General features: G+C 47.6%; 61 protein-coding genes and 3 tRNA genes (2 of these 64 only partly in view). 51 read left to right on the top strand and 13 right to left on the bottom strand.

The window, feature by feature from the left end:
* Both MHM95_RS13935 and MHM95_RS13930 read left to right on the top strand, forming a co-directional pair.
* Window positions 1–1,254: the 3' portion of an AAA family ATPase gene (locus MHM95_RS13935; protein WP_239385590.1), read on the top strand. The gene continues 48 nt to the left of window position 1, outside the view; the window shows 1,254 of its 1,302 coding nt (coding positions 49–1,302); its start codon lies beyond the left edge, outside the window; the stop codon is at window positions 1,252–1,254.
* 69 nt (window positions 1,255–1,323) lie between these two features.
* Window positions 1,324–2,202, top strand: a complete 879-nt coding sequence (locus tag MHM95_RS13930; protein WP_053909870.1) for a Dam family site-specific DNA-(adenine-N6)-methyltransferase — start codon at window positions 1,324–1,326, stop codon at window positions 2,200–2,202.
* Here MHM95_RS13930 and MHM95_RS13925 read toward each other — a convergent pair.
* A complete protein-coding gene (locus tag MHM95_RS13925) occupies window positions 2,158–2,337 on the bottom strand; it encodes a DUF2970 domain-containing protein (RefSeq protein WP_022945581.1) in 180 nt (59 codons plus the stop codon). The two genes, MHM95_RS13930 and MHM95_RS13925, sit on opposite strands and share 45 nt — an antisense overlap.
* A gap of 15 nt (window positions 2,338–2,352) precedes the next feature.
* Complete coding sequence (locus MHM95_RS13920; protein WP_026111197.1) at window positions 2,353–2,658, bottom strand: hypothetical protein; 306 nt, start codon at window positions 2,656–2,658, stop codon at window positions 2,353–2,355.
* A gap of 253 nt (window positions 2,659–2,911) precedes the next feature.
* Between MHM95_RS13920 and rpe the strand changes: the two genes are divergently transcribed.
* From rpe to speD, 11 genes are all read left to right on the top strand, one after another.
* A complete protein-coding gene (rpe, locus tag MHM95_RS13915; protein WP_022945583.1) occupies window positions 2,912–3,586 on the top strand; it encodes a ribulose-phosphate 3-epimerase in 675 nt (224 codons plus the stop codon).
* Window positions 3,583–4,242: an HAD-IA family hydrolase gene (locus MHM95_RS13910; RefSeq protein WP_053909869.1), complete on the top strand. Its 660-nt coding sequence runs from the start codon at window positions 3,583–3,585 to the stop codon at window positions 4,240–4,242. The genes rpe and MHM95_RS13910 overlap by 4 nt, the downstream gene beginning before the upstream one ends.
* Window positions 4,243–4,261: 19 nt before the next feature.
* Window positions 4,262–5,266, top strand: a complete 1,005-nt coding sequence (gene trpS / locus MHM95_RS13905; RefSeq protein ID WP_022945585.1) for a tryptophan--tRNA ligase — start codon at window positions 4,262–4,264, stop codon at window positions 5,264–5,266.
* A gap of 67 nt (window positions 5,267–5,333) precedes the next feature.
* Window positions 5,334–5,915: an aminodeoxychorismate/anthranilate synthase component II gene (locus MHM95_RS13900; RefSeq protein ID WP_239385589.1), complete on the top strand. Its 582-nt coding sequence runs from the start codon at window positions 5,334–5,336 to the stop codon at window positions 5,913–5,915.
* A 62-nt stretch (window positions 5,916–5,977) separates the two neighbouring features.
* Window positions 5,978–7,135 (top strand): HDOD domain-containing protein, encoded by a 1,158-nt coding sequence (locus tag MHM95_RS13895; RefSeq protein WP_022945587.1) that lies wholly within the window; start codon window positions 5,978–5,980, stop codon window positions 7,133–7,135.
* 328 nt (window positions 7,136–7,463) lie between these two features.
* Window positions 7,464–8,663, top strand: coding sequence for an aspartate aminotransferase family protein (locus MHM95_RS13890; protein WP_045979171.1), 1,200 nt, complete (start codon window positions 7,464–7,466; stop codon window positions 8,661–8,663).
* A gap of 118 nt (window positions 8,664–8,781) precedes the next feature.
* Window positions 8,782–9,798 carry an arginine N-succinyltransferase gene (gene astA / locus MHM95_RS13885; RefSeq protein ID WP_022945589.1) on the top strand — a complete coding sequence of 339 codons (1,017 nt, stop codon included), beginning with the start codon at window positions 8,782–8,784 and terminating at the stop codon, window positions 9,796–9,798.
* A 10-nt stretch (window positions 9,799–9,808) separates the two neighbouring features.
* Window positions 9,809–11,278, top strand: coding sequence for a succinylglutamate-semialdehyde dehydrogenase (gene astD / locus MHM95_RS13880; protein ID WP_239385587.1), 1,470 nt, complete (start codon window positions 9,809–9,811; stop codon window positions 11,276–11,278).
* A gap of 157 nt (window positions 11,279–11,435) precedes the next feature.
* On the top strand, window positions 11,436–11,786 hold the full coding sequence (locus MHM95_RS13875; RefSeq protein ID WP_022945591.1) for a DUF3802 family protein: 351 nt from the start codon (window positions 11,436–11,438) through the stop codon (window positions 11,784–11,786).
* Window positions 11,787–11,887: 101 nt separating this feature from the next.
* Window positions 11,888–12,295, top strand: a complete 408-nt coding sequence (locus tag MHM95_RS13870) for an OsmC family protein (protein ID WP_239385586.1) — start codon at window positions 11,888–11,890, stop codon at window positions 12,293–12,295.
* Window positions 12,296–12,391: 96 nt separating this feature from the next.
* The gene (gene speD / locus MHM95_RS13865; protein WP_130147193.1) at window positions 12,392–13,198 is read left to right on the top strand and encodes an adenosylmethionine decarboxylase; all 807 of its coding nucleotides are present in this window, start codon (window positions 12,392–12,394) and stop codon (window positions 13,196–13,198) included.
* Window positions 13,199–13,205: 7 nt separating this feature from the next.
* Here the strand turns inward: speD and MHM95_RS13860 are convergent, their stop codons facing one another.
* Window positions 13,206–14,105: a phosphoribulokinase gene (locus MHM95_RS13860; RefSeq protein WP_022945594.1), complete on the bottom strand. Its 900-nt coding sequence runs from the start codon at window positions 14,103–14,105 to the stop codon at window positions 13,206–13,208.
* 126 nt (window positions 14,106–14,231) lie between these two features.
* On the opposite strand from MHM95_RS13860, the gene MHM95_RS13855 reads away from it, so the two are divergent.
* Complete coding sequence (locus MHM95_RS13855) at window positions 14,232–15,116, top strand: hypothetical protein (RefSeq protein WP_045979173.1); 885 nt, start codon at window positions 14,232–14,234, stop codon at window positions 15,114–15,116.
* Here the strand turns inward: MHM95_RS13855 and MHM95_RS13850 are convergent.
* From MHM95_RS13850 to MHM95_RS13830, 5 genes are all read right to left on the bottom strand, one after another.
* Window positions 15,113–15,787 carry a hypothetical protein gene (locus tag MHM95_RS13850; RefSeq protein ID WP_026111199.1) on the bottom strand — a complete coding sequence of 225 codons (675 nt, stop codon included), beginning with the start codon at window positions 15,785–15,787 and terminating at the stop codon, window positions 15,113–15,115. The two genes, MHM95_RS13855 and MHM95_RS13850, sit on opposite strands and share 4 nt — an antisense overlap.
* 3 nt (window positions 15,788–15,790) lie before the next feature.
* Window positions 15,791–16,147, bottom strand: a complete 357-nt coding sequence (locus tag MHM95_RS13845; protein ID WP_239385584.1) for a DUF2750 domain-containing protein — start codon at window positions 16,145–16,147, stop codon at window positions 15,791–15,793.
* Complete coding sequence (locus MHM95_RS13840; protein ID WP_239385582.1) at window positions 16,147–16,728, bottom strand: glutathione S-transferase family protein; 582 nt, start codon at window positions 16,726–16,728, stop codon at window positions 16,147–16,149. The genes MHM95_RS13845 and MHM95_RS13840 overlap by 1 nt, the downstream gene beginning before the upstream one ends.
* Window positions 16,729–16,816: 88 nt before the next feature.
* Window positions 16,817–17,098 (bottom strand): peptidylprolyl isomerase, encoded by a 282-nt coding sequence (locus MHM95_RS13835; RefSeq protein ID WP_022945599.1) that lies wholly within the window; start codon window positions 17,096–17,098, stop codon window positions 16,817–16,819.
* Window positions 17,099–17,203: 105 nt separating this feature from the next.
* The gene (locus MHM95_RS13830) at window positions 17,204–17,743 is read right to left on the bottom strand and encodes a glutathione peroxidase (protein WP_130147203.1); all 540 of its coding nucleotides are present in this window, start codon (window positions 17,741–17,743) and stop codon (window positions 17,204–17,206) included.
* A gap of 78 nt (window positions 17,744–17,821) precedes the next feature.
* Between MHM95_RS13830 and MHM95_RS13825 the strand changes: the two genes are divergently transcribed.
* Complete coding sequence (locus MHM95_RS13825; RefSeq protein WP_239385580.1) at window positions 17,822–18,310, top strand: GNAT family N-acetyltransferase; 489 nt, start codon at window positions 17,822–17,824, stop codon at window positions 18,308–18,310.
* On the opposite strand, the gene asd is transcribed toward MHM95_RS13825, so the two are convergent.
* Window positions 18,299–19,165 (bottom strand): archaetidylserine decarboxylase, encoded by an 867-nt coding sequence (gene asd / locus MHM95_RS13820; protein WP_022945602.1) that lies wholly within the window; start codon window positions 19,163–19,165, stop codon window positions 18,299–18,301. The two genes, MHM95_RS13825 and asd, sit on opposite strands and share 12 nt — an antisense overlap.
* A gap of 74 nt (window positions 19,166–19,239) precedes the next feature.
* Complete coding sequence (gene rsgA, locus MHM95_RS13815; protein ID WP_022945603.1) at window positions 19,240–20,298, bottom strand: small ribosomal subunit biogenesis GTPase RsgA; 1,059 nt, start codon at window positions 20,296–20,298, stop codon at window positions 19,240–19,242.
* A gap of 144 nt (window positions 20,299–20,442) precedes the next feature.
* Here rsgA and orn point away from each other — a divergent pair, with 144 nt between their 5' ends.
* The 7 genes from orn to MHM95_RS13780 all read left to right on the top strand — a co-directional run bounded on the left by orn (window position 20,443) and on the right by MHM95_RS13780 (window position 27,056).
* The gene (orn, locus tag MHM95_RS13810) at window positions 20,443–20,988 is read left to right on the top strand and encodes an oligoribonuclease (protein WP_022945604.1); all 546 of its coding nucleotides are present in this window, start codon (window positions 20,443–20,445) and stop codon (window positions 20,986–20,988) included.
* 131 nt (window positions 20,989–21,119) lie between these two features.
* A tRNA-Gly gene (locus MHM95_RS13805) sits at window positions 21,120–21,195 on the top strand.
* 68 nt (window positions 21,196–21,263) lie between these two features.
* Window positions 21,264–21,339 (top strand) — tRNA-Gly (locus MHM95_RS13800).
* A 68-nt stretch (window positions 21,340–21,407) separates the two neighbouring features.
* Window positions 21,408–21,483 (top strand) — tRNA-Gly (locus MHM95_RS13795).
* 221 nt (window positions 21,484–21,704) lie between these two features.
* Window positions 21,705–23,816, top strand: coding sequence for a methyl-accepting chemotaxis protein (locus MHM95_RS13790; protein ID WP_022945605.1), 2,112 nt, complete (start codon window positions 21,705–21,707; stop codon window positions 23,814–23,816).
* A gap of 101 nt (window positions 23,817–23,917) precedes the next feature.
* On the top strand, window positions 23,918–25,903 hold the full coding sequence (locus tag MHM95_RS13785) for an ATP-binding protein (RefSeq protein ID WP_239385578.1): 1,986 nt from the start codon (window positions 23,918–23,920) through the stop codon (window positions 25,901–25,903).
* A gap of 28 nt (window positions 25,904–25,931) precedes the next feature.
* Entirely contained in the window at window positions 25,932–27,056 is a 1,125-nt protein-coding gene (locus MHM95_RS13780; RefSeq protein ID WP_022945607.1) for a response regulator, read from the top strand.
* Window positions 27,057–27,082: 26 nt separating this feature from the next.
* Here the strand turns inward: MHM95_RS13780 and queG are convergent, their stop codons facing one another.
* The gene (gene queG / locus MHM95_RS13775; protein ID WP_239385652.1) at window positions 27,083–28,252 is read right to left on the bottom strand and encodes a tRNA epoxyqueuosine(34) reductase QueG; all 1,170 of its coding nucleotides are present in this window, start codon (window positions 28,250–28,252) and stop codon (window positions 27,083–27,085) included.
* Between queG and MHM95_RS13770 the strand changes: the two genes are divergently transcribed.
* The 23 genes from MHM95_RS13770 (at window position 28,236) to MHM95_RS13660 (ending at window position 49,558) form a co-directional block, all read left to right on the top strand.
* The gene (locus MHM95_RS13770; RefSeq protein ID WP_239385576.1) at window positions 28,236–29,750 is read left to right on the top strand and encodes an NAD(P)H-hydrate dehydratase; all 1,515 of its coding nucleotides are present in this window, start codon (window positions 28,236–28,238) and stop codon (window positions 29,748–29,750) included. The two genes, queG and MHM95_RS13770, sit on opposite strands and share 17 nt — an antisense overlap.
* A 6-nt stretch (window positions 29,751–29,756) precedes the next feature.
* A complete protein-coding gene (tsaE, locus tag MHM95_RS13765; RefSeq protein WP_026111201.1) occupies window positions 29,757–30,227 on the top strand; it encodes a tRNA (adenosine(37)-N6)-threonylcarbamoyltransferase complex ATPase subunit type 1 TsaE in 471 nt (156 codons plus the stop codon).
* Window positions 30,220–31,560, top strand: coding sequence for an N-acetylmuramoyl-L-alanine amidase (locus MHM95_RS13760; RefSeq protein ID WP_022945611.1), 1,341 nt, complete (start codon window positions 30,220–30,222; stop codon window positions 31,558–31,560). Before tsaE ends, MHM95_RS13760 begins: the two co-directional genes overlap by 8 nt.
* Window positions 31,561–31,569: 9 nt before the next feature.
* Window positions 31,570–33,384: a DNA mismatch repair endonuclease MutL gene (gene mutL, locus MHM95_RS13755; RefSeq protein ID WP_239385574.1), complete on the top strand. Its 1,815-nt coding sequence runs from the start codon at window positions 31,570–31,572 to the stop codon at window positions 33,382–33,384.
* Window positions 33,385–33,389: 5 nt separating this feature from the next.
* On the top strand, window positions 33,390–34,307 hold the full coding sequence (gene miaA / locus MHM95_RS13750; protein ID WP_026111202.1) for a tRNA (adenosine(37)-N6)-dimethylallyltransferase MiaA: 918 nt from the start codon (window positions 33,390–33,392) through the stop codon (window positions 34,305–34,307).
* Between the two features lie 78 nt (window positions 34,308–34,385).
* Complete coding sequence (hfq, locus tag MHM95_RS13745) at window positions 34,386–34,646, top strand: RNA chaperone Hfq (protein WP_022945614.1); 261 nt, start codon at window positions 34,386–34,388, stop codon at window positions 34,644–34,646.
* Window positions 34,647–34,665: 19 nt separating this feature from the next.
* Entirely contained in the window at window positions 34,666–35,949 is a 1,284-nt protein-coding gene (hflX, locus tag MHM95_RS13740; RefSeq protein WP_022945615.1) for a ribosome rescue GTPase HflX, read from the top strand.
* A 147-nt stretch (window positions 35,950–36,096) separates the two neighbouring features.
* A complete protein-coding gene (hflK, locus tag MHM95_RS13735; RefSeq protein ID WP_022945616.1) occupies window positions 36,097–37,275 on the top strand; it encodes an FtsH protease activity modulator HflK in 1,179 nt (392 codons plus the stop codon).
* A 2-nt stretch (window positions 37,276–37,277) separates the two neighbouring features.
* Window positions 37,278–38,156, top strand: coding sequence for a protease modulator HflC (gene hflC, locus MHM95_RS13730; protein WP_022945617.1), 879 nt, complete (start codon window positions 37,278–37,280; stop codon window positions 38,154–38,156).
* 68 nt (window positions 38,157–38,224) lie between these two features.
* The gene (locus tag MHM95_RS13725) at window positions 38,225–38,419 is read left to right on the top strand and encodes a DUF2065 domain-containing protein (protein WP_045979187.1); all 195 of its coding nucleotides are present in this window, start codon (window positions 38,225–38,227) and stop codon (window positions 38,417–38,419) included.
* Between the two features lie 114 nt (window positions 38,420–38,533).
* The gene (locus tag MHM95_RS13720) at window positions 38,534–39,850 is read left to right on the top strand and encodes an adenylosuccinate synthase (protein ID WP_022945619.1); all 1,317 of its coding nucleotides are present in this window, start codon (window positions 38,534–38,536) and stop codon (window positions 39,848–39,850) included.
* A 132-nt stretch (window positions 39,851–39,982) separates the two neighbouring features.
* Window positions 39,983–40,588 (top strand): tetratricopeptide repeat protein, encoded by a 606-nt coding sequence (locus MHM95_RS13715; protein ID WP_239385651.1) that lies wholly within the window; start codon window positions 39,983–39,985, stop codon window positions 40,586–40,588.
* Between the two features lie 77 nt (window positions 40,589–40,665).
* Entirely contained in the window at window positions 40,666–43,068 is a 2,403-nt protein-coding gene (rnr, locus tag MHM95_RS13710; RefSeq protein WP_138587788.1) for a ribonuclease R, read from the top strand.
* Between the two features lie 9 nt (window positions 43,069–43,077).
* The gene (rlmB, locus tag MHM95_RS13705) at window positions 43,078–43,815 is read left to right on the top strand and encodes a 23S rRNA (guanosine(2251)-2'-O)-methyltransferase RlmB (RefSeq protein ID WP_022945622.1); all 738 of its coding nucleotides are present in this window, start codon (window positions 43,078–43,080) and stop codon (window positions 43,813–43,815) included.
* A gap of 239 nt (window positions 43,816–44,054) precedes the next feature.
* Window positions 44,055–44,396 carry a 30S ribosomal protein S6 gene (gene rpsF, locus MHM95_RS13700; protein ID WP_022945623.1) on the top strand — a complete coding sequence of 114 codons (342 nt, stop codon included), beginning with the start codon at window positions 44,055–44,057 and terminating at the stop codon, window positions 44,394–44,396.
* A gap of 18 nt (window positions 44,397–44,414) precedes the next feature.
* A complete protein-coding gene (gene priB, locus MHM95_RS13695; protein WP_022945624.1) occupies window positions 44,415–44,744 on the top strand; it encodes a primosomal replication protein N in 330 nt (109 codons plus the stop codon).
* Window positions 44,745–44,755: 11 nt separating this feature from the next.
* Entirely contained in the window at window positions 44,756–44,983 is a 228-nt protein-coding gene (rpsR, locus tag MHM95_RS13690; RefSeq protein WP_022945625.1) for a 30S ribosomal protein S18, read from the top strand.
* Between the two features lie 35 nt (window positions 44,984–45,018).
* Window positions 45,019–45,471 carry a 50S ribosomal protein L9 gene (gene rplI, locus MHM95_RS13685; RefSeq protein WP_022945626.1) on the top strand — a complete coding sequence of 151 codons (453 nt, stop codon included), beginning with the start codon at window positions 45,019–45,021 and terminating at the stop codon, window positions 45,469–45,471.
* Window positions 45,472–45,999: 528 nt separating this feature from the next.
* The gene (locus MHM95_RS13680; RefSeq protein ID WP_151173488.1) at window positions 46,000–46,425 is read left to right on the top strand and encodes a type IV pilin protein; all 426 of its coding nucleotides are present in this window, start codon (window positions 46,000–46,002) and stop codon (window positions 46,423–46,425) included.
* On the top strand, window positions 46,400–46,894 hold the full coding sequence (locus MHM95_RS13675; RefSeq protein ID WP_239385572.1) for a GspH/FimT family pseudopilin: 495 nt from the start codon (window positions 46,400–46,402) through the stop codon (window positions 46,892–46,894). The genes MHM95_RS13680 and MHM95_RS13675 overlap by 26 nt, the downstream gene beginning before the upstream one ends.
* Complete coding sequence (locus MHM95_RS13670) at window positions 46,885–47,295, top strand: prepilin-type N-terminal cleavage/methylation domain-containing protein (protein WP_022945629.1); 411 nt, start codon at window positions 46,885–46,887, stop codon at window positions 47,293–47,295. The genes MHM95_RS13675 and MHM95_RS13670 overlap by 10 nt, the downstream gene beginning before the upstream one ends.
* Window positions 47,292–47,816 (top strand): type II secretion system protein, encoded by a 525-nt coding sequence (locus MHM95_RS13665; protein WP_151173487.1) that lies wholly within the window; start codon window positions 47,292–47,294, stop codon window positions 47,814–47,816. Before MHM95_RS13670 ends, MHM95_RS13665 begins: the two co-directional genes overlap by 4 nt.
* Window positions 47,813–49,558, top strand: a complete 1,746-nt coding sequence (locus MHM95_RS13660; RefSeq protein ID WP_239385571.1) for a hypothetical protein — start codon at window positions 47,813–47,815, stop codon at window positions 49,556–49,558. Before MHM95_RS13665 ends, MHM95_RS13660 begins: the two co-directional genes overlap by 4 nt.
* A 93-nt stretch (window positions 49,559–49,651) precedes the next feature.
* Here the strand turns inward: MHM95_RS13660 and yidD are convergent, their stop codons facing one another.
* Together yidD and MHM95_RS13650 are read right to left on the bottom strand one after the other, a co-directional pair.
* The gene (yidD, locus tag MHM95_RS13655; RefSeq protein ID WP_275442015.1) at window positions 49,652–50,011 is read right to left on the bottom strand and encodes a membrane protein insertion efficiency factor YidD; all 360 of its coding nucleotides are present in this window, start codon (window positions 50,009–50,011) and stop codon (window positions 49,652–49,654) included.
* Between the two features lie 43 nt (window positions 50,012–50,054).
* Window positions 50,055–50,522, bottom strand: a complete 468-nt coding sequence (locus tag MHM95_RS13650; protein WP_022945633.1) for a hypothetical protein — start codon at window positions 50,520–50,522, stop codon at window positions 50,055–50,057.
* 195 nt (window positions 50,523–50,717) lie between these two features.
* Between MHM95_RS13650 and MHM95_RS13645 the strand changes: the two genes are divergently transcribed.
* The 6 genes from MHM95_RS13645 to MHM95_RS13620 all read left to right on the top strand — a co-directional run.
* Window positions 50,718–51,281: a sigma-70 family RNA polymerase sigma factor gene (locus MHM95_RS13645; protein WP_239385567.1), complete on the top strand. Its 564-nt coding sequence runs from the start codon at window positions 50,718–50,720 to the stop codon at window positions 51,279–51,281.
* A complete protein-coding gene (locus MHM95_RS13640) occupies window positions 51,274–51,768 on the top strand; it encodes a hypothetical protein (protein WP_239385565.1) in 495 nt (164 codons plus the stop codon). Before MHM95_RS13645 ends, MHM95_RS13640 begins: the two co-directional genes overlap by 8 nt.
* Before the next feature lie 10 nt (window positions 51,769–51,778).
* Window positions 51,779–52,732, top strand: a complete 954-nt coding sequence (locus MHM95_RS13635) for a DUF4097 family beta strand repeat-containing protein (RefSeq protein ID WP_239385564.1) — start codon at window positions 51,779–51,781, stop codon at window positions 52,730–52,732.
* Between the two features lie 129 nt (window positions 52,733–52,861).
* Entirely contained in the window at window positions 52,862–54,241 is a 1,380-nt protein-coding gene (dnaB, locus tag MHM95_RS13630) for a replicative DNA helicase (protein ID WP_022945637.1), read from the top strand.
* Between the two features lie 5 nt (window positions 54,242–54,246).
* Window positions 54,247–55,332, top strand: a complete 1,086-nt coding sequence (gene alr, locus MHM95_RS13625) for an alanine racemase (protein ID WP_239385562.1) — start codon at window positions 54,247–54,249, stop codon at window positions 55,330–55,332.
* Window positions 55,333–55,443: 111 nt separating this feature from the next.
* A protein-coding gene (locus MHM95_RS13620) for an FHA domain-containing protein (protein WP_138547024.1) crosses the window boundary here: on the top strand, window positions 55,444–56,079 show its 5' portion. It continues 348 nt past the right edge of the window; only the first 636 of its 984 coding nucleotides appear in the window; it begins with the start codon at window positions 55,444–55,446; the stop codon falls past the right edge of the window.

Raw genomic sequence — 56,079 nt, 5'->3', positions numbered from 1 at the left:
GCGCTGCAATTTAGCTATGGGCAAAACCTTATTCATTTGGTTGCCGCTCCAGGATTCGGTAAGAGCTATCTTTTAGAGCACTTTGTAACCGACCACTACGAACCCTTTAGTAAGGCCTATATTGAGGTTGGCGCTAAGACGCGGGATGAAGATGTGGTGACTCACCTGTTGGAGCATAGCTTTTCTTATCCTTTGGTGGATGTAAACGAGACCCTTAGTGATAACTTCTATCGGTTAGTAAAGGAGCAGGGGGAGCGACAGTTACTTTGGGTTATAGATAACGCCAAACAGCTATCGCAGGAACTGATCATTGAGTTAGAAAAGCTTGCGACAACAGCGCCAGGCGTTCTGTATATCCTCTGTGCATCTTCTCGCGCGGAACTATTTGAAAACGCCGTAGATATTCATCTAGAACCGCTGTCCGACTCGGAAAGCATACGTCTTATGCAAAGCTTTTATAAGACCTTACCACCGGCAGAAGACCCCATTTTTGCTGAATTCGTGCGTCAATGCCACGGCAATCCAGCATTGTTGTTACAGTGGCACCAAGAACAGCAGATGCCAAAACACACGGCAGAGCCAACCCGGCGATGGTGGCTCGTGCCGACCATGATTGTTGTTATTTTGATTGTTATTGGCTTGGTTTATCAACGTGATGAACTAACGGTCATGCTGCCACAAAGCGAGAATGCGCCGGTGGTTGCTAACGATGCGGTCTTTGCAAAGCAGCAACAACCCTCGCAGGGCGCACATGAGGGCAACATGCCGCAGCCTGAGCAAGCGAGTGACGACAACCTCATCACTGAAAAGCTAGAAAATGATACTCAAGCTGTGGTTGCAGCACTGCAACAGCCAGCCACGCAGGCGGCTACAGAGCAGGCACAGCCAGTAGAGGAAGCCGAGCCTGAACAGCGACAGAGCGTACCGACCAATAGCCACATGCTGCCATATGATCATCACTGGTATAATCGCCAAGATGATAATTTATGGTTATGGCAACTAACCGTGATGTCTAACGAGCAGCAGGTAAAGGCGTATATTGCCCGCCATAATCTCGAGAAAAAAGTACGTCATTATCAACGCGCTGATAAAGGATGGCATATTCTGACTTGGGCACAGCCCGCTAGTCGTAGCGCAATTGATGCACAGCTTACAGAAATTGCAGAGCTACTGCCTAGTTTAGAGCCCTACGCAAAGCAAATCAGTAAGATAAAAGCAGAGATAGACTCGCAACCTAACCCTGAGTTGCGGTAGAATCTTGCGTTAACATCGCCCGCCGCGATGCTGTGATATTTAATTCATAACCGATGAGCAAGTGATTTAATGCAAAAGAAAACCCGTGCTTTCCTGAAGTGGGCGGGCGGCAAATATAGCTTGGTAGATGATATTGCCAAGCGCTTAGATACCGCACAGGCGCTGACGGGCAATCGCGCTACGACACTGGTCGAGCCCTTTGTCGGCGCAGGTTCGGTGTTTCTCAATACGCACTTTGATCATTATGTGCTCAATGATATCAACGCTGATCTTATTAACCTTTACCGTGAATTAACCCACGCCCCTGATGAGTTTATCAGTGACGCTCGTAAGTTATTCAGTGCGGTCAATAATGATGCTGATATTTACTATGATTTGCGCAAACAGTTTAATGCCAGTCGCGATGCCTACGAGCGTGCCATATTATTTTTGTACATGAATCGTCATGGTTACAATGGCCTGTGCCGCTATAACCTAAAAGGCATTTTTAACGTCCCATTTGGCAAATACAAAAAGCCCTACTTTCCAGAGAAGGAAATGTACTTCTTTGCTGAAAAGGCGCAGCGAGCGACATTTACTTGTTTGAGCTATAAAGATGTTTTTGCCCAGTTGCCAAAAAATGCAGTGGTGTACTGCGATCCCCCTTATGTGCCATTAAGTAAAACCGCATCCTTCACCTCTTATGCAAAAGGTGGCTTTAATCTTGATGATCAGGCTAACCTTGCCAATTTAGCGGAGCAAGCTGCGGGAGTAAGTAACACTTCGGTGTTGATCTCTAACCATGATACCCTTTGGACGCGCAAAATATATGAGCAAGCGAGTATTGATGTGCTGAATGTAAAGCGCACAATTAGCCCCAAGGGACATGCTCGCAATAAGGTAAGTGAGTTGATGGCGATGTATTTATCTGGCCGGCAATACCAATTGAACCAAACCAAGCACGCCTAAAATAAACGCGATAAATAATACGATAGCGATAGCAATAAGCACTTTTGGATTATGGTGCTTAAAGTCATGCTCACGCTTGGCATTACTTTGAACCCCAAAAAATGCGGCGATAACGCTTTGCAGTTGCGACCACATAAGTAGAGTCGTGACTTAGTAAGATTTGCTTGAGAATTGGCGAGACTTGTTGTCGTCGCGGGTCAATAGTTCGAGTAAATCGAGGTAGTGAAATTGTGCGCTGCGGCTGTCGCCAGTTAACCATGCGAACCAAGACTGTTGGGCTTGGTGGTTACAGGCTTGCTTCATATCGATGTCATAGGTAGAGGCGGAGCCGTTACATTGGCATTGTTCTAACGCCACTTGTTGCGCTTGTACTGAGCTGTTTATGCTGAAGGCAGCGACTGTAACACCTAATGCAGCGGCTGCTACAAGCAGTGTACGAGTTTTAAGGCCAAACATATCCATCTCCAGTCCATTAGTATTAACCAGAGCTTACTCAATATTGATTAAAAAAACAACTGAATATTAACTGAAAAACAAAACTTTTTCTTTAAAAATAAGGGTCTTATGTTTAATTAATGTTAATTTTTGTTTTTAAATTATTGTTTCTTTTCACTTATCTGTGCAGCAAAGTTCGCAAACTTAATTTACTAAGCTGACACGCTCGTCTGTTTTCCGTTAAAGTAACGGCTCAGTTCAAAGGAGCCGTAATATGAAAGATTACCTGATAGCGCCGTCTATTTTAGCAGCCGACTTTGCTCGCCTCGGTGATGAAGTAGAACGCGTATTGGCGGGTGGAGCCGATGTGATTCATTTCGATGTAATGGATAACCATTATGTTCCCAACCTTACTTTTGGCCCTATGGTGTGCAAAGCGATACGGGACTTTGGTATTAGTGCACCGATTGATGTGCACCTAATGGTTAAGCCTGTCGATAGTTTAATTCCGCAGTTTGCACAAGCCGGTGCCAGTATTATTACTTTCCACCCCGAAGCCAGTGAGCACATTGATAGAAGCTTAGCGCTAATCAAAGAGCAGGGCTGTAAAGCCGGGCTGGTCCTCAATCCTGCAACACCTTTGCATATTTTAGAGCATGTGATGGATAAACTGGACGTTATTCTTCTGATGTCGGTGAATCCAGGTTTTGGTGGCCAAAGCTTTATTCCCCATACACTAGAAAAGCTGCGCCAGACCCGTGCATTGATTGACGCCAGCGGCCGTGATATTCGCTTAGAGGTGGATGGCGGCATAAAAGTAGATAACATTGCTGAAGTTGCAGCAGCCGGCGCCGATATGTTTGTGGCTGGTTCGGCGATTTTCAACCAACCCGATTATAAAGCGGTGATTACGCAAATGCGCGACCAATTGGCAAAGGTGCAGGCGTGAAGTATCAAGCGCTGCTATTTGACTTAGACGGCACCTTAGTGGATAGCGCTGAGGATATGTATATTGCTAGCAACTTGATGCTAACTGATTTAGCACGGCCCATCGTCTCGCAAACTATGGTGCGTCAGTTTGTAGGCAATGGTATTGAGATGCTAGTGAAACGACTCCTGAGCGGTGACATGGCGGTGAATCCCCACCTCAGCGCTGCAGATATAGAGCGAGCGACCTCGCTGTTTTTCAGCCATTATGAAGCGGTAGTCGCTGAGCATAGCGCGCTCTATCCCCATGTAGAAACGGTACTTGCAGCATTTGCACATATTCCCAAAGCTGTGGTGACTAATAAAGCGCGTCGCTTTACCTTGCCGCTGCTAGAGAAAATGGCCATTGCCCGCCATTTCGATGTTGTTGTATGTGGCGATGATGGCGACAAGAAACCGGCCCCGACACCGCTTTTGAGTGCGAGCGAACAATTAGCCGTTGCACCTAAGGACTGCCTTATGATCGGAGACTCCAAATCTGATCTATTGGCTGCGCAGGCAGCCGCAATGGATTGCCTTGCACTTACCTATGGCTATCATCAAGGCGAAGATTTAAGGCAATACAATCCACAGTACCTCTGTGACCAATTCTTAGATATAATCACGACCATTAATTGATCAGTAATAAAGGAACATCATGAGTAAACCCGTAGTGTTAAGTGGCATTCAGCCAACCGGTGGTATGACAATAGGCAATTACGTTGGCGCCATTAACCAGTGGCTTAGCTTGCAAGAGCATCATGAAAGTTACTTTATGCTTGTTGATTTGCACGCCATCACCATTCGCCAAGAGCCTGAGGTGTTAAAATCGCGAGTATTAGATGGCATTGCTCTGTACACCGCATGCGGTATCGACCCACAGAAGTCAGCGTTATTCGTGCAATCGCAAGTGCCAGAGCATGCCCAATTGGCATGGGTGCTAAATTGCTACGCACAAATGGGTGAGCTTAACCGCATGACCCAATTTAAAGATAAATCATCCAAGCATGCTAACAATGTCAATGTTGGTTTGTTTTCTTACCCGGTATTACAAGCGGCTGATATTCTTTTATATCAGGCTGACCAAGTGCCTGTTGGCGAAGACCAAAAGCAACACTTAGAGTTAACCCGTGATATCGCGACCCGCTTTAACAACCTATATGGTGAGGTCTTTAAAATTCCTGAGCCATATATCCCAGAATTTGGGGCTCGGGTAATGAGCTTGCAAGATCCACTGAAAAAGATGTCAAAGTCGGATGATAACCCTAATGGTTACATCATGTTGTTGGATGAACCCAAGAAAATAGAGAAGAAGCTGAAAAAAGCGGTGACCGATTCCGATGAACAGGCGCGTATCTATTTCGATCGCGAAGAAAAGCCTGGGGTGTCTAACTTGTTGACCTTACTGTCAGTGGCGACCAAGCGTAGCATTGATGAGTTAGTCCCTGAATATGAAGATAAAATGTATGGGCATTTGAAGAAAGATACTGCTGAAGCGGTGGTTGGTATGATTGAGCCAATCCAACAGCGCTTCAAGGAGATCCGTGAAGATCAGCCACTGCTTGAAAAGATCATGAAAGAGGGAGCCGAGAAGGCCAGTGCTAAAGCCGCCCCCACTTTGAAAGCGGTGTATGACGCATTAGGGTTTATCCCACGCCCATAGATGGCTTGCCAGTGTAAATGACCACAAAAGCCAAGCGCGAAAGCTTGGCTTTTTAATGGAAGATTCCATGTTATTGATGATAGATAATTACGACTCCTTCACCTTTAACCTGGTGCAGTATTTCCAGCGCCTTGACCAAGAAGTGCTGGTAAAGCGCAATGATGAACTCACGTTAGCTGAGATCCGTGCGTTAAACCCAGCACATATCGTGCTTTCACCGGGCCCTTGTAGTCCCAATGAGGCGGGGGTATGTGTGGATGTGGTGCGTCGCTTTGCCGGACATATTCCTATTTTAGGAGTTTGCTTGGGGCATCAAAGTATCGCCCAAGCTATGGGGGCGCAGGTGGTGCGTGCCAAGCAAGTTATGCATGGAAAAACGTCAACCATCTATACTAAGGAGCAGGGCGTATTTGCGGGGTTGCCGCAGCATTTCGAAGTATGTCGTTACCACTCTTTAGTGGTGGCCCCAGCGTCTCTGCCTGAATCCTTAGAAATTACAGCGTGGACACAAGATGAGCACGAAAACATGGATGAAATCATGGGTTTGGTTCATACTTCTAAGGCATTGGAGGGCATTCAATTTCATCCTGAGGCCATTCTAACTGAACATGGGCTCACGATGTTGCAGCACTTCATTCACAGGTACTAGGGCTTATAAGCGTTAGCAGCCTCAACGCAGCAAACATATAGAAGCGGTATAACTTAGTAATTATGGTGACTAAAACAGAGCAAATTCGCCAACGTGTGGATGCCCTAGAACAGCGTTTTAATGACTTGCTGTTAGGGCATAGCTTTGCGCAGCAACAAATAGGTTTTATTAAAACCTTTGATATTCAATATGGTAAACCTCTTAAGCAGCGGACCTTATTGGAGGTCGAGCAGGCGGCGCACAGTCAACGGCAAAAACAAAGCTCAGAAAAGCTGCAGTTCACCGCCAAAGTCAGTACCAAATTACACGCGATCATTGAGAATGCAATCAATGAGCAGCTCCACAATGCTGATAACCTATATTCCGAAGTGTTAGGTATCCAAGATGCGGTCCCCACTATTTTAGATATCCTAGGCGCAAAAGCGGCGAGCGTTGGCCGCTTAGAGCCGCTCGTGAATGATTTAAGTTGGCTCGGGCGAGAACTCGTTACCTTAGTGAACTTACCTCAGTATCGCCAAGAGCGAGCCAATCGTGGTGTGAAGATTGACACCCCCGCGTTGGCGATTCGCTATTTGGGTTTAGATAACCTCCGCCTAACCATTCCTACTTACGCTATGCGCCATTGGTTGCCACACAGCACTGAGCCTTTTAGTTTATTGAAGCGTAAGTTACGCGAATCAGCAATGAGTCGAGCGATAGCGGCGTATGAGCTGGCTCAACTACAGGGTCTTAATCCATACAGTGCGTATATCGCTGCGTTGTTCTTGGATTTAGGCCGGGTCGCGCTAACAAGACTGTACTTACGTTTGTTCCAACAGATTTGGCAACGTAAGGTGACGTTGGCACGAGATGAAGGCAACAAACGCCTCCATGATGCGCTCATTGCTATCGAGCCTGATCCACTGTATTTACGTAACCTTTTCGTTGAGCGCTCGTTGGAGATCACCCGCTCATTGGTCGAGAAAATGGGCTTTCGATATATTGGCCTTAACGCATTGCTGGATGATTTTGCTTTGGTCGAAGCCAGTGAGCAGTCTGGCTTGGCGCAGGTTTTGGTGCATGCTAGCTGCTACAGTCAATATTTGATGCTGCACGAGCATCAACTTATCGAAGATGACGAGCGCACCCTATGGTTCAACTATGTGGGTCTGCAAAGTGACCATGTCCAACACCTAGAAAAGACCAATTTGCACAATTTAGCACTGCAAATTGACGGCTAACTGAAAATTTTTTGTAAATTTTTTTGCGTATATTCATTCATTATTCACTCCTTGGGCTCTTTCGGTGCTGCGCATAAGCTATAGTTCAATTTCCTAAAAGAATTCCAAGATAGTTATTCACTGATTATGAAAAACTATCCTCAAAGCCTTTGTTTTCAAGGGCTGCATGAAAGCTTTGCATGAGACTTTAAGGTCTTTTTCTGAAATAATGGGATATCAACTAGTGTACTGCGCTACTTAAAAGTAGGCCGTATTTATCGCTTTTCGTGTCCCGCCTGTCGGCGTGCTTTAGATGCGACACAAAAGTAATACTCAGTGAGGAAATGAAATGACAGTTAATCGCGCTTTATTCGACGAGGTAATGGTACCTAATTACAACCCTTCTGCGGTTATCCCTGTACGCGGCGAAGGTTCGCGGGTGTGGGACCAGCAAGGCAAAGAGTTTATCGACTTCGCTGGTGGTATTGCGGTTAACTGTTTGGGCCATTGCCACCCTGCCTTAGTCAACGCATTGAAAGAGCAAGGTGAAAAGATTTGGCACCTGTCGAACATCTGGACTAATGAACCAGCCTTGCGTTTAGCAAAGAAAATGACCGACAACACCTTTGCTGACAAAGTGTATTTTGCTAACTCTGGCGCTGAAGCCAATGAAGCCGCACTAAAGCTGGCACGTCGTTGGGCAATCGATGTGCACGGTGAGCACAAATCGAAAATTATCTCCTTCAACAAAGGTTTCCATGGGCGCACCTTCTTTACCGTGACCGTAGGCGGTCAGGCTGCGTATTCTGACGGCTTTGGCCCGAAACCGGGTGACGTCGTTCACTGCGACTATAACGACCTGGAAAGCTTCAAAGCGCTGATTGACGATAATACCTGTGCGGTGATGATGGAGCCGTTGCAAGGTGAAGGTGGTATTATCGCGCCGGAGCAAGCATTTGTTGAGGGTGTGCGTGAACTGTGTGACCAGCACAATGCTTTACTTATTTTTGATGAAGTACAAACAGGTGTAGGTCGTACCGGCGAGCTTTACGCTTACCAAGGTCTTGGCGTGACGCCAGACATTCTAAGCTCAGCAAAAGCGCTCGGTGGTGGTTTTCCTATCGGTGCAATGTTAACCACAGCAGAGATTGCACAGCACCTTAAGCCGGGTACACATGGCTCTACCTATGGTGGTAACCCACTTGCTTGTGCGGTAGCCGAAGCGGCATTTGACACCGTAAACGACGCCACGGTACTGGCCGGTGTTAAAGAAAAAGAAGCGTTATTCAAATCGCTACTTAACGACATCAATGCTAAATACGACGTATTTTCTGAAATTCGCGGTAAGGGCTTGCTGTTAGGTGCAGTTGTGAACGATAAATTCAAAGGTCGTGCACGCGAATTCTTAGTTGCGAGTATGGAGCAGGGGTTGATGTCGCTTGTTGCGGGTGCCGATGTAGTACGCTTCACTCCGTCTTTAGTGATCCCTGAAGCCGATATCCGTGAAGGCATGGCGCGCTTTGAAAAAGCGGTAGCAAGCCTAGTCTAACCTGCCTGGGGCTGCAAAGCCCCATCCTGTAGTAAGTAAATTGCTGGAGTTCCACCTTGCCTTCTCGGTGAGGTTACGGGCTCCTTTGGTATTTAACCTTTAGGGAGTAAGCGAGTCGATGATGATTCTTCGCCCAATCCAACAAGATGATTATCAGGATTTATTGATCATGGCCGAAGAGTCGGGCCATGGTTTTACATCCTTGCCGTTAAATGAAGAGTTGCTGCAGAATAAAATCGCACGCTCCGTACAGTCATTCGCGAAGCCGACTGAAAAGGCTGGAGACGAGGGCTATTTATTCGTATTGGAAGACAGTGAAACCGGTGAAATTGCGGGAACCTGTGGCATTGAAGCTGCAGTGGGCCTAGATGATGCATTTTACCACTACCATCTCAGCAAAGTGATTCATTCTTCACGCACTTTGGGAGTGTATAAAGCCGTTGATATTCTTACTTTATGTAATGACTATACCGGTGCAACAGAGCTGTGTACGCTGTTCTTGAAGGAAAAATACCGACAAAAATACAACGGCAAACTATTATCGAAGTCACGTATGCTGTTTATTAATCAGCACCGACAGCGTTTTGCCGATACCGTTATTGCAGAAATGCGCGGCGTGTCTGATGAAAATGGCGATAGCCCATTTTGGCAGTGGTTGGAAGAGCACTTTTTCTCAATGGATTTTCCGACGGCTGATTACCTCACCGGCATTGGCCAGAAAGTATTCATCGCTGAGTTGATGCCAAAATACCCGATTTACGTCAACTTGTTGAGTAAAGAAGCACAACAGGTGGTAGGGGAAGTGCACAGCAATACTCGCCCTGCCATTGAGTTGTTAAAAAGTGAAGGTTTCACTTTTAATGGTTATGTCGATATTTTCGATGCCGGACCGACGGTTGAAGCGAAAGTTGATAACATTCGTACTATTGCAAACAGCTCGTTACGTGAAGTGGTTATTGCAGATAACCCAGGTGAGCAAGCGGTATTAGTAGCGAACCAAGGCCTGCAAGACTATCGTGCTGTGGTTATTGAATGCGAATACAACGACGGCGAACAACATATCACACTAAGCCAAGCAACGGCGGATGCTTTAAAGGTTAAAGCAGGCGAGCGCGTTAGCGTGGCAGCATTATAAGGAGCAAGCAATGTCTCATTTAGCTCAATTCATTAATGGTCAATGGACAGCAGGTGAAGGCCAGGCCTTCAATTCCATTAACCCAGCGAACAACAACGTGATTTGGCAAGCAAACAGTGCCACACCTCAGCAAGTTGATGCAGCGGTAAAGGCAGCGCGAGAAGCGTTTATTCCTTGGACAGATAAAACCGTAGAGCAGCGCTTAGAGGTGGTTAAAGCCTTCGTTGAGCAACTTAAAGAAAACAGCGAAGAGCTGGCACTGATTATTGCTCAAGAAACCGGAAAACCATTATGGGAAACGCGCACAGAAGCAGCCGCGATGATTGGCAAAGCAGGCATCTCAGAGCGTGCTTATCATGAGCGCACTGGCACAGTAGAAAACCCAATGCCAGTAGGTAAGGCTGTTATTCGCCACCGTGCACATGGCGTGGTTGCTGTATTCGGTCCATATAACTTCCCGGGTCACCTACCAAATGGGCATATCATCCCAGCGCTGTTAGCGGGTAACACGGTGATCTTTAAACCGTCAGAGCTGACCCCAGCAGTGGCGGAATTCACCTTAAAGTTATGGCAGCAAGCTGGATTACCACAAGGGGTGATTAACCTCGTTCAGGGTGAAGTTGAAACGGGTAAAGCCTTAGCTTCTCACCCAGGTATCGACGGTCTATTCTTCACCGGTTCATCGCGCACAGGTCACGTGTTACATGAGCAGTTCGCAGGTCAGCCAGGTAAAATCTTAGCGTTGGAAATGGGTGGTAATAACCCTCTCATTGTTAAGGATGTAAGCGATGAAAAAGCAGCAGTACATGATATTTTGCAATCAGCCTATATCTCTGCTGGACAGCGTTGTACGTGTGCCCGTAAGTTATTCTTGCCTGCGGGTGAGCAAGGCGATGCGATTCTTGCTCAGTTAATTACGGCGACTAAGAACATTAAAGTGGGCGTCTATGACGCACCAGAACAGCCGTTCATGGGATCCATGATTTCTGAGGCAGCGGCAAAGGGCCTGGTTGCGGCGCAGCAACAACTGGTTGAGCTCGGTGCAGAAGTGTTAGTCGAGCTTAAACATACAGCGGGCACGGGCTTTGTGACTCCTGGAATCTTGGAATGTAGCAATGTTAGTGATTTCCCTGATGACGAGCATTTCGGACCACTTTTGAAAGTATTCCGTTACACGGAGTTTGATGACGCCATTAACAAAGCCAATGATACAGCCTATGGCTTATCTGCAGGCCTGTTAAGCGACAGTGAGCAAGACTATGAATACTTCTTGCGTCGCATCCGTGCCGGTATTGTTAACTGGAACCGTCCAATTACGGGCGCATCGAGCGCAGCACCTTTCGGTGGCATTGGTGCCTCAGGCAATCACCGTGCAAGTGCTTACTACGCAGCAGATTACTGCGCCTACCCAGTTGCTTCTGTGGAACTTGAGAAAGTAACGCTTCCTGAAAAGTTGAGCCCAGGGCTGAGCCTCGACTAATAGCGACTTTATTTGGGTCATAAAAAAGCAGCTTCGGCTGCTTTTTTTAGTGCAAAGCAAGCACTTCAAAGTGGCTATAAAAGCATCGTAAGTCCTAGCTTTTCGGCTAAGTTTCTGCTTAAATCTAGAAAGATTTATAAGAAGTTAATGGTGTTTAATGGTTCTCGACAGACAAGGCTATGATGATCTCATCATGTACCTCACGCAAAACCTCTCGTTGTTTGAGAAGTCCGGTGAGGTCGCTCCTGATGCGCCGACGGTCATGGAGCTTATAGAAGATGTGATCGCCGAGCATGTAATGCTCATCTGTCAGCAGCACACCGAGCTCGATACCGAGCAGCGCAGTCAAATCGTACGTGAAGTCGACGGCATTGTGTACGACCTTCAAGAAGTTCTCAGTAGTGTCACTAATCAACCTGTAACCAAAGAGCAGCGCGAGTTTATTGACGAGTTTGCCGGGTTGATTAAAAATTTATTTGATAACGCCGTCGCTCGCGTATCGGCCTAAGCCGTCGCTTTTGCATACCAAGGGCAAGCATCGTTTAAACTTTGCATTGCCGGTAGCCTCATTTACAATCGCTGTAAACTTATTACCAATAAGAGGTTTACATGCAAGCGAAAGTAAAATGGGTAGAGGGTGATACCTTCATCGGCACATCTGACTCTGGCCACAATGTAGTATTCGATACTGGCAGTGATAGCCATGCCCCTTCACCGATGGAAATGGTTCTTATGTCAGCTGGAGCTTGCTCTTCGGTTGATGTGGTGAGCATTCTAAAGAAAGCTCGACAGCAAGTGAGTGACGTACAAGTTCAGCTCAGTGCCGAGCGCGCGCCATCAGCCCCAAAAGTGTTCACTAAGATTAACCTGCATTTTGTTGTAAGTGGCAAAGAGGTCAGTGAGAAGCATGTTGAGCGCGCTGTTTCACTGTCTGCGGAAAAGTATTGCTCGGTGGCATTGATGCTGGAAAAATCAGTGCAAATCACGCATAGTTTTGAAGTACAAGAAATCGCTTAAAAAGTGCTTTTTCAAGGGGCCAAATTGGGCTAAAATCCGCGCTCTTTTATGGCCCCGATGCGGCTTTTAGCGACTAGGTTTTAAGGTTGGTTTATAGTGAACAAACCCTTCGATAAAATTAAACTTCATGGTTTCAATAACTTAACCAAAAGTTTAAGCTTCAGCATATACGATATCTGCTATGCCAAAACAGAGCAGCAGCGTAAAGAGTACATTGAGTACATTGACGAGCAATACAGTGCTGACCGCCTCACTGATATTTTAGGTGAAGTCGTAGACATAATCGGCGCCAATATTCTTAACGTGGCTCGTCAGGATTATGACCCACAGGGCGCGAGTGTGACTATCTTGGTTTCTGAAGAGCCAGTGCATGAACAAAGCTTTGATAGCGAGGAAACACCGGGCCCGTTACCGGACTCAGTCGTGGCGCACTTGGATAAAAGCCATATATGTGTACACACTTATCCGGAAGCTCATCCTCATGATGGGATTTGCACTTTTAGGGCCGATATTGAAGTATCGACCTGTGGCGTGATCTCGCCATTAAAAGCGCTCAACTTCTTGATCCATTCGTTAGAATCCGACGTTGTGACCATAGACTATCGCGTCCGTGGCTTTACTCGCGACGTTAATGGTGTGAAGCATTATATCGACCATGCCATTAATTCTATCCAAAATTACATGACAGAGGATACCAAAGAGCTCTATCAGATGATGGATGTGAATGTGTATCAAGAAAACTTGTTTCACACCAAAATGATGCTTAAAGAGACAGACCTGAATACCTATTTATTCGGCGTTACCACCGATGAGTTAGAGCAACAAGAGATTGAAGAGATCCGCACGCGTCTCAACCGTGAGATTCAAGAAATCTTTTACGGTCGTAACCTGCCTGACGCGTAGCGATCACTCAGATAGGCAAATCCACCGGCGCTAAATGTTCAAGGGCCCGCTTTTTCACTAGCAGGTCCTTGATCAGAGGCGTTAAAAGCAACTCCATGGCCAAGCCCATTTTGCCACCAGGAACGACCAGCGTGTTCATGCGTGACATAAAGCTTCCTTCAATCATTTGCAGAAAATAAGGAAAGTCGACATCGTCTATGCCGCGAAAACGGATCACCACAAAACTCTCATCTAAAGATGGAATATCTTTGGCGCTAAAGGGGTTAGAGGTATCTACCGTTGGTACTCGCTGAAAATTGATATGGGTGCGGGAAAACTGCGGGGTGATGTGGTTAATGTAATCATCCATGCTGCGAATAATCGACCCCATAACCGCTTCGCGAGAATGACCGCGCTCTGATGTGTCTCGGATCAGCTTTTGGATCCACTCTAAGTTAATGATTGGCACCATGCCAATGAGTAAATCCACATGCTTGGCAACGTCGTAGTCTTCATCAGCAACCCCACCGTGCAAGCCTTCGTAGAACATCAGATCTGTGCCTTGCTCAAGTTCTTGCCAAGGGGTGAATGTGCCTGGTAACTGATTATAGGGAACGGCTTCGTCAAAGGTGTGAAGGTAGCGACGGACCTTACCATTACCGGTCTCGCCGTAATTGGCAAACAGCGACTCTAGCGCCTCAAAGTCATTGGCCTCACGACCAAAGTAGCTAATATGGCGTCCTTGTTGCTCCGCTTCACGAATCTTCTTGTCCATTTCTGGGCGGGTATAGCGATGAAAGCTATCACCCTCAATAAACGCGGCATTTATGTCTAGTGCACGGAAAATGTGCTTGATTGCATTGGTTGTTGTGGTTGTGCCTGCGCCTGAAGAGCCAGTAATTGCCACAATAGGGTGTTTCGCCGACATAAGATTAACCGTTTGTTAATTAGAATACCCTTTATAAAGGTGCAGTGCAGTGAAATCAAGCCTAGTTACTTGCGAGACGGTGAATTCACGTTAGTATAGGGAGATTGCCAATAACAATAAAAAATTATGCGTAAATTCAAAAATCTACTGCTTGGTAGTGCCGCTCTTATCGTCACTGCCTCGGCGCCAGCTTGGGCGTTAGATAGCCAAGTATTGCTTTTGCGGGAGCATTCGCAAGGTATCGATGTTTCCGCCATCAGTGATAAAGCAGGGTACAGCAATCAACCTTGGCTTACCGCCAAGGGGGTGTATTACACCCAAGCGGTGACTCAAGCACAGCAATCACAAACAGATATCTTCTTTTACGACTTCGCTACCAACAACCGAGTGAACGTTACACAAAGCAAAAACAGTAGTGAGTATTCACCAACGATGATGCTTGATGGCGATGCAATCTCTGCCGTGGTAGTCGAACCGAATGCGGCACAAAAGTTATGGCGTTTTCCGTTAGATGGCACGGCGCCGCAGCGAATTTTTGACAACGGCATGACCATAGGTTATCACGCTTGGGGGCCGCAAGGCGTGATGGTTTTTGCCTTAGGCGAGCCACATAGCATTCATTATCTGCCTCTTAAAGACCCCAAAAAGGGCAAACACATCGTTGATAACCCCGGTCGCACACTGAGCTATAACTCGGCACTGCGGGTTTACACTTACACCTTTGAGGAACAAGGGCAGAGTTGGTTCGCCACCTATGCAGTTGATGATGATGTATCGAGCAAAGCCTTTCGCCTGCCACAAGGTGTCCAAGATTACACTTGGTTTGACGCGCAGACGGTGATTTATGCAAATCAAAATCGATTATATAAGAAACAGTTGGGTAATGCTCAGCCAGCGCAGCTATGGCACGACTTAAGCGCCCATTGCCAAGGTACCATTACACGCGTGAGCTACCTAGCTACAGAGAAGACCTTGGCATGGGTATGTAATGCCAAAGCTAAAGAGAGCTAATGGCGATTGCAAAAGCGTTGCCAGTGGGTGTGGGCATTCACAACGCGCACCCCTCGGACTATCTTTTGCAATAAGCGCATGTCGGCGAACTCTCGTTGTGGGTATTCCTTGAGGCCGAGCAGATAACAAAACCCAGCTTTACTGCCTAACTGCATGGCACTAATACGGACCTGCTGCTCGAAGTTTAGACGTAAACTACTCAAAGCGGTTTTGTGGCCGTGCTGATCCACGGTGGGCAGAGCACATTTTTGTAGGTAGCCAGCGCGCTCTCCCTCGCCGGAAAACCAAATTCGTGCCTTTTCACTGTAACGACCAGATTTTGCAGGTAAGTCAAACAGTAAGCGCTGATGTCCATGATCTGTCAACCATTGCACATATTCATGTAATCCACAGGAGAATAAGTGTGGATGGATGGGGATCTTACGTGCTTTGATTTTGCCATGAGTATGCACATGCAAGTAAGCGGTGCCAGTGCCTAAATGCACATCTTCCAAAGTGAGGCTGCCAAGTTCATCACTAAAGCCGCCGGTATAATAGGCCAGCAGAGGCAGCCAGAAATGCCAATGCTTGGCTTGCTCGCGTGGTTGTTTTTCGTCGCCGTACACATACCCTGAAAACAGGGTGTGTAATTCCATAGCAGAAAATGGCCGCCGTCCTAGATGGGTTTTCACAGCTTAGTCGGTCAGTGCATTCACTAATGATTGGGCACTTAACTCACTGCAAGCACCTTCTGCCCAATTAACACCTACCCACACGCCATCATCATGCAAAGCGGGAGCTAATTCATCAAAATACTCACTAAGCGATATATCAATGGCTGCGTAGTCTCGCCACTCATTTGCGCATTGTTGCTGTGCCAGTGTTTCGCTGTGCCACAGTAGCAGCACATCTTTGTTATCATCGTATGCCGAGGTCACACTGGCTACACCGCCGTCTGGGGCGCTCAATAACCATAATGTTTGCTGCTCACGGACCTGCTCACAAAAGCTATCAAGTTGCGATTCTATTTCTATATCGTTGCTATTATTCATTATTCGGCCTTTCTTGGATCGGTTTGTGGGGCCAGTTGTTCACGGCTGTACTGTTGCCAAAACGCATGTAATTGCGAATAAACGCTGAAATCGGTGAGTTGACGAAACGCCAACCAATCTAACAGGCAAAATAGGCTGGTTAGTACATAAGCATGCTTTATTTTACCACTGCTAAGTAATTCTTCTAACACCCCTAAACATTGGCTAATGCGCTGATTTTGGAGGTTAAAAAATAACGTATCTTGTGTGGTGTCAAACCCTGAACGCTGGCATAAAAGCAGCTCAACACCGGAATCATTAGCCGCGTTGATAGTTGTTAGTTGGTTACGCTCATCCCAATGCAATGGTTTGAGCTGATGGGCTTGGCTTAAGTATTCAAAAATTACAGTGGAGTCATATATACTCTGCTGCCCGTCGACCAGTACTGGAATTTTCGCTACCGGCGTGTGTTGTAATAGTAGTTTTCGCCCTGCGGGGGAGAAAATATCTATATGTTGGTAAGGAACATCAAGTGTGTGCTGGGCGCACCAAATACGCAGGCGGCGTACGTAGGGGGAGGTATCAGAGCCATACAATTGCATTGTAAAACCTGCCTTGTGAGCAACAATCTCAATAACTGAGCTCCAAAATAGCAGGCTTTACAAGCAATGCAATAGAAATTTGGCGAGCTTAATCGCTGCGGCTAGTCACTTCGAGTAAATGATAACCAAACTGCGTTTGTACTGGACCTTGTACTTGGTTTAATGGGGCTGAAAACACCACTTTATCAAACTCTGGTACCATCATGCCTGGGCCAAACTCTCCAAGCGCTCCGCCGTCTTGTGAGCTCGGACACATGGAGTGTTGTTTTGCCAGTTCTGCGAAATCCTCTCCCTGTTCAATCTTATCTTTTAAATCTAGGCACAGGGCCTCGTTATCCACCAATATATGACGCGCACTTGCCAAAGCCATAAGTTACTCCATTTGTTAATATCATGATTCTGTTAGGCCCTTCGCTGTGGGTGAGCCGGACCTTTTTTACTGCCATTAAGTTTAGACAAACATAATGATTTGTCATTATAGCGCTTGCTCAACAGCTTGGGTAAGCGTTTCTGACATTGGTTTTGTGCGGCTGTTAAAGCGCTGCACCTGTTGTCTATCCTTTGACACTAAGTACTTGTAAAAATTCCAATTTGGAGAGCTGGTTTGCTCGTTCAAAAATTGAAATACCGGATGAGCATCGTCGCCCCTCACCGGTGTCGGCGCGAGCATAGTGAAGGTCACACCATAATTGATGTAGCACACTTCAGCAGTGTCTTTTTCGTCATCTTCCTCTTGGAAAAAATCGTCAGATGGAAACCCTAGCACCACCAAGCCTTGATCTTTGTACTTTTGATGCAGCTGCTCAAGCTCTTTGAACTGCGGTGTAAAACCACAGTTGCTGGCCGTATTAACAATAAGCAAAGGCTTATCTTTAAATTGGCAAAGATTAATACTTTGCTCTGAGCGTAGCTTACGCACTTCAACATCGGTGAAATCGCCACATTCGCTGGCTTCGACTGTAGAGCTAAGCAGTAATAACGCAGCGCTTAGGGTGCTGAGAGTGAATCGGATCATGACCGTCGCCTTTTCATTGTTTGTCTCGCAGAGTACGATACTATCAATGTAAATGATCATTTTTAGCAACCATTATTTATGTTTGAAACCGCTGAATTAAGTGATTTGCCTCGTATCGTAGATATTTACAACCAGACTATCGCCAGTCGCATGGTGACCGCAGACACTGAGCCGGTCACTGTTGAAGAGCGTCGCTCGTGGTTTCTAGGTCATACGCCTGAGCGGCCCATTTTCGTTTACAAACAAGATGAGCGAGTTGTGGGTTGGTTGAGTTTCAAATCTTTTTATGGCCGCCCCGCTTACGACGGCACCGTAGAGGTTGCCATTTATTTATGTGAATCGGTAAGAAGACAGGGATTGGGGCGAAAAGCGCTTAACTTCGTTGAAGCTCATGCCCATACACTGGCAATTGAGAACCTCTTAGCTTTTATATTTAGTCATAATAAACCCAGTATCGGGCTTTTTACCTCGGCGGGATTTTCGGTGTGGGGGCAACTGCCAGATGTGGCGAGAATGGATGGTCAATTATACAGCTTGACCATCCTTGGTAAGTCGCTAGTCACGTAGTTTTGCAAACGCTGTGCCCATGCGCGTGGTGGCCTCGGGAACTTGATCGTCAAGAAAGTCAGCCTGATTAGCTCCCCACGCTAGAATGACAGTGGAGCCAAGCTTGAAGCGCCCCATTTCCTCACCTTTTTTCAGCTTCACTGCGCGGTTTCCTTCGCTTGGGTAATCCCAGCTGAATACATCTTTACCTGCTGGTGGCGTGACTGTCCCAGCCCACACAGTTTCGATGCTGGCAACAATGGTGGCGCCTACCAGTACCATCGCTAGCGGGCCAATGTCTGTATCAAATATGGCCACTACGCGCTCGTTGCGAGCAAATAAGTTGGGCACGTTTTGCGCCGTTAATGGATTTACAGAGAATAAATCGCCAGGTACATAGATCATCCGTTTTAAGGTACCGTCTACTGGCATGTGAATACGGTGGTAATCTTTCGGTGCAAGGTAAATGGTGGCGAACTTACCGCCTAAGAAGGGCTCGGCATCGGCTTGGTTGCCGCCAAGTAACGTCTGCACACTATAATGATGGCCTTTGGCTTGCAGTAATTGACCTTCATTAATATCGCCGAGTTGGCTAATGGCCCCATCAACTGGGTGAGCGATAATATTGTCGTCTTCGCAAAGCGGGCGGATACCGGCTTTGAGTGGGCGAGTGAAAAACTCGTTAAAGCTTTGGTAGTGGCTTGGGTCCTCGTGCTGCGCTTCGCTCATATCAATTTTATATTGCTTGATAAAAAGCTTAATGAGCGAGGTGGTAAACTTGCCCGCCTTTGCTGCGGCTAATTTTCCAACTAAGCGTGATACGCCGTGTTTTGGTAGCGCATATTGAAAAGCGATTTTTACTTTGTCTAAATTCACTGTGTAGATTCCACTGTAATTTGTTAAATGGTAACGAAACCAAAGAGTAAAGGCCAGTTACCAGCCTTTGGATGCTACACTCGTGGATTACGAGCGCCAGCACGGCCATCGGCCATTGATTCTATTATGCGGTGATAGTTTTCAAAGCGAAAATCGGCAATATCGCCTTGTTCAACAGCCTCTCGCAGTAGACAGCCAGGATCATCTAGATGTTTACAATCACGGAACTTACAGCCGCCTAAATATTGACGAAACTCTTTAAAGCACCAAGCGACGCGCTCGGGCTCTAAATGCCATAGGCCAAATTCGCGGATCCCTGGGGAGTCGATTAAGTTGCCGCCACTGGGGAGATGATGTAAACGAGACACCGTTGTGGTGTGTTGACCTAAGCCGCTATTGCTCGATACGGTCTTGGTAAGGATATCGGCATCAGGCAACAAGGCATTGACTAAGCTTGATTTGCCAACCCCACTTTGGCCAACAAAGATGCTGTTGTTATCCGCCAGCATTGCCTTTAGTGTATCCATACCTTCACCGCTTTCGCTACTGACCATCATCACCTGATAGCCTAAATGAGCGTACTCAGCGAGGTAATCGGCAAATAGCTCACGGTCTTCATCGTCGAGTAAGTCCACTTTATTCAAAAGCAGCACAGGGGGAATACCCATGTCCTCACACGCGACGATATAACGGTCGATTATTTGTGTGCTAAATTCCGGCACCACCGCAGAGACCATCAGAATTTGATCGACATTGGCAGCCACTACTTTGACACCATCGTAAAAATCAGGGCGGGTTAGTTGCGAATGTCGCTCTTCAACTAACTCAACTACTCCGGCGATATCGCCTTCACTGACTTTTGCGCGGCGGAACATCACTTTGTCACCACAGACCAAGCTGGATATCGTGCGGCGAATATTACAGCGTAATACTTCAGCATCTGCTGTTTCCACATCGGCATGCTGACCGAAGCGGCTGACAACGAGAGCCGGTTCAGCCGCGCCTAAATTCTGGCTATCAAGCTCCAGCTCTGCCGCCTTGCTGGCATCGGACTTTACCCGCTGTAAGCGTTTCTGGTGATTAGCGCGTATACGTCGCGCTTGCCCTTTCGACAATTTCTGTTTTTTGGCCACGGAATCTCTTTCGTTCATGCCCATCTTGGCACTGTCCTATTTGGAGTAAATAAGGACGGTGTAAAAAAGGCTTTAGGTCTGCGTATGAAGCTAATATGATATAACTAATCGCAGCAAACCGAAAGAGAAGCAAGGCGCACGACTATGGCTGTAAGCAAAACAAACCTGGTCTGGTTAGACTTGGAAATGACCGGCTTGAATCCCGATCATGACCGCATTATGGAAATTGCCACCATTGTTACCGACAGCGAGTTAAACATCCTCGCCCAGGGCCCAGTGATTGCTATTCACCAAAGCGACGAATTACTCAACAATATGGACGCGTGGTGTACTAACCAACATGGTAAATCGGGATTGACTAAACGCTGCCAACAAAGCGAGGTTAGCGAGCATCAAGCCATGGCTGAAACATTGGCGTTTTTAGAGCAGTGGGTCCCTGCAGGCGCATCGCCTTTATGTGGGAACTCCATTGGTCAAGACCGTCGCTTTCTAGTGCGTTATATGCCTGAGCTCGATAATTTCTTCCATTACCGCAACATCGATGTCAGTACCATTAAAGAGTTGGCCCGACGTTGGCAGCCTGAAGTATTAGATAAAGTTGAGAAAAAGGGCTCGCACTTAGCATTAGACGATATCAAAGACTCAATTATGGAATTGCAGGTTTATCGTACAGAAGTGTTCAAAATTTAAAAAAACCGCAAAAAAGGGCTTGCAAAGACAAGGTATTCTTGTAAAATCCTGCCCCGCTTAAGACGAACACCCCGCATTAGTCGGTGTGCTTAATTTAAGCACTATGTAGCAGTCTCGCTGTTACATATGAAGCGGCACTAGCTCAGCTGGTAGAGCGCAACCTTGCCAAGGTTGAGGTCACGAGTTCGAACCTCGTGTGCCGCTCCAAACTTTTACTGTTGTTGCTAACAGTTTGCAGCCCAAGCTCAGCTGCACAATCCAGAGCAAACAATGAAGCGGCACTAGCTCAGCTGGTAGAGCGCAACCTTGCCAAGGTTGAGGTCACGAGTTCGAACCTCGTGTGCCGCTCCAAATTTTTACTGTTGTTACTAACAGTTTGCAGCCCAAGCTCAGCTGCGCAACTCCGAGCAAATTATGAAGCGGCACTAGCTCAGCTGGTAGAGCGCAACCTTGCCAAGGTTGAGGTCACGAGTTCGAACCTCGTGTGCCGCTCCAATTCACTGAACACACTCAAAACTCAGTTTTTATTCCCACATGTATCGCGTATAAAGCACTCAGCCAAGCTGGCATTGTTGATGTAGTAAAGACCTCCCCCGCAGTGGCTATGGCTGCATGTATTTTGGTGCTCTTTTGTGCTGATCCTCGTGATGGCGGTTTCCTATTCTGGCTGGCTCGACTAAGCTTTATCTCAGGTTCGTTCAAAAGGTAAAGAAGTAATGCGAAATCAGTCCCTTGCTAAAAAACTCTTACTCGCTAGTTGTGGTGCCTTATTGGTCACTGTGTTGCTGCTTATTGGTATTTTATGGTGGCAATTGGAGCAAAGTAATAGCGCCGTTTCCAGTGAATCCAGGGTGCTTGTGCGCCAAGAGGTTGAGGATAAGCTGTTGGCTAAGGCCGGCTTAGATGGTGAGAAAATCCTCGGTTTTATCAATGAAGCCTATCGAATTCCTTATACCCTAGCTGGGATCCTTGGACGCACCAAAAATCAGCCTTTGGATCGAAGTGCGGTAGAGCAAATAGATCGGGCGGTATTGGCTCAAAATGAACTGGTATCGTCCATTTACACGCAGTTTGAAGACAACGCTTATGATGGTCTAGACAATCAATTTACCAGTGGCCACCAGCACTCCGTACCCGGACATGGCTCCTTAGAGATTTACATGATCCGTAATGAAGACGGCTCTATTGAACAACAAGTGGTGGAAGATGCGAGCGAAAAGCACGTCGATACTATCAATGATATGGGACTGCGCGAGGCCGAATGGTATCTGTGTGCGAAAGATACACTCAAACCTTGTTTAATGGAGCCCTATCTTTATGAGATTTCGCCAGGGTATTCCGAGATGATGACCTCGCTGACCGCTCCCATCGTTCACCAAGGGCGTTTTTTAGGTGTGGCCGGGGTTGATTTAAACCTACCTATTTTTCAGAAAATCACTGAGCAGCTCTCGGCGAACCTCTATCAAGGCCAAAGCAAGGTGTCGCTTATCAGCTCAATGGGCTTGGTGGTGGGCAGTAGCCATTACACCGAGCAGTTAGGAAAACCATTTGCTGAGGTGGTGGATAAACCACTTATGGCGGCAATAAAGAGCAGTACAGCAAGCGTTGAGCTGGTGGATGACGCATTCGTTGTTAATTACCCACTGGATGTAAAACTAGCCGACTCTACTTGGCGTTTGGTTGTTGAAGTACCTGAGTCACTGGCCATGGCGGGCGCTCAAGAGTTACAGCAAAACTTGGAAGATAATGCTGATGCGCTGAAGTCAGTACTTATTATCGTTGCTATTGTGGTACTTGCAGGCGCTGCGACCATGATGTACTGGCTGACCCGAACCATTGTAGGCCCTATTGATGCCATTCGTATGCGTATGGAAAACTTGGCCAGCGCCGAGGGAGATTTAACACAGTCGCTGAATGTTGATACGCACGCCGAACTTATCGCTTTGGGGAGCGGTTTTAATGCCTTTATCGACAAATTACGTACTCTTATCTCTCAGCTTAAGCAACTCTCATCACAAACCATGGAGCAGGCCGACAGTGCCTCGCAAGTGGCCACACAAACCCAAGAAAATGTAGAGAAACAGTTTGCTGAAATTGAGAGTGTAGTGACGGCAATGAACGAAATGAGCTCCACGGCGTTGGAAGTGGCCCGCGCCTCAGAGCAATCAGCACAGCAAACGGAAGAAATTAATAAATTAGTGCAAGCCAGTGAGCACAGCTTGTCGCAAGCTGTTGACCAAGTACAAACCATGTCTACGGAGATCAATGATGCCAATGTGGCGGTGGGTAAGGTCGCTTCACGCAGTAACGACATTAACCAGATACTCGATGTGATCCGCACCATTGCCGAGCAAACGAATCTGCTTGCACTGAATGCTGCTATCGAAGCGGCTCGAGCTGGTGAACAAGGACGAGGCTTTGCTGTGGTGGCTGACGAAGTTCGTGCACTGGCGTCGAAAACACGTGCTTCCACAGACGACATCAGTGAGCTTATTACCCGCTTGCAGCAAGAAGTGGGCAGTGCATCAACCATTATAGAGCAGGGTGTCTCACGCGCCGATACCGCTGTATCGCAAACGTCATCTGCGTTTGATGCGCTTCATGAAGTGGTAGAAAAAGTGAATGAAATTACCAATCAAGTGACTCACATAGCCACAGCTGCTGAGGAGCAAAGCTCGGTCACTGAAGAAATCAATCGTAATTTGACGCTCATTTCCGATGCTGCCTCGCACTTGGCCGACTTGGCCCAGCAAACAGGGTCTGGGTCGAAAGAGCTCATTGCCTTGGTTGAAGAGCAAGATTCGCAACTGAGTCGTTTGAAAACTTAAGCGTTTCCTCTTTAGGTTCAATGGCTTAAGTTGAATGTAAAGTTGCCAACTAGGCAAAAGTACGTCTACGTTTAAACTAGAGTGGAGGGCTTGGTGAAAGCATGGTGAAGCGACGGATATTGATCATAGATGCAACAACAGTGCTTGCTATGCGCATTAAAGTACTGCTAGAGCTGCTCGATTGTGAGGTCGAGCTGCTGCACTTTGCTAATTTAGAAGTCATTGAGCCCAATGACTATGATATGTATATCCTTGCCCATGGCATTCCTATGGCGCTTGTTTGTGAGCTCAAACAAGCCCTCAGCGGCTGTAATGTCGCGTTATTGGCGCCTAAGGCTGAACAAGGTGAAGTATTTGCAAGCTTCGCCGAGCTCAATAAGCTGTTTATACAAGCTCAAGTTATTTATCCTTTTTATGAAAACAAAGAAATCAGTGCGCTATTAGAAAGCATTTTAGAGATTGACGGACCGCAGTCGATAGCCTTACCGCAAGTGCTTCATGTTAGTCCACAAGATAGCCAGGCACATATCCAGCAGTGGCTGACAGGCGCGCACATTAGCGTACTCGGTGCTCACTCTCTTACTCAGGCGCTGGAAATTGCCAACGGAACACATATCGATATTTTGCTCTGTCATTACCAAGTGCAAGGGGATAGCGGCAGTGATGTGTATTTACAGGTTAAAAGGATACAATCACATTGCCGTTGTATTTTGCTTATTAACCAAGGAGATAAAGCAAATTTACTGGAGGTGATCCGCAGCGGTGTGGATGATGTCATTGAGCTGCCAGCGGATCAAAGCATTGTCCTTAAATCGGTGCATAAGGCATGGCAGACAGAGCTCCTCAAACGTAACAACGCGCAGCTACTTGAGCGGCTACAAGACACCGTCGACGCGCTCATTGAAAAAGACAGTTTGTTACGCGTAGTATTCAAAAACACCCCTGACGCAGTCATTTTGTTTGCCCGTGATGGCAGCCTGATTGACGCCAATGATGCAGCGGCGAAGTTACTAAACTTAAACCAAACCGAGCTCGCAAAGCATACCTTGTTTCAATTTTTGAGCCCAAGCTCAGAGCAAACTTTACTGCAAACTATGCGTTCGACATCAAGCTTAAATCAGCATAGCTGTGAGCTTGAAGTGCAAACCTCGAAGCGCGGGCTGATCCCTATGGTCGGCTCCTTCAGTGAAATTGACTATCATGGTGCGATTGCCTACGCCGTAATCTTTAAAAATGTGACTAATCTAAAAGAGCGCCAAGTATTACTTGAAGAGGCGCGAGATGAGCTCGAAATCCGCGTCAAGGAACGCACTCGGGAGCTGGAGTTAGCTAAGGACCAGGCGGAAGCCGCAAACCGCAGTAAATCAGAGTTCTTGGCCAATATGTCCCACGAACTGCGCACCCCGATGCACTCTATACTCAGCTTTTCGCGATTTGGGCTCGACAAGTTGAGCAATGGTGAAACGCCCATTGATAAGTTAAGCAAGTATCTCAACCGTATTCATACCAGCGGCGAGCGCTTACTGTCATTACTTAATAACTTACTTGATTTGTCGAAATTAGACGTTGGCAAATTTCCTTTTTGCCCGAGCCGAGCTGACGTTTGTAAGTTGATTGAATCGAGTATTACCGATGTGTCTGGCACGGCGATGGAAAAGCACATCAACATAAAACTCCATGATAACGGTGTGAATAGTCACATTGACTGCGATGGTGCGCAAATAACTCAAGTAATAACTAATCTATTGGGAAATGCGCTTAAATTTAGCACCGAAGGAAGTGAAATTGACATTTACTTACATGAGGATGGTGACAACTTGGGAGTTCAAGTGGTTGATCATGGAGTAGGTATCCCAGAAAACGAGCTAGAACATGTCTTTGATAAATTCTCCCAAAGTAGCCAAACCAATCGAGGGGCCGGGGGAACAGGTTTAGGATTGGCGATATGCCGAGAGTTTGTGGCGCTGCATCATGGCCGCATTCATGCTAAGCAAAATCCTAAAGGAGGCACTATTATAGAAATAAGCTTGCCAAAAGTTCAGCAAGCACAAGAAACTCAGGCGCCGCCGCATAAGCCGGTAGAATAACAAGCTTGAATAAGGGAAGGTCAATACGATGACAGTGCAACGGGTATTAGCAGTAGATGACGAAGAATATAATCTAGAAATCATTGAAGAAATTCTCGATGATCAGGGGTTTGAGCTGAAAATGGTCGACAGTGGGCCAGCCTGCCTTGCGGTGGTGGGGGAGTTTAAGCCAGATATTATTTTGCTTGATGTCAGCATGCCAGATATGAACGGCTATGATGTCTGTCGCCAACTTAAAGCGAACCCAGAAACCGAAGATATTGTGGTCATGTTTGTATCTGCGCGAGGCACGGTAGAAGAGCGCATGGAGGGTTACGCTGTAGGCGCAGAAGATTACATTGTTAAACCTTTCAGTCACGATGAACTTAAATCAAAGTTGATGAAGCTCAAAGGGTATCTTGACGAGCAAGAAGACTTACAAAAGCAAGTTGACGATGCCACATCAACGGCTTTTAACGCTATGGCTAATAGCAGCGAAATGGGCGAAATCGTCAACTTTGTTGAGCGTATTGGGCAAATTTGGGAGCCCCAAGAGTTAGGCAAAGAACTGCTCAGCTGTTTAAACCGTTTTGGCTTACAAAGTAATGCTGAGTTGCGATTGGATGACGGCGTACAGCACTTTTCATTAAGTGGAGGGTGCTCCCCCATTGTCGTTGAGCTTTTCGATATGTTAAAAACCCGGGGGCGCTTACACGAGTTCTCGCAGCGCTTGTTGGTTAACTATGAGAAAGTGAGCTTACTGATCCTGAATATGCCAGAGAAAGAACCCGAGAAGCATGGTCGCATTCGCGATCATGTGTGCTTTTTAGTCAGTGTAACCGAGCAGCAACTCACCGCCATTATGACCAAACAAGCGCTGCAAAAGCGTCAAGCGCAGTTGGGGGAGGCGGTATCGCGTATTGAAGCACAATTCCGTGAGCTCATCAGTGCGGTGAATCAAACGCGCAGCGATAATGAAAAAGTATTTCGCGCGTTACAAGAGGAGCTTGAGGAGCGTATTCCCACTATGGGCTTAGACGATGACCAAGAAGCCTTTATCTATCAAAAGGTAGACGACACTATCCAACGCTCGGTGGCCCGAGAGGAGTCGGTGGAGAACTTGCAGGCAGCATTTTCTCGCATTGAGCAAGATCTCGCTAAATTGCTCAACTAACGTGGTAAAAAGAGAGCGCTCTGAGATTACTCTGCGTCTCTGGGAAGCCCTTTTTGTACGGCGCGGATCAATCGCTGAGTTTTCTTTGTATGTGCCGTGACTGTCACGCTCAGTGCCTCACGCTTTTGTTGTTGCTGCGCGAGTGCCCAATGAATATGCTCTGCAACCAAGTCACTAGCCCCTTTCAACCTAGCCATTAACGCCTCTACAATAGCGCTATCGTAGGGCGCGTTACCCAAGGCAATGGCAATATTACGAAGCCAGCGTTGGTGGCCAATACGGCGGATGGGGCTGCCTTCGGTATTAGTTAAAAACGTCTCTTCATCCCAGCCAAATAGCGTCAATAGTGGCTGATCTTTAAGCTGGGCGCGGGCATGGAAGTCAGACTCTGCGGTGATCTCGCCATAACGGTTCCACGGGCAAATTAACTGGCAGTCGTCACAGCCATAAATACGATTGCCCATCGCTGTTCGGTATTGCTCAGGAATAGCGCCTTTCAGCTCAATGGTTAAATAGGAAATACATTTTCGCGCATCAATCACATAGGGCTCAACGATAGCCCCTGTGGGGCACATGGTCATGCACGCGACGCAACTGCCGCACTCTCCTTGGGTGGCTTGTCGGATGTCAGGGTCATCAACTGGCAGCGGAATATCCACAAACAGCTCCCCGAGGAAAAACCATGACCCTGCTTGTTTGTCTATCAATAAGCTATGCTTTCCGGTAAAGCCTAAGCCAGCCTTAGCCGCAAGCTGGCGTTCAAGCACCGGCGCGGAGTCAACAAAAGGACGAAACCCCAAACCTTCAGCAACTTGTGCAATACGCTGGCCGAGCTTTTTTATACGGTTACGCATCAGCTTGTGATAATCGCGGCCCAGAGCATAACGGCTGATATAGGCCAACTGAGGATTTTTCAGGGTGCGGGCAAAGCCCGCGTCTGGGGGTAAATAGTGCATCTTTAACGCGATGACACGCTGGGTACCCGGTACCAGTTCGTCTGGCCGGGAGCGCTTGGTGCCATGCTCGGCCATAAAGTTCATTTCGCCATGATAGCCAAGCTCAAGCCAACGTTGTAATTGTGCTTCATGAGCACTGAGATCTATGTCACAAATAGCCGTATCGGCAAAGCCAAGCTCGCTCGCCCATTGCTTAATTTGCTGTGCTAGTTCAGGATAATTAATGGTGTTATTCGGCAAAAGTGAAACCATGGATAGTCATTACAGTACTAATTTACCACAGCTGGTATTTACTCCCCAACAATTGCAGCAATATGAAGCTGCCGCTGCCAAGCACAGCGGAGTGAGTATGCAGGAGCTAATGCACCGAGCGGGTAGCACCGTGGCTCATTGGATACAACAACACTACGACGAAAAAAAACGCGTTATTGTGCTTAGTGGTGGTGGTAACAACGCCGGTGATGGCTTTGTGGTCGCCACTGAATTACGCCAACAAGGGTATGATGTTAAGGTATGGCCGTTGGTCGCTGTGCATACTCTGAAGGGAGATGCCGCAACCATGTACGAGCGCTTTAAACAAAGCGGTGGGGAGTGTGTTCAAGACGCAAGTCTACATCATTATCATATAGTGGTGGATGCTATCTTTGGCATTGGCCTTAATCGTGCTTTGCCGGAATCTATTGCTGATGTATTGGCAAAAGTAAATGCCGCTAAGGTGATGCGTATCGCCATTGACGTCCCCAGCGGGGTCGATGCCCACAGTGCGCAGGTACATAATAATGCCTTTAATGCCCACCATACACTGACGTTTATTGCCCTAAAGCAGGGTCTATTGAGCGGTCGTGCTAAAACCCAATGTGGTCACTTATGGTTTGCGCCATTGGCAATAGAACAGGCTTTTTACCGCCAATGTAGTGCAGTGGCTTGCTTGAATGATCATGCATCGATGATGCGCAAGCGGCCAGTTCGGGATCTAGGCAGTCACAAGAATAATGCCGGTCATGTTTTAGTTGTCGCGGGGGGGCTAGGAATGGCGGGCGCAGCGCGATTAGCCAGTGAAGCGGCACTACGAACAGGGGCCGGTTTGGTGAGTGTGGCGACCCATCCAGATAATGTGCAAACCATAAGCCAAGGTTGCTATGAGCTTATGGTTCACGGGGTAACAACTGTTCAGCAACTCACAGCACTATTGGAAAAAGCCAACGTCGTCGTTATTGGGCCTGGGTTAGGGCAATGTCAGTGGGCGCAACAGATGTTCAGCATGGTTCTTAGCTACGAACACAAACGATTAAAAGTGCTGGATGCGGATGCATTAAACCTATTGGCACAGCATCCACAGCGACTCTCTGATTGTGTTTTGACGCCGCATCCCAAAGAGGCTGCGCGATTATTGCAAAGCTCCGTTACTGAGGTGGAAGCCAATCGTTTTGCCAAGGTGCAGGAGTTGGCGCGTTCATACCAAGCAACGGTGCTGTTGAAAGGTCCGGGTACACTTATTTGTAGCGCTGATAAATTAACAATTAACAGCAGTGGCAGTAACGCACTAGCGAGTGGCGGCATGGGTGATGTATTATCTGGTATAATTGGCGCGTTGCTAGCGCAGGGCGTTAGCCCACATGACAGTGCCTGTGTGGGAGCTTATGTGCACGGCTTAGCGGCCCAGCAAGCAAGCAGTGAGGGCAGCAAAGGGTTGCTCGCCAGTGATTTATTTCCAGTAGTACGAGCTTTGATAGGGTAAGCAATAATGACCATGCGGTTTGACCAATATTTAGCGGATGAGCAAGCAACCGTCGCATTCGGGGCGCAACTAGCTCCACTTATCGCTGACGGTGCGGTGATCTATATGTACGGTGACTTAGGGGCGGGGAAAACCACGCTCACGCGTGGAATAGTGCAAGGGCTGGGTCATAAAGGTAAGGTTAAGAGTCCAACTTATACCTTAGTTGAACCTTATGAACTAGCGCAGGTCAAAGTATATCATTTTGATTTATATCGATTAGCTGACCCAGAAGAGCTCGAATTCATGGGCATTCGGGATTATTTCGATAACCGCGCGGTGTGTATTTTGGAGTGGCCTAGTAAAGGTGAGGGGGTAATTCCTCGCGCTGATTTAGAAATCACGCTAGAGTATACAGGGGAAGCGCGTGAGATCAGTATCGACGCAAAATCTGAGCGTGGCGCTGATGTAGTAACAAAGTTAAAAGGCAATGCTTAAAATAATCATAACCGCAAGCAAGGCAACCTTGTGCGCCATGTTGCTCGTATGGGCAACAGTGGCGGCAGCTAAAAACACCATAGAAAACGTGCGTGTATGGCCATCACCCGATAGCACGCGGGTGGTGTTTGATATGCAAGAAAAGCCAGACTTCAGCTATTTCATGCTGAAGAATCCATTACGCCTAGTCGTTGATATCAATAATACTGCGCACCGTAAAGACTACCCAGCAATTGAAAAGAAGCACCAAATTGTTGATAAAATCCGTCCTAGCACGCCGAAAAAGTCGGGTTCCACTCGAGTGGTGTTTGAGTTACTCAAAGCCACTAAGCCGGTCATTTTTTCTTTGGCTCCTACCGGGCCGTATAAAGACCGATTAGTCATTGACCTTTACGATAAAAGTGACGGTCAACAAGCCCAAAACATACCAAAAAATAGAGTATTAGAAACCAATCGTGACATTGTTATCGCGATCGATGCGGGTCACGGCGGTGAAGACCCAGGCTCTATTGGCCCAAGCGGCACCTATGAGAAAGACATCACTTTGCAAGTAGCTAAACGCTTAGAGCGATTGATTAATGCCGAACGGGGCATGCAAGCCTACATGGTGCGCAGCGGAGATTATTACGTCAAACTCAATAACCGCAGCACCAAAGCGCGCAAACGCAAAGCTGACTTTTTAGTGTCAATTCACGCTGATGCCTTTACCAGCCCACAGCCGCGAGGAGCGTCGGTGTGGGTGTTGTCTCTGCGTCGGGCTAATTCAGAAATAGGTAAATGGATTGAGGATAGGGAAAAACACTCTGAATTACTTGGGGGGGCTGCGGATGCCATTCGCGACACGGCCAGCGAAAAGTATTTAGCGCAGACGCTACTCGACATGTCCATGGATCACTCCATGAAAACCGGCTTTAAAGTGGCTGAAGAGGCCATCAAAGAATTACGAAAAGTGGCGAAAATGCATAAACGCTATCCGCAAGCGGCGAGTTTAGCAGTGCTGAAATCGCCAGATATTCCCTCTATCTTGGTGGAAACGGGGTTTATATCCAATCCTCAAGAAGAGCGGTTACTGAAAACGGCGGCGCACCAAGAAAAACTAGCTAAGGCGGTGTTCAGATCAATTCGTGGTTATTACCGTAATAACCCCCCTGATGACTCGCTCTTTGCAACGATTAAGGCACAAAACCCAACACGACATAAGATTCGTCGCGGTGAGTCGTTAAGTGTTGTGGCGAGTCGTTATGGCGTCTCTGTCGGGGCTATTAAACGCGTCAATAAGCTAAAAACAGACACAGTCTACATTGGCCAAGTGTTAACCATTCCTAATACCTAACGAGCGTATATGAGTATAGCGATATTACCGGCGCGATTAGCTAACCAAATCGCTGCCGGTGAAGTAGTTGAGCGTCCCGCTTCTGTCGTGAAAGAGTTGGTTGAAAACAGCTTAGATGCGGGAGCGACACGTATTCGCGTTGATATTGAACGCGGCGGCCATAAACTGATCCGCATTACCGACAATGGTTCGGGTATAGTCAAAGACGAGCTCACCCTCGCGCTTTCACGCCATGCTACCAGTAAATTAAAAACACTGGATGATTTAGAATGTATTAACTCCTTAGGCTTTCGTGGCGAGGCACTCGCCTCCATAAGCTCGGTATCGCGACTAACGTTAAAGTCCAAGCCTGCCCAGCAAAATGAAGCTTGGCAAGCCTTTGCTGAGGGACGCGATATGGCCGTGCAGGTGCAGCCAACAGCGCATCCTGATGGCACCACCATTGAAGTTAAAGACTTATTTTTTAATACCCCCGCACGGCGCAAATTCCTACGAACCGAAAAAACTGAGTTCAACCATATTGATGAGCTGCTAAAGCGCATTGCCTTAAGCCGCTTCGATATTGCCATTACCTTAACCCACAACGCTAAAGTAGTGCGCCAATATCGACCAGTGTCGGCGGACGACGCGGGTGCAGTAAAGCGTATTGCTCAGGTCGCAGGCAAAGGCTTTGCCAGCCAGGGAATGCATTTACAAAGTGGTGACCAAGGGCTGTATTTGCATGGCTGGATTATGCCTCAGCACACGCAAACAGAGCCGCAGTATACCTATGTTAATGGCCGCATGATGCGCGACAAATTGATTTTACACGCTATTCGTCAAGCCTTTGAAGAACATACCCAACAAGCGCAAGTGCCGGCATTTGTGCTTTACCTAGAAGTCGACCCCCGCCAGGTTGATGTTAACGTGCATCCGGCCAAGCATGAGGTGCGCTTCCATCAGGCGCGATTAGTCCATGACTTCATTTTACAGGCGGTGCAACAGCTGGTGGCCAGTGAGCAAACACTAATACCGCAACCCTCGATACCACCAGCAACCGCTGCTCACAGTGACAGTCCTGCTTACCCCAAATCGCAATTGCGTCCTAGTCCTGATAATCAGCAGTCGGGGCAGTTTATGGGAGCGGCCAGTCGCTCTGGTTCAAGCTATCGAGATTCAGCGCCAGCGAGCACGCGAGCGCACCCTGTTGATGCCCAACGTATTGCTCAAGCGAATCAGTTTTATCAAGGGATCAGTGAAGTACAGGCTCATGAGTTTAATCATGTGGCTGAGTCAGTCCCTGCGGTGCATGTAGCCGCTGAGAGTGTGTCACTCCTGCCCTTAACGGATGGCCACTGTGCAGTGAGTGTGCAAGGGCAGTTACACCTTAGCCACTGGCGTCAGGTGTTACCGCTGGCTTGGCAGCAGCAACTCGAAGCTGAAGCGCAGCTAAGTAGTCGCGCATTGTTGTTACCTGTGCGTGTGGCCTTGCAAGATAAGGAGTTGGCGTGTTTGCAAGGACTGCAATCCTGGCTCTCGGTGTTAGGGTTCGATATCCAGCTTGAAAAACAATTTGCCATGGTAAAGCGTCTACCCAGCAGCTTATATGCCAGCGATGCCAAGCGAGTGATTGAGCAGATACTCAGCGCGCAGTTGACGGCTGAGAGTTCACAGCAGGATTTTCTCACGTGGCTTGCGGCATCTACGCCGAGCAATTATTTCAATGGTAATGACTTTGCAACTTGGCAGACACAGTTACAGAATACTCCAGAAATTGTTCAGCAATTACAGCAAAAAGCCGTTAAAATAGAGCTATCCCAATACGTCAGTCAATTAAGTGTTTAAGCCTTGTGAGTTCATTGCCCGTTATCTGTTTAATGGGGCCTACCGCCTCAGGAAAAACCGCCTTAGCCATTGATTTATGCCAACACTTCGATACCGAAGTGATCAGCGTCGATTCCGCCTTGGTGTATAAAGGGATGGACATCGGCACCGCCAAACCTGATGCGCAAGAACGTGCGTTGGCACCCCATCGACTTATTGACATTGTTGACCCGGCACAGAGCTACTCCATGGCTGACTTTCGCCGCGACGCTCTAGCGCACATCGAACAGCTACATAATCAAGGCAAAGTACCCTTGTTAGTCGGTGGTACTATGATGTATTTCAAAGGCTTACTTGAAGGGCTGTCGCCACTACCTGAAGCTGATGCAGGCATTCGAGCTGCCCTCGAAGCCGAAGCAAAAGAGCATGGATGGCCGGCGTTACATCAGCAGTTACAGCAGGTGGACCCGCAGGCAGCGGCGAAAATTAACGCCAATGATTCACAGCGAATTAATCGCGCCCTAGAGGTATACCGTATCAGCGGTAAGAGTATGACTGAACTGCAGCAAACGAAGGCACAATCCCTAGGGTTTCCAGTTCATCAATTTGCTATTGCGCCAAGCGATCGTCGCGTTTTGCACCAGCGTATAGAGAAAAGATTCCAAATAATGCTCGAGCAGGGGTTTGAAAACGAAGTTTTGTCCCTATATAACAGGAAGGATTTGCACCCGGATCTGCCTTCTATTCGTTGCGTAGGGTATAGACAAATGTGGGATTACATCGCGGGTGAAATTGATTATGATGAAATGGTTTTTCGTGGAGTAGCTGCTACGCGTCAGTTGGCGAAAAGGCAGCTAACCTGGCTTCGAGGTTGGCAGAACCTAACGTGGCTTGAAAGCGGGGACCAAGAAAACTTGCAACGTATAGTAAGTTCGCTAAGCTAGTATTATTGGGACGTTTTTTTCTTTAGAGTCAGTCCTGAACTAGATACATAATAACACCTAAAACGAAGGAAAATAACAATGGCAAAAGGCCAATCGTTACAAGACCCATTTTTGAATGCGCTACGTCGTGAGCGTATTCCTGTTTCAATTTTTTTAGTCAACGGCATAAAACTGCAAGGCAAGATTCAGTCTTTCGACCAATTTGTCATTTTGTTAGAGAACACTGTAAATCAGATGGTGTATAAGCACGCAATTTCCACTGTTGTGCCAGCCCGAGCAGTGAATTTTCATGGTGCGCAAGGACTCGACGCACCGGAGTCAGAAGAAGGGAATTATTAAATCAGTAGGAGCATAATGCTTGTTTGACCGTTATGAAGCCGGCGAACAGGCAGTCTTAGTTCACATCGAATTTCCCCATGAAGGCGATAGAGAAGATCTTCATGAGTTGGAAATGTTGGTATCTTCTGCAGGTGTTAGCAGTCTGGCGGTTGTGCAAGGCAGTCGCCAGGCACCACACCCGAAGCTTTTCGTCGGCACGGGGAAGGCAGAAGAGATAGCTGAGATTGTCAAATCCCACAACGCAGATGTCATTATATTCAACCACGAATTAAGCCCATCACAAGAGCGCAACTTGGAAAAGTTGTGTCAATGTCGTGTGCTCGACAGAACTGCCCTTATCCTTGATATTTTTGCTCAGCGCGCCCGCACCCACGAGGGTAAATTACAAGTTGAATTGGCGCAGCTACGGCATATCTCCACCCGTTTAATACGTGGTTGGACGCACTTAGAAAGACAAAAGGGCGGTATTGGCTTACGCGGCCCTGGTGAGACGCAACTCGAGACCGATAGACGGCTGTTACGAGGGCGCATTAAAAGTATTTTAAAGCGTTTAGATAAGGTCGCTAAACAGCGCGAGCAGGGTCGTCGTGCACGTAACCGCAACGAAATCCCGAGTGTCTCTCTAGTTGGCTACACTAACGCTGGGAAATCAACGCTATTCAACCGCATTACCGAGTCTGAGGTATATGCTGCGGATCAATTGTTCGCGACCTTAGACCCAACACTTAGAAAGCTTGAAGTGCCAGACATCGGTAGTGTTATTTTGGCCGATACCGTAGGTTTTATCCGCCACTTACCGCATGACTTAGTCGCGGCATTTAAAGCGACGCTGACCGAGACCCGTGAAGCCGATTTACAGCTCCATGTAATCGATGCGGCAGACTCGCGTCGTAAAGAGAATATAGAGCAGGTGCAAGAAGTACTAGAAGAGATTGAGGCGAACGAAATACCGCAGCTACTCATCTACAATAAGATTGACCAGCTTGAAGACGTTGAGGCGCGCATTGACCGCGATGATGAAGGCAAACCGATGCGAGTTTGGCTATCGGCGCAGCAAGGTCAAGGAATGGAGCTACTGAAGCAGGCTATTAGTGAGTTGCTCGCGAAGCAAATGCTTAATGCCGACTTGCGTGTGCCCCCCTCACAAGGGCGGCTGCGCGGCGCGTTATACAATCTCAATAGCATTAGCTCAGAGGACTTCGATGAGCAAGGAAACTGGCTGCTTAGCGTTAACGTACCAATGAGTGAATGGAATAAATTGAAAAAGGAAATTGGTGAACAAATTGATGGCTACCTTACGTAGTGCATGAAAATGCGCTAAAGTAGCGACAACCATGATTTTCTTGCGTCAACTTGGGGGCATAAATCTGTCGACTAAGTATGACAACAACGGTAATGCTGCGATAGCATTACCCCTAGCAACAAACATTGATAACTATGGAGTATGGCTATGGCCTGGAACGAGCCGGGTAACAATGGCAACGACAAAGATCCTTGGAACAATAAAGGTGGTCGTGACCAAGGACCGCCAGATTTAGACGAAGTACTGAAAAAGTACAGCGATAAGTTTGGTGGCTTGTTTGGTGGTAAAAAAGGGGGCGGTAACAATAAAAACGGCGGTTTAGGCGGCGTTGGATTGCTTATCGTGCTTGTAATTGCTGCGATCATCTGGGGCCTAAGTGGCTTCTACACCGTTAAAGAAGCCGAGCGAGGTGTGGTGCTACAATTTGGTAAGTTTGACCGTATTGCGCAGCCCGGTTTACGCTGGAAAGCGACCTTTATCGAGCGTGTTATCCCTGTTGATATTGAAGCAGTGCGTTCGTTGTCTGCTTCCGGCTTTATGCTCACCGAAGATGAAAACGTCGTGAGCGTTGAGTTTGAAGTGCAGTACCGTGTGGTTGACCCTTATCTTTACAAGTACAGTGTAACTGACGCTGATCACAGCCTGCAGCAAGCATTGGACAGTGCTCTACGTTATGTTGTGGGCCACTCGCAAATGGACCAGGTACTCACTACAGGTCGTGAAATCGTGCGTCAAAACACCTGGGATGAGCTTAACGACATTATCGAACCATATAACCTTGGCCTGATAGTGACCGACGTGAACTTTAAAGACTCACGCCCACCTGCTGAAGTAAAAGATGCGTTCGATGATGCTATCGCTGCGCAAGAGGATGAAGAGCGTTTTATCCGCGAAGCTGAGGCGTATGCCCGTGAAATTGAGCCACGTGCCCGTGGTCAAGTAACGCGTATGACCCAAGAAGCTGAAGGTTACCGTGAACGCGTTACCCTGGAAGCACAAGGTGAGGTGGCTCGTTTTGAAAAGCTATTGCCTGAATATGCAGCAGCGAAAGATGTGACCCGCCAACGCTTGTATCTAGAGACTATGGAGCAAGTACTGGGCAGCAGCACGAAGGTGCTTGTTGATGTCGAAGGTGGCAACAACATGATGTATCTACCGCTGGACAAACTGCTAGATAAGCATCAGTCAGGGCAAAAAATCACCTTGCCTAGCGCTAATAGCATTCAAGACTTACGCAACAAGTTAGGTGCCAATGCATCGCGTAACAGCCAAGTAAATTCTGGCAATGATCGTTTCTCTAAAGACCGCTTTAACGGAGGAAGATAGCAGTGAGAAATTTTAGTATAATCCTCATTATTGCTGCAGTAGTACTTTCGTTTTCTTCGGTGTTTGTAGTACCAGAGGGGCAGCGCGCTATTGTGTTGTTATTCTCTAAAGTACAAAAAGACGATACCGACAACGCTGTGGTGTATGAGCCAGGCTTGCACTTTAAGGTGCCTTTCGTGGCGCAAGTGCGTAAGCTCGATGCGCGTATTCAAACCCTAGACGGAACACCGGATCGCTTCGTAACCAGTGAGAAAAAAGATCTTATCGTTGATTCTTACGTGAAGTGGCGGGTACAAAACTTCAGTGATTTTTACCTACGTACCCGTGGCGATAAAAATTACGCTGAAACGTTACTAAAGCAAAAAGTAAACAATGGCCTTCGTACCAACTTCGGTGCGCGTACGATCAAAGAAATTGTTTCTGGTGAGCGTAGTGAGTTAATGGAAGAAGCCTTGGTTCAAGCCTCTGAAAGTGCGCGCGAGCTCGGCATTGAAGTCCTCGACGTACGGGTTAAACAAATTAACCTGCCAGACGAGGTGAGTAATTCTATTTACCAACGTATGCGTGCTGAGCGTACCGCTGTAGCGAAAGAGCACCGCTCTGAAGGTCAAGAGAAAGCGGAAGAAATCCGTGCCTCAGTGGACCGTCGGGTGACGGTTATGCTCGCCGATGCTGAGCGTAATGCGCGTTCTGTACGTGGCCAGGGTGATGCACAGGCGGCAAAAATCTACGCCAACGCTTATAACAAAGACCCTGAGTTTTTTGGTTTCTTGCGTAGCTTAGATGCATACAAGAAAACCTTTAAAAACAAGCAAGACGTGATGGTGATTGAGCCTGATGGTGAATTCTTCAAGTACATGAAGAACGCAGAACCACAGTAATCTCGTCATAGTCAGTAATAGCCCCGAGTGCCATCGCCTCGGGGCTTTTTTGTCACTGAGAGAGTCTAATGAGCTGGCAATTGTTAGTAAGCGCCTTTGCGCTTATGCTTATTTTTGAAGGGCTAGGCCCAGCACTGTTTCCAAAAAAGTGGCGTGCATACATGGCGCAGCTAGCGAGCAGTGATGAACGCACCTTGAAAGTGGTGGGTATCATCTTAATCCTTACTGGCGCGCTTGTGTTCCACCTTATTAACCTCGTCTAGCTTGCTGAGCTAGCAATGAATTTTCTATTAGCGGAAAAAATAACCAAAACGGGGTGATCTGCCCCCGGCTTTTCTGATAAAATCTGCGCCTAATTTTTTCTAAGTGAATTTGCAATGGGTAAAAACGTCGTTGTACTAGGCACCCAGTGGGGTGACGAGGGGAAAGGAAAGGTCGTAGACCTCCTTACAGATAAAGCATCTTTAGTGGTCCGTTATCAAGGTGGGCACAATGCTGGTCACACTTTGGTGATTGATGGCGAGAAAACAGTTCTACACCTGATCCCGTCGGGTGTGCTACGTGACAACGTAAAATGTGTTATCGGTAATGGCGTAGTTCTGGCCCCCGACGCATTGATGAAAGAAATTACCATGCTTGAAGAGCGTGGCGTACCGGTGCGCGAGCGTCTGCTTATCTCTGAAGCGTGTCCGCTTATTCTGCCGTATCACGTTGAGCTTGATATGGCACGTGAAAAGGCGCGTGGCGCTAAAGCCATTGGTACCACAGGCCGTGGTATTGGTCCTGCGTATGAAGACAAGGTTGCACGCCGTGGTCTTCGTGTTGGTGACTTGTTCAACCCTGAGCAGTTTGCCAATAAGTTGCGCGAAATTCTTGAGTACCACAACTTCACTTTAGAAAACTACTACAAAGTTGAGCCAGTCGACTTCCAAAAGACGTTTGATGATGCCATGGCTGTGGCGGATATTCTTAAATCGATGGTTGTTGATGTGACTGAGCTATTGGATCAGACTCGTGAAAAAGGCGACAACATCCTGTTCGAAGGTGCACAAGGCACATTGCTGGATATCGACCACGGTACATACCCATATGTTACTTCATCTAACACCACCGCCGGTGGGGTGGCGACAGGAGCTGGTTTTGGCCCGCTGAATCTAGATTATGTGTTGGGTATTGTTAAAGCTTACACTACGCGTGTGGGTTCAGGTCCATTCCCAACAGAGCTTTATGATGGGGTTGATAAGCAAGACCCAGTGGGTAAACACCTTGGCGAAAAAGGCCACGAGTTTGGTGCTACGACCGGCCGTTTGCGCCGTACAGGTTGGTTTGATGCTGTGGCTATGCGCCGTGCGGTACAAATCAATAGCATCTCAGGCTTTTGTATGACCAAACTGGACGTACTTGATGGCCTAGAAACTATTAAGATTTGTACTGGTTATCAGCTTGAAGACGGCACTGTTACTAACGTCACACCGCTTGCTGCTGAAGGCTACGAAAAAGTAACGCCAGTGTATGAAGAAATGCCAGGCTGGAGCGATAACACCTTCGGTGTTACTCGTGTTGAAGACTTGCCTAAAGCGGCAATCGACTATATCAAGCGTGTTGAAGAAATCACCGGTGTTCCGGTTGATATTATTTCAACCGGTCCAGATCGTGTTGAAACTATGATTGTGCGCAACCCATTTGCTGAATAAGCGTAGGGTGTGAAAAAAAGCTGCTGCGGCAGCTTTTTTTGTGCCTGCATATACCAATTTTGGCACTGGTTTTGCTATAAATTGATGAGAGAGTTGATTCGTCAAAGGAGCGTCATGCGCCATTTGTTAACCATGTTATTACTGACCAGTGTGCTCAGCACCACAGCTCATGCGGCAGAGCCGTTAGAGGCCGTACAGCTGTATACACAGGATGAGTTGGTTAAATTGATACGTAAAAACGCCCATTTAAAGCGGGTGCAGGATGATGATTGCCAACTTGTGCAAGATATTGCCGCGCGCGCGAGTAAAATGAAGTTGCCCAGTTATCAGTTCCTCTACGGTGATATGCTCGCTTACAATGTGTGCGTTGAACGAGATGTGGACTTAGGTGTTTACTACATGCGCCAAGCCGCTGAGCAAGGCTTAGCAGAGGCGTTAGAGCAGCTGGGACGCTACTATGATATTGGCCGCTTAGTTCAGGCCGATAAAGCCATGGCTATCGTGTATTTGCGTGAAGCCGCTGCACAAGGCAACCTGCCAGCGCAAATGCGTTTGGTAAAGCTGTTTAATCAGGGCTACGGCAGTCCACGCGACTATGAAGATGCTTATCGCTGGCTGTTTCATACCCAAGTTGCAGATCGCAACCTACACAAGAACATTGGTGCGCAGTTAAGTAAATTGGCGCAAAAAATGCCCGATAGCGTGGTTGCACGGGCACGATTACCGGTTGATCAATAAAGTTTAACAGTATTTACCTGTTGCCTTTTCCCGATATGGGTTAAAATAACACCATAAGTCACCGTATAAGTTATTGAATGACCAAACAGGATCCATACCTCGATAGAGAACAGCAAAAATACGAAAACCCCGTCCCCAGCCGCGAGTTCATCCTCGACCACATTAAAAAACGCGCTAAGCCTGCTAATTTCAGCCAACTTTGTTCCGAGCTGGATGTATATGACAGTGAGCGTCAAATTGCCTTTAAGCGCCGCCTGCGCGCCATGGAGCGTGAAGGGCAGCTGCATTTCAATAAGCACAAATGCTACGTTATTCCCGATGATAGTGGCTTAGTCAAAGGTAAGGTCATTGGCCACCGTGACGGCTTTGGTTTTTTGCAAGTCGAAGGTGAGCCTAAAGACTGGTTTATTGCTCGCCACCAAATGAATACCGTGTTACATGGCGATGTGGTGTTAGCTAAAGCGGGCTCACGTGGCCAAGGTGGCAAGGTTGAAGCACGCATTGTGAAAGTACTTGAAGGCGAGCGTGCGCCAATCATTGGTCGTTACTTTGTTGAGCATGGTATGGCTGTGGTTGTGCCAGAAGACCCACGCATTACGCAAGATATCATTATTGTCCCTGGGGCAGAAAAAGGTGCGCGCCACAACCAAATGGTGCAAATTGAGATCACCCAAAGCCCAAGCCGCCACATGAATGCGGTAGGCAAGGTCACAGAGGTGCTCGGTGAGCATTTAGCACCGGGTATGGAAATTGAGGTAGCGCTGCGAAATCATGAAATCCCTCATCAGTGGCCACAAGAAGTTGAGGAGCAGGTGGCTCCTTTAGGCGAGCAGGTGGCAGAGCAAGACAAACAAGGGCGCGTTGACCTGCGTCATTTGCCCTTGGTCACCATTGATGGCGAAGATGCCCGAGATTTTGATGACGCTGTATTTTGTGAGCGCAAAAAGTCCGGTGGTTGGCGCCTATGGGTGGCGATTGCTGATGTCTCCCATTATGTGCAAAAAGGCTCCCCTTTAGATCAAGAAGCGATTAATCGCGGTAACTCAGTGTACTTCCCTGAGCAAGTGATTCCCATGCTCCCTAAGGTGCTATCCAATGGCTTATGCTCACTGAATCCGAAGGTCGACCGCCTGTGTATGGTTGCGGAAATGACGGTCTCTGCAGCCGGTAAGCTCTCAGGCTATCGTTTTTATCAAGCACTGATGAACTCGCACGCGCGCCTTACCTACACCAAGGTGCACGCAATTTTAGAAGGCGATGAAAAATTGCGTGAAGAGTACGCGCCCCTAGTGGGTCATCTGCAAGACTTGCAGCAGATGTATATGGCGCTAAAAGCAGCGCGTCAAGAGCGTGGTGCCATCGAATTTGAAACCCTGGAAACACGGTTTGTGTTTAACGCGCAGCGCAAAATTGAGTCTATAGTACCCGTCGTGCGTAACGACGCCCATAAGCTTATCGAAGAATGCATGATTTTAGCGAACGTGTCAGCGGCGCGGTTACTAGAAAAGCACGAGGCCAGTGCCTTGTATCGTGTGCATGATGAACCGGACAGTGAGAAGCTTGGACACTTTCGCCAGTTCCTTGGTGAACTCGGCATAGAGAACCCCTTTGGGGATTCTCCCGAGCCAGCGGAGATTACCGCTGCCATCGACAAATTAGCCGATCGCCCAGAGTTGGGACTGATTCAAACTATGTTGCTGCGAGCGATGAAGCAAGCCGTTTATCAGCCTGACAACATTGGTCACTTTGGCTTGGCACTGCCCGCTTATGCGCACTTTACCTCGCCAATCCGCCGTTATCCCGACTTGGTCGTGCATCGCGCTATCAAGGCCATACTCAAAGCGCAAGGGCAGCAAACCAGTGGTGAGTATGAATACAACGATGATGAAGCGGATCAACTCGGTGAGCAGTGCTCAATGACCGAGCGCCGCGCCGATGATGCGACTCGTGAAGTCGCTGATTGGCTGAAGTGCGAGTATATGCAGGATCATGTTGGCATGCACTTTGGCGGGGTTATCTCGTCGGTCACTAATTTTGGTTTGTTTGTGCGCTTAGATGACCTGCAAATAGACGGTCTGGTTCATATTGCTAACCTGGGTGATGAATTTTTCCATTTCGATGGCGCTAAACATTGCCTTGTCGGTGAGCACAGTCGTACTGTGTATCGCATGGGTGATAAAATATCGGTGCAAGTGGCCTCGGTGTCTTTAGAAGAGCGCCGTATCAATCTTGCCCTGGCGCAACAAGAGCCCGATCGTTATGCTCGGCGCAAGGCGAAAAAGCCTTCGGTGCGCGATAAGCTTAAAGCGGGCGATATTCCAGGAAAAGGCAAGAAGCCAACACCCAGTGGTAAGAAAAGTGGCGGTAAAAAGAAAGCCTCTAAAGACAAAAAAGCAACAGCTGGCAAAAATGTAAAGGCCAGTAAAAGCAAGAAAAAGTCACGAGCAGGTAAAAATGCTCGTAAGAAAACGAAAAAGTAGAGAGTCCCAGTGAGTAACGAATTAATCTTTGGTTTTCATAGTGTCGAAGCCATCCTCAGCCGCGAGCCCGAGCGCTTCATTGAACTGTATGCTTTAAAAGGGCGCGATGATAAGCGTCTAAATGCGTTGATCAATCAGGCTCGGCAATTCGGTATTTCGGTGCAGTTTATGCAGCGTAAAGCGCTGGATGACAAAGCCCGAGGCGAACAGCATCAAGGCATTATTGCTCGAGTTCGCCAAGGTAAACAATATAACGAGCGTGACTTAGACGCCATTATTAGCCGAGAGCAAACGCCCTTCTTGTTGGTCTTAGATGGCATCACCGATCCTCACAATTTGGGGGCCTGCCTGCGTAGTGCGGACGCTGCCGGTGTGCACGCGGTTATCGTGCCTAAGGATAAGTCGGCGAAGTTAAATGCGACGGTACGAAAGGTCGCTTGTGGTGCTGCTGAAGTGGTGCCGTTAGTGCAAGTGACTAACCTCGCACGGACCTTGCGCGAAATTAAAGACGCGGGGGTGTGGGTTGTCGGCACGGCAGGAGAGACCGATACCACGTTGTTTGATGCCAACCTCACCGGCCCTATCGCCATGGTCATGGGTGCTGAGGGCGATGGTATGCGCCGTTTAACGCGTGAGCACTGTGATGTGCTGGTGAAGATCCCTATGGTGGGCACGGTATCTAGCCTAAATGTCTCGGTCGCGACCGGCATTAGCTTGTTTGAAGTGCTCAGACAGCGAAGCGCATAACGCCAGTTAGGCATGCACCCCCCCCCCTTGATATTGTAAGGTGTGTGCCTGGCTCCGTATTCTATGTCATTACCTCACATCAATCAGGCGTAATTTACTGGTATTCGCCTTCTTTTAAGTTGCTTAATTTGCCAACAATGCGTAGAATACGCGCTCATTTCGGCCATTTAACATTAATTCCTTGCCTTAAACCGACCGGCCGAAACGGTGGAAGGCTATATTAACCGTAAGGAATACCCATGCGTCATTACGAAATCGTATTCATGGTTCATCCAGATCAAAGTGAACAAGTTCCTGGTATGATCGAGCGTTATACTGGTTCTATCACTGAAGCTGGCGGTAAGATTCACCGTCTAGAAGACTGGGGCCGTCGCCAACTGGCTTACCCAATCGAAAAGCTTCACAAAGCACACTATGTTCTAATGAACGTTGAAGCACCTACTGAAGTAATCAACGAGCTTGAAACTTCTTTCCGCTACAACGATGCAGTGCTTCGTAACCTAGTTATGCGCACTAAAGATGCAGTAACTGAAGCTTCTCCTCTTGCAAAAGAAGAGAAAAAAGAAGCTGCTGAAGCTTAATCGTTCTGCGTGGTTGTAATGGCTGAAACGCCTAGTGAGCAAGCGCTCAATCTAGTCGAATTAGGTGGCACTGTTTGTAAGGCCCCTAAGTTCAGTCAAAGCCCGGCCGGTGTCCCCCACTGTATTTTCGTGCTAGAGCACCGTTCAATACAGGTTGAAGCGCAACTAAACCGTCAAAGTTATGTGCGTATTCAGGTGGTAGCAAGTGGTTCGGAGCATCAATCAGCAACACAATATTTGCAAGTTGAGCAGTCAGTGCGAGTGCGGGGGTTTTTAAACCGCCACCAAGGCCGAAACGGCCTCAGTCAACTGGTACTGCATGCTCAGCAAATTGAAAGAATTAATTGAGGAAAATACTCATGGCACGTTACTTCAGACGTCGTAAGTTCTGCCGCTTCAAAGCGGAAGGCGTAAAACAAATCGATTATAAAGATCTAGCTACTCTTAAAAACTATGTTACCGAAAGTGGCAAAATCGTACCTAGCCGTATCACAGGTACTAGCGCTAAGTATCAGCGTCAGCTAGCAACTGCTATCAAGCGTGCTCGCTACCTAGCCCTTCTTCCATACACTGACTTACACAAGTAAGCAGCGGATTAACAGTTTTTAAAAGGTGTAGAGACATGCAAGTTATTCTACTAGACAAGATCGCAAACCTAGGTGGCCTAGGTGACCAGGTTTCTGTTAAATCTGGTTTCGCACGTAACTTCCTGTTCCCGAAAGGTAAGGCAGTTCCTGCAACTAAAGCTAACATCGAAACTTTCGAAGCACGTCGTGCTGAGCTTGAAGCGAAAATCGCTGAAGAGCTAGCTGCTGCTACAGCTCGCGCTGAGAAACTTGAAGCACTTGCAGAAGTGACGCTAGTTTCTAAAGCTGGTGACGAAGGTAAACTATTTGGTTCAATCGGTACTCGTGACATCGCTGATGCGATCTCTGCAACGGGCATCGAAGTAGCTAAATCAGAAGTTCGCCTACCTAACGGTACTATCCGTGAAACAGGTGAATTCGACGTAGCAATCCAGGTTCACGCAGAAGTGATGGCTTCTATCAAAGTGATCGTTATTGCTGAAGCTTAATCGTCGATTAGCTTTATAAAGACCGCGCTTAGGCGCGGTTTTTTTATGCCTGTCTGATGTTGGCATTGCTCGTTTCTTGCAGAGCTTGTCATCCTCAAGCGGCGACAGTGAAGCTGTTCTTTCTTATACCCGCCTGCAGTCCTATTCGTTGTTTCAAGCGCATTCCACAAAAAGTCTTGATAGACAGCGTGAATCAAAAAGGTTTACTTTTGTAGGTCAGGTTTCAACCTGACAAAGCGCTTTATATTAGGAGGTGATGCTCTGCGTCGAGCAAATGCTTACAGGTAGATCTTGTCGTATGTTTTCGTTACCCAGGCTAATACTATCCTCATACCTATACCTTAGATAAGGGAAAAAACCTACAACTTAGATGTTATTTTTATTCGTTTATAAGTCATTAACGAAATTGCTGTTACTTTTGCATTAAATTAAAGAACAACTTATGCACAAATGTGGAGTAATAAAATTGACTTTGACAGCGTTGTCATTATATCTTAACCCAGTCTTAATAAAATTCTAGGCAAAACAATGCGCTTACAAGGAATGCTTCAACGCGGTTTTACCCTGATAGAAATGATGATAGTGGTCGCTATTATCGGTATTTTGTATGCAGTGGCGATGCCAGCCTACAGCGAGTATATGGAAAAAGGACGCCGTGCGGATATGCAGCAAAATATGCTGCAAGTTGTTGCCGTGCTTGAACGTACATATTCTCGTATGGGCGGATACCCTAGTAACTTTACCCTCCCCACATCTGATTATTACACCTTGCGGTATGCCCCGCAGCCAACTATCTCTAGTAGCGGCGGCGCACATTATGATGCTAAAAAGTTCACCTTGCGGGCTATTCCCAAAGCGGCACAGAGTGGCGACGAGTGTGGCACCCTGAGTATCAACGAAGTCGGTCAGCAACGCGCCAGCGGTGGTGATGACGACGATTGTTGGGGGAATTAACCCAATGCATCAAGGACGATATTCAGCCCTAGGCTTTACTTTAGTTGAGTTAATGGTGGTGGTAGCAATCATCGCTATCGCCGCTATTATCGCCACGCCGTCGTATATACAGTTCATAAAGCAAGACCGCATTGTCAATCACGCGAACCAACTTCATAGTGTGTTTAAGTTCGCTCGCAGCGAAGCTGTTAAGCGTGAGCGAGCTATTAATTTGCGCGCTTCAGCCGAACAGTGGCAAGTGGTAGCCAATCCAGGTGAAGCAAATGAAGCCGTGCTAAGAGCTTTTACCAAGCAACATAGCTCGCTAACGATTGCGCTGCCTAACCGCATTGTTGCCATCACTGGTGAGCTTAACAACGCCACTAATATATTGATCACTGACAATGATGCCAGTACCACGGACTATCGCTTATGCGTACTACGCAGCGGCCAAAGCTGGCTAGCTGAGGAAGGTGAAGCATGCGTGTAAAAGCAATCCAGTCTGGCTTTTCGTTATTAGAAATTATGGTGTCGGTGGCGATTGCAGCCATTGCCTTGTTGGGGCTGGGCAGCGCACAACTCAAGTCATTGCAGTATGCGACGAGCAGCTTCAACTACACCATGGCCATTGTACAGGCCAACAATGCTGCAGAGCGCATCTGGCCAAATTTATGCGCGCTCAAGCATGGCGGTGGTTTTAACGGCAACTTCAAAAACACCACCTTAGCACCGCAAATCGATGACTACAGCATTACCTTTCCCGCTAATTTTAACGACGATTTAGCCATTGAAGTGCAGTGGCCAGATAGTCGCCTTGATGATGGCCTGCAATCTAAGTTGCGCATTTTTGCTCAATATCCAACGCTCTCGGCTGCGGAGTGTGGCTTATGAAACGCGCTCATTTAGGTTTTACTTTAGTTGAGCTAATGGTTGCTTTAGCCGTAGGTAGCTTTTTAATCGCTGGCATTGGGCTTTCTTACGCCACTATCAAAGGCACTGTAAGTGCGACTAAAGAGCTAGAAAATGCACAAGAGGTGGTTCGTTTCACTTCTCAGGTGCTCACTCGCAGCCTTAAACAAACCCCATTTGCGCCTGTGGTCAGTGCTGATGGCAGTACGCTCCGGGTTCAGCAACAGGCGGGCGTTTTATCGTGTTTGGGCACCACGCCTAGCGCTGATTATATTGAGCAATACCGCTTGGTTGATGGGCGTATACAGTGTGATATGGGCGCTGGCGGCGAAGACATCTTGACCGGTGTGACGGCGCTCAGTTTTAGCTATGATGCGACCACCAAGCTCACCACCATTAATGTTACTCCTCAGGGATTGCCGCAGCAGTTTGGAGGCCAAGTACAAATCGATATTGCAGCGTCGCGATTAATTTTAAGTGAACTATACGGAGCAAGTTCATGAAGCAACAGCAGGGCTTCACTCTAGTCAGTGTGATGTTATTAACCGTGGTCGCTGGCGTGGTGGTATTTACTTCACTAAAAGACAGCATCGTGCAAGAGCGCCTCAGTGGCAACTTTCAGAAGAAAGTTAATGCGCGGATGATGTCTGAACGAGCCGTTTTTGCTCAGGCTGAGAAAGTGCAGCAGCAACTGCATGCAAACCCTGATGCTGATATTGACGAGCTCGTAGCGCAAACTGAGCAAGCGCACAGTGGCTCCATTCATAAGGGAGACCTAAAGTATCGTGCACAACTAAATAAAAATGGGGCGGGTGAGCTGGAAATCGCTGCGTTAGGAGAGCGTTATGCTGGTGAAGCAGAGGCTAATTTAGTGGCCAGATACGCCGTCACCAGTAACGGTGGCTATGCGCCTTTTAACACCGCCATAGTTGGCTGTGATGGAGTCTTAAATTCAGCGGGTGGGAACATAGATAGCTATGATTCGCAGCAGCTTGATGGCCAGTACGATCGCGACAACGCCTCAACCCAGGCGCATGTAAAAACGATTTCACCTAATGCGGATATCGTTGTCAGTGGTGGTTCTTCCACGTGGGGTGATGTACGTGCAACAGGAAACATCAACATTACCGGAGCAGGATTTATATCCGGGACTGTTCATGCCAATGGCGATATTGATGTCAGTGGCGGTAGCTCAGGAGATTATACGATACCGCCTGGTTTTCCTGTGAAAACGCGAATTGGCGGTGATATTTTGGCAAAAGGCAGTGTTACTTATCAGGGGCGCCATATATTAGGGGTGGTAAGAGCCGAGCAAGATGTTCATTTTACTCCCTCATTTGCTGTTAGAAATATCAACAATAATGGGTTAGCCGTTCTGTATGGTGGTAACAATACCACGGAAGAAAATAATAAAGACTCTATCGCCGGCACTAATTATAAAGGTGCGCCTTATCACCAAACTGTTACCGTTCCCGCTGTTCCTGCCAGTAATAGCGAGGATCCTAACCATGACCCTAAAGACCCAGACACCAACTGTGATCCTTACTCGTTGCCCTCAGAGTTAGCAAAGCTGCAGCAAAAGTTGCCTCGTCAGGGACTCAATGTGGCAGGATGGGGTAATCATGCACAGTTCGACGACGAACAAGGCCGTGATAGTTTTGGTTCTATCTACATGCCAACCTCAACTTCTATATTGGGGCGGCAATACGGATCGGTATACTTTCTAGATGATCTGATTATTAATGGAGCTGAATTGACGATTGCAAAGGGAGATGTCGTTTTTTACATTAATGGCGATTTCAAGCTTACAACCAATGGTAATAGCGCACTAAATATCAATGAAGGTGCAAGTTTGACGTTATTTGTTCAAGGTAAAAGTCAAATTCAGCAACCCGTTAACGTGCTCAAGAAAACACTTAATAGCAACAAGCTACCGCCTTTCAGTCTGTATTCTGGGTATCAAGATAACTCCACAGCAACCCAATGCGGGGGCGACTTTGGTGTTGAGCTATCTGGCACGGGACAAATGTACGGAACTATTTATGCACCCTATAGCAATGTAAAGTTTGGTGCCAGTGGTGAGCTGTACGGGGCCATTCGGGGGAAAAGGGTCAGTGTATGTGGTGATGGTGATATTCATTACGACACCGCGCTGAAAAAGTCACAAGGTGGAAATTTAGGCGGTCAGCGCCGGGTGATATTCCTTGGCTGGCAGTATAAAACCCCGGAGGAGCTATCACCTTAGCGAGTTTAACTATCCCTACTACCAATCTCAGCCCCTATAAAGGGGCTTTTTAGTGTATTGCATCTATGCGCAAGGTAAAGCCAGTATTTGTATCTAAGGCCAACAACTGCAAGGTAGCTCGGCTAAGTCGCAATGCTTACCTTTGCCGGCACAGCTGGCTGCGTCACATGCTGCGGATGGGTCGCAGCAGTCATGGCGGTTTTCTTTCTTTTTGCGTTTGTTGCTATCTTCTTGAGCGTTGAGTTGCAGTGTGGCGTGAGCTAATTTACAGGCATGCAATCGTGCTTTGATATTGGCATAACCATGAAAAAAGCCGTGTTGCTTTACTATGGCAAGGACGGCGTTAGAGCAAGATACACCTTTATGTAAGCACGCATGGGCGCAACGAAATCCCTTGTAAGGGGAGACAAAGCGTTGATATAAACGTATCACTATGATTGCTATGTTATTCAAATGTAGGCCTTTATAAGTTTTCCCGTTGAGCGTTTGCCATAAATTAATCCTGAGAGGGCTTTTTAAAGCGCATCGACAAGGCCATAGCCGTGCCGGTGACAATACCCATGCCGATAGCGCCAGGTAGTCCCATCGCCACTAAAATCGGTATGAATAGCAGGCGATGCACGAACACCAAAGGCACCACGGCAATAGCCAAAGCAACATAGTTCATGCGAACCTCGAAGTGCGCGCCGCAATGCGGGCATGTTTTGGTTTTCCCCCAAGAGTTTGCTGCTTTAGAGAAAAAGCTAATGGACTTAAGGCAAGACGGGCATTTAAAAAACTGCTCATTATCTGAGTGCTCAGTGTTAGCTTGTTTAGCGGCAGTATGTTGTGCGCGTTTGATTTGTAGCTCTTGCTTAATCGCTTGCACTCTTTGCGGGTAGGCCTCGCTGTCCACGTGCCTTAATGCGTCTTCAAGCTCGTCGATTGAATAGCTTGCATAGTTGGGCTGTATTTCGTCTATCATCCTTGAATCTCCGTTATTGCTGCGTATTCCTTGCACCACAAGATTATCCTATACACCCTAAAAATCCAATGTCCTTACACTTTCAGTGCACGCATAAAAAATAAATAAAAAAATTTAAAACCCATTTAAACCCTTTGTACTTTAGTGCGCGTCTAATACATTAACAAAGCGAATAACAACAACAGGATATATCGCATGCAGGGTCATGCCACAGAGGCAAGGGCAACCGCACCACCGCCGCCAAGCGAGGCAGAACTGATACAACAGGTGAAAAAGGGCAATCAGCAGGCCTTTGCACAGCTGTATCAGCAGCATATTAAGCGAGTCTATGCCTTGTGTTTGCGTTTGGCGGCTGACACCACTCAGGCGGAGGATGTGAGCCAAGAGGTGTTTGTGCAGTTGTGGCAAAAAATACACAGCTTTGATGGCAAAGCGCAATTTAGTACTTGGTTGCATCGCGTAACCAGCAATATTGCCATTAGCCATTTACGCAAACAAAAAAACTGGCTGCAACGCGTCGTGAGCAGTGAAGAGCAGGGCATGGAGCATGAACAAGTGGCTCAATGCCATGAGCTTAACGGCCTTGATAAACTCATAGTGCGGCTACCTGAACGGGCACGGCAAGTTTTTGTTCTGCACGCAGTAGAGGGCTATCGCCATGAAGAGATAGCCAAGATTATGAATATGGCGGTGGGGTCTTCAAAGTCACAATACCATCGCGCCCGAGGGCTGTTAAAGGAGTGGTACGAGCATGAGTAAACCTGATTTTGAGCAGTTTCTAAACCAGCAACTGCAACAACAGCAAAAAGAGATCAGCCCGGAGCGCGATCTTTGGCCCGGTATTGAGCAGGGGATTAATGCGCACACGCATACAGCCGATAAAAGCTGGTTTAAACCAGCCTTGGGTAGTGCCGCCGCTGCCATTTTAGTCGCCGTAATCGGGCTCAATTTACCAAGCCAACAAGACTCGCAACCGAGTAACCAATTCGCAGTGATAAGCGATGTATTCGAGCAGCAAAAGCAGAGTCTACTGGTGCAGTATCAAGCACAACCGGCGCTGACCGATAATTGGCAACAGCAATTACAAGAGCTCGAGCAAGCGGAGCAAGCAATCAAAACCGCGCTTGAAGAACAACCTAACAACCGCGCTTTGCTTAATATGCTCGCGCAGGTTTATCAACAACAACTGAATTTAATTAACAACGTACACCAGCCCAAGCAGGGCGCAGTATTACAGCGTATTTAGGAGCATAACAATGAAAGCAATTATTTATACATTAGCGCTAGCCCCGGTTTTGGCCTTCGCTGGCGAAAAAATTGATGAGCAACTCGACGTGCCAAAGGATGGCCGTATTTATATCGATAACCAACGTGGCGAAGTCATTATCAAAGGTTGGGATAAAAACACTTTTAAAGTGACCGGCGAGCTGGATGACAAAGCCGAGGGCTATACCCTTGAGAACCGTGGTCAGCGTACTGATTTTATTGTTGATATGCCCAAACGCTACAATCAAAGTTGGGGGCATTATAATGACAATGACGAGGGGTCTAAGTTAACCATATACATGCCCCATGCCAGTGCCTTAGTGATGGAAGGGGTGAGCGTTGATGTGATGGTCAGTGAACTGCACAATGATACCCGTGTGGAAACGGTGAATGGCGATATTGACGCCAAGCAGTTACAGGGCAAGCTCAATTTAGAGACCGTAAATGGCGATATTGACGGCGTAAACCTAGCTGGAGAGATCCGTTATCAAACCGTCAATGGTGATATCAACGACCTTGATTCACAAGGGCAATTACAAATGACCTTAGTCAATGGCGACGTGGAATCGAGCACCCGCGCTGAAGATATCCGCTTTGAAAACGTCAACGGTGATCTACAGCTCAATGCCCAAGCCCTAGGTAGCTTAAAAATTAATACCGTCAATGGCGAGCTTGAGGTCCGTGTGGCGAAGCTTCATGCCGACGGGCAAATCCGCGCCGAGAGCGTCAGTGGTGATTTAGATCTCTACCTACCCAGCGATCTGTCAGCACGGTTTGATTTAGAAGCCCATGCTGGCGGCGATATTCGCAACGAACTGAGCGATGATAAAGCCGTGGAAGCCAAGTATGGTACGGGTGAAAGTCTGCACTTCACACTAGGCCAAGGCGAAGCCGAAGTGCAAGTAACCACCATTAGTGGCAACACCCACCTACGTAAAAACTAACCCAACCTCGGCGAGCCCTTAGGGCTCGCTATTTTTCTTGTTTACCAGTCAGCAAAAAAGCGAAGCAGTTGTTGCACTGCGATGCCAAGCCGATAAAATAAAGCCATTCACCCCGCCTTTTGAGTATGTATGGCAAAAATAGACAAACAGGTTGATAGCCTAAAAGTTCCTCCCCACTCCATTGAAGCCGAGCAATCCGTGCTTGGTGGGTTAATGCTCGATAACGAGGCCTTTGACCGTGTTGCTGAGTTGGTCGTGGCTCAGGACTTTTATACGCGTACCCACAGACTGATTTTTGAGGCTATGGAGCGCTTGGTTGAAGACAGCCAGCCTATCGATCTGATCACTATTTCTGAGTCGTTAGAGAAAAACAATCAACTCGACAGTGTGGGTGGTTTTGCTTACCTCGGTGAAATAGCTAAAAACACTCCCAGTGCCGCTAACATTAGCGCTTATGCTGCTATTGTGCGTGAGCGGGCGGTGATCCGCGAAATGATTGGTGTTGCCAATGAAATTGCCGAAGCCGGGTTTAACCCCGAAGGGCGCGGCAGCCATGATTTGCTCGACTTTGCAGAAAGCAAAGTATTCAAAATTGCTGAACAGCGCACTAAAAGCACTGAAGGGCCGCAAAATATCCACACTATCCTAGAAAAGACCGTGGATAAAATTGAAGAGCTTTACCAGTCGCCACAAGATGGGGTTACGGGAGTCAGTACCGGTTACTCTGACCTTGATCAGATGACTGCGGGTTTGCAGCCCTCGGACTTAGTCATTGTTGCAGCGCGCCCATCCATGGGTAAAACCACGTTTGCCATGAACTTGGCCGAACATGCGGCGATGACCCAAGATAAGCCGGTGCTTATTTACTCGTTGGAGATGCCCTCAGAGCAAATCATGATGCGTATGCTCGCCTCGCTCGGGCGCATAAACCAAACCAAGGTGAGAACGGGCCAGCTGGACGACGAGGATTGGGCACGCTTGTCCTCAACCATGGGCTTGTTGATTGAAAAAGGCAAAATGTACATTGATGATGCCTCGGGCCTAACTCCTACCGATGTGCGCTCACGCGCGCGGCGAATTGCTCGCGACCACGGTGGCATTAGCATGATCATGGTCGACTACCTGCAATTAATGCGGGTACCAAGCTTATCGGACAACCGAACCTTAGAAATTGCCGAAATATCGCGCTCATTAAAAGCACTGGCGAAGGAACTCGAGTGTCCTGTTGTGGCGCTTTCGCAGTTGAACCGGACACTTGAACAACGTGCTGATAAGCGCCCAGTTAACTCGGATTTGCGTGAATCGGGGTCAATTGAGCAGGACGCCGACTTAATCATGTTTATCTACCGCGATGAGGTGTACAACGAAGACAGTCCAGATAAAGGTACTGCAGAGATTATCCTTGGTAAGCAGCGGAATGGTCCTATTGGTAAGGTCAGGTTAACCTTCCAAGGGCAATACTCACGCTTTGATAATTACGCTGGCCCGGCGATGGACGACGAGTATTAACCACTATGGCGTTGGCAACCGCAACCATTGATTTTTGTGCCCTGCGCGCTAATTTAGCGCGCGTTAAAAGCCTTGCCCCTGATAGCCAAGTAATGGCCGTGCTTAAAGCTAATGCCTATGGCCATGGCTTAGTGCCTATTGCGCAACAGCTCGCCGATGCCGATGCCTTTGCCGTTGCTCGCATTGAAGAGGCTCTGGCCTTGCGCACCGGTGGCATTACTAAGCCCATCGTGCTGCTGGAAGGTTTTTTTAAAGCCAGCGATATCGAAATTATGCTGGCCAATAACTTCCAAACAGTGGTGCATGACGAATATCAGCTTGAAGCCCTAGAGCAAGCCCAGTTAGCAGGGGCCATTAAAGTATGGTTAAAAGTAGACACCGGCATGCATCGTTTGGGCATAAACCCAGACAGCATCAATACCTTCTATCGCCGCTTAAAAGATTGCCCATATGTACAAGATGAAGTAAATCTAATGACTCACTTTGCTTGTGCAGATGACAATCAGGATGCCTACAATGAGACCCAGCTGCAGTTATTTCAAACCTTAGTAGCCGATAAACCTGAGCCGCTGTGTTTGGCGAATTCTGCCGCCATCATTAATTATCCGCAAAGTCACGGTGATTGGGTGCGCCCGGGGTTGATGATGTACGGTGTTTCGCCCGTGAAAAATACTTTTTCTGCGCAACTTCAGCTGACCCCCGTGATGACCCTAAGTAGCGAAGTGATTGCCGTGCGTCCGGTACGCCAGGGCGAGCCGGTGGGGTATGGCGGACATTGGCGAGCCGACAAAGATACCTACCTGGCGGTGGTGGCCATTGGCTATGGAGACGGCTATCCGCGTCATGCTCAAAACGGCACGCCTGTGCTTATAAACGCGCAGCGTTACCCGTTGGTTGGGCGTGTGTCTATGGATATGATCACTGTTGATATTGGCCCAGACCCCAGCGCTGTTTCAGTGGGTGATGAAGCCATTATGTGGGGACGCGAGTTAGCCATTGAGGAAATTGCCGCCTGCGCCGACACCATCGCTTATGAACTTCTATGCAATATTACCCCTCGCGTTAGTTATCAATATATCGCATCAAGCTGATACTATTCCCACAATTGTTAAGCAGCTGTTTATTTTTGTTCGAAAAAAGCAGAGAATAAGCCACTCATCCCTTATAATAAATATTAGGTACAAAAGGCGCTTGGAGCGATTATGGCTTACCTTATCGAAGCGGATACGGACAATGTGATCTATTTGCACGCCCACCATAGCTTTGGGCGTTTTCAGTACAGTGTAGACACGCTGATCAGCGATCCTAGCGTGTCGAAAATTCATACCATCATTGAATGGCAGGGGAATGAATGGCAGGTTCGTGACCTCAGCCGTAACGGCACTTGGCTTAATAGCAAACGCTTAGATAAAGATCACAGCCAAACGCTTAAGCTTCATGATGTGATTGCTCTGCCAGGAAATGATGGCAAGCAATTCAAAGTTGCGAATTTAGATAAGCCGCAAGACTTATTGATCGTCCTTGATGAATACGCCAAGCCTACTTCGGAGTTTATTTGCTTAGCAAATTACAACCTTATCCCTGAAGAGTCCCCAGAAATAGCCGTATTTAACCAACGTGAGAGTGGTTTTTGGTGCTTTGAGCACCTGGATGGGCCGATGCTTGATCACACTATTTTAATAGAGAACGATCAGCTCAATGATAGCCAGCGAAGCTATCAATTGCATTTAAGCCATTTGGAAGAAGCCACAGCGCTGCGCGATGTAAGCAATACCCAGTTAGCCGACTTAAACTTTATTTTTCACCTTACCCTAGATGAAGAGTCTGCAGAGCTTACG

Source organism: Pseudoalteromonas sp. CnMc7-15 (assembly GCF_022347925.1).
Classification (GTDB): Bacteria; Pseudomonadota; Gammaproteobacteria; order Enterobacterales; family Alteromonadaceae; genus Pseudoalteromonas; species Pseudoalteromonas ruthenica.
This window is presented reverse-complemented; position numbering and strand designations above follow the sequence as displayed.

What these genes read in the sequence shown, in the direction of transcription:
- MHM95_RS13930 (WP_053909870.1), top strand. Translation starts at nt 1,324, where the DNA reads ATGCAAAAGAAAACCCGTGCTTTCCTGAAGTGGGCGGGCGGCAAATAT.
- MHM95_RS13925 (WP_022945581.1), bottom strand. Translation starts at nt 2,337, where the DNA reads ATGTGGTCGCAACTGCAAAGCGTTATCGCCGCATTTTTTGGGGTTCAA.
- MHM95_RS13920 (WP_026111197.1), bottom strand. Translation starts at nt 2,658, where the DNA reads ATGTTTGGCCTTAAAACTCGTACACTGCTTGTAGCAGCCGCTGCATTA.
- rpe (WP_022945583.1), top strand. Translation starts at nt 2,912, where the DNA reads ATGAAAGATTACCTGATAGCGCCGTCTATTTTAGCAGCCGACTTTGCT.
- trpS (WP_022945585.1), top strand. Translation starts at nt 4,262, where the DNA reads ATGAGTAAACCCGTAGTGTTAAGTGGCATTCAGCCAACCGGTGGTATG.
- MHM95_RS13900 (WP_239385589.1), top strand. Translation starts at nt 5,334, where the DNA reads ATGTTATTGATGATAGATAATTACGACTCCTTCACCTTTAACCTGGTG.
- MHM95_RS13895 (WP_022945587.1), top strand. Translation starts at nt 5,978, where the DNA reads ATGGTGACTAAAACAGAGCAAATTCGCCAACGTGTGGATGCCCTAGAA.
- MHM95_RS13890 (WP_045979171.1), top strand. Translation starts at nt 7,464, where the DNA reads ATGACAGTTAATCGCGCTTTATTCGACGAGGTAATGGTACCTAATTAC.
- astA (WP_022945589.1), top strand. Translation starts at nt 8,782, where the DNA reads ATGATGATTCTTCGCCCAATCCAACAAGATGATTATCAGGATTTATTG.
- astD (WP_239385587.1), top strand. Translation starts at nt 9,809, where the DNA reads ATGTCTCATTTAGCTCAATTCATTAATGGTCAATGGACAGCAGGTGAA.
- MHM95_RS13875 (WP_022945591.1), top strand. Translation starts at nt 11,436, where the DNA reads ATGGTTCTCGACAGACAAGGCTATGATGATCTCATCATGTACCTCACG.
- MHM95_RS13870 (WP_239385586.1), top strand. Translation starts at nt 11,888, where the DNA reads ATGCAAGCGAAAGTAAAATGGGTAGAGGGTGATACCTTCATCGGCACA.
- MHM95_RS13860 (WP_022945594.1), bottom strand. Translation starts at nt 14,105, where the DNA reads ATGTCGGCGAAACACCCTATTGTGGCAATTACTGGCTCTTCAGGCGCA.
- MHM95_RS13855 (WP_045979173.1), top strand. Translation starts at nt 14,232, where the DNA reads ATGCGTAAATTCAAAAATCTACTGCTTGGTAGTGCCGCTCTTATCGTC.
- MHM95_RS13845 (WP_239385584.1), bottom strand. Translation starts at nt 16,147, where the DNA reads ATGAATAATAGCAACGATATAGAAATAGAATCGCAACTTGATAGCTTT.
- MHM95_RS13840 (WP_239385582.1), bottom strand. Translation starts at nt 16,728, where the DNA reads ATGCAATTGTATGGCTCTGATACCTCCCCCTACGTACGCCGCCTGCGT.
- MHM95_RS13835 (WP_022945599.1), bottom strand. Translation starts at nt 17,098, where the DNA reads ATGGCTTTGGCAAGTGCGCGTCATATATTGGTGGATAACGAGGCCCTG.
- MHM95_RS13830 (WP_130147203.1), bottom strand. Translation starts at nt 17,743, where the DNA reads ATGATCCGATTCACTCTCAGCACCCTAAGCGCTGCGTTATTACTGCTT.
- MHM95_RS13825 (WP_239385580.1), top strand. Translation starts at nt 17,822, where the DNA reads ATGTTTGAAACCGCTGAATTAAGTGATTTGCCTCGTATCGTAGATATT.
- orn (WP_022945604.1), top strand. Translation starts at nt 20,443, where the DNA reads ATGGCTGTAAGCAAAACAAACCTGGTCTGGTTAGACTTGGAAATGACC.
- MHM95_RS13790 (WP_022945605.1), top strand. Translation starts at nt 21,705, where the DNA reads ATGCGAAATCAGTCCCTTGCTAAAAAACTCTTACTCGCTAGTTGTGGT.
- MHM95_RS13785 (WP_239385578.1), top strand. Translation starts at nt 23,918, where the DNA reads ATGGTGAAGCGACGGATATTGATCATAGATGCAACAACAGTGCTTGCT.
- MHM95_RS13780 (WP_022945607.1), top strand. Translation starts at nt 25,932, where the DNA reads ATGACAGTGCAACGGGTATTAGCAGTAGATGACGAAGAATATAATCTA.
- MHM95_RS13770 (WP_239385576.1), top strand. Translation starts at nt 28,236, where the DNA reads ATGGTGTTATTCGGCAAAAGTGAAACCATGGATAGTCATTACAGTACT.
- tsaE (WP_026111201.1), top strand. Translation starts at nt 29,757, where the DNA reads ATGACCATGCGGTTTGACCAATATTTAGCGGATGAGCAAGCAACCGTC.
- MHM95_RS13760 (WP_022945611.1), top strand. Translation starts at nt 30,220, where the DNA reads ATGCTTAAAATAATCATAACCGCAAGCAAGGCAACCTTGTGCGCCATG.
- mutL (WP_239385574.1), top strand. Translation starts at nt 31,570, where the DNA reads ATGAGTATAGCGATATTACCGGCGCGATTAGCTAACCAAATCGCTGCC.
- hfq (WP_022945614.1), top strand. Translation starts at nt 34,386, where the DNA reads ATGGCAAAAGGCCAATCGTTACAAGACCCATTTTTGAATGCGCTACGT.
- hflK (WP_022945616.1), top strand. Translation starts at nt 36,097, where the DNA reads ATGGCCTGGAACGAGCCGGGTAACAATGGCAACGACAAAGATCCTTGG.
- MHM95_RS13725 (WP_045979187.1), top strand. Translation starts at nt 38,225, where the DNA reads ATGAGCTGGCAATTGTTAGTAAGCGCCTTTGCGCTTATGCTTATTTTT.
- MHM95_RS13720 (WP_022945619.1), top strand. Translation starts at nt 38,534, where the DNA reads ATGGGTAAAAACGTCGTTGTACTAGGCACCCAGTGGGGTGACGAGGGG.
- MHM95_RS13715 (WP_239385651.1), top strand. Translation starts at nt 39,983, where the DNA reads ATGTTATTACTGACCAGTGTGCTCAGCACCACAGCTCATGCGGCAGAG.
- rnr (WP_138587788.1), top strand. Translation starts at nt 40,666, where the DNA reads ATGACCAAACAGGATCCATACCTCGATAGAGAACAGCAAAAATACGAA.
- rpsF (WP_022945623.1), top strand. Translation starts at nt 44,055, where the DNA reads ATGCGTCATTACGAAATCGTATTCATGGTTCATCCAGATCAAAGTGAA.
- priB (WP_022945624.1), top strand. Translation starts at nt 44,415, where the DNA reads ATGGCTGAAACGCCTAGTGAGCAAGCGCTCAATCTAGTCGAATTAGGT.
- rpsR (WP_022945625.1), top strand. Translation starts at nt 44,756, where the DNA reads ATGGCACGTTACTTCAGACGTCGTAAGTTCTGCCGCTTCAAAGCGGAA.
- rplI (WP_022945626.1), top strand. Translation starts at nt 45,019, where the DNA reads ATGCAAGTTATTCTACTAGACAAGATCGCAAACCTAGGTGGCCTAGGT.
- MHM95_RS13680 (WP_151173488.1), top strand. Translation starts at nt 46,000, where the DNA reads ATGCGCTTACAAGGAATGCTTCAACGCGGTTTTACCCTGATAGAAATG.
- MHM95_RS13675 (WP_239385572.1), top strand. Translation starts at nt 46,400, where the DNA reads ATGACGACGATTGTTGGGGGAATTAACCCAATGCATCAAGGACGATAT.
- MHM95_RS13670 (WP_022945629.1), top strand. Translation starts at nt 46,885, where the DNA reads ATGCGTGTAAAAGCAATCCAGTCTGGCTTTTCGTTATTAGAAATTATG.
- MHM95_RS13665 (WP_151173487.1), top strand. Translation starts at nt 47,292, where the DNA reads ATGAAACGCGCTCATTTAGGTTTTACTTTAGTTGAGCTAATGGTTGCT.
- MHM95_RS13660 (WP_239385571.1), top strand. Translation starts at nt 47,813, where the DNA reads ATGAAGCAACAGCAGGGCTTCACTCTAGTCAGTGTGATGTTATTAACC.
- MHM95_RS13650 (WP_022945633.1), bottom strand. Translation starts at nt 50,522, where the DNA reads ATGATAGACGAAATACAGCCCAACTATGCAAGCTATTCAATCGACGAG.
- MHM95_RS13645 (WP_239385567.1), top strand. Translation starts at nt 50,718, where the DNA reads ATGCAGGGTCATGCCACAGAGGCAAGGGCAACCGCACCACCGCCGCCA.
- MHM95_RS13640 (WP_239385565.1), top strand. Translation starts at nt 51,274, where the DNA reads ATGAGTAAACCTGATTTTGAGCAGTTTCTAAACCAGCAACTGCAACAA.
- MHM95_RS13635 (WP_239385564.1), top strand. Translation starts at nt 51,779, where the DNA reads ATGAAAGCAATTATTTATACATTAGCGCTAGCCCCGGTTTTGGCCTTC.
- dnaB (WP_022945637.1), top strand. Translation starts at nt 52,862, where the DNA reads ATGGCAAAAATAGACAAACAGGTTGATAGCCTAAAAGTTCCTCCCCAC.
- alr (WP_239385562.1), top strand. Translation starts at nt 54,247, where the DNA reads ATGGCGTTGGCAACCGCAACCATTGATTTTTGTGCCCTGCGCGCTAAT.